Origin of the sequence: Halomonas sp. DP8Y7-1, assembly GCF_019801685.1 — a bacterium.
Classification (GTDB): Bacteria; Pseudomonadota; Gammaproteobacteria; order Pseudomonadales; family Halomonadaceae; genus Halomonas; species Halomonas litopenaei_A.
Map to the genome: position 1 here is coordinate 229,246 of NZ_JAHVIN010000003.1, position 57,671 is coordinate 286,916.

Below are 57,671 nucleotides of genomic sequence, written 5' to 3' on the forward strand. Positions count from 1 at the left end.
AGCGTATCCTGGCCGTCGACACCTGGTTTGTGAGATTGACACGCTGGGCGCCTCTACTCACCGTGTTACTGCTTGTCGTGCCGGTCATGGTGGGCGTTGCTGGCGTCACGGCGCCAGCCTTTGGCTGGCTGCCTGCGCTGGGCGGGGAAAGCCTCAGCCTGGCGCCCTGGGTCGCGCTGTGGCACACCCCAGGCCTGGGCGAGATGATCACGATGAGCCTTTCCACGGGCTTGATCAGCACGGCGGTGGCGCTGGTCATCGTCATCCTGTTTCTCGGGGCCTTCGCCGACAGCGCGGCCTTTGTCTGGCTCAAGCGCCTGCTATCGCCTCTGCTGGCCGTGCCTCACGCGGCAGCGGCCATTGGCTTGGCCTTTCTGCTCGCCCCGTCGGGACTGGCCATGCGGCTCGTTTCGCCCGGTTTGAGCGGTCAACAGGTGCCGCCGGACTACCTGTTCCCCGGTGATCCTCACGGCATTGCCCTGATCGCTGGGCTGGTGGTCAAGGAAGTCCCCTTCCTGCTGCTGATGAGCCTGGCGGCGTTGCCTCAATGCCAGGCCCATCATCGCCGCCACCTGGCCCTGTCGCTGGGCTACTCTCCCGTCACCGCCTTTCTCAAGGGCGTCTTGCCGAGCCTGTATCCATTGATCCGGTTGCCGGTCTATGCGGTGATCGCCTTTGCTTCGTCCAACGTCGATGTCGCCATGATTCTGGGCCCTTCGACTCCTCCGCCCCTGGCCGTCAGCGTTGTGCGCTGGCTAGGGGACCCGGACCTTTCCATGCGTTTCATGGCATCCGCGGCTGCGCTCACCCAGCTGGCGGTCACGCTGCTGGCGCTCGGCATATGGTGGTGCATCGAGCACGCTATTCGCCTGCTGGCCACACCCTGCTTGACCGATGGTCAGCGCCACCTTGGCCAGCGTTTGGGGGTGGTGCTGGGCGGTGGACTAACCTGGCTCAGCGCGGGCCTGCTGTGCGCCAGCTTGCTGGGACTGGTGCTGTGGTCTCTGGCCGCCTATTGGCCGTTTCCTGCCAGCTGGCCAACCCCGCTGACCCTGGCCAACTGGCGCGCTGCACTGCCGGGACTCCTGCCCGCTGCAGGTACCGCGCTGGCCCTGGCAGTGGCTGCAACCCTACTGTCGACGATACTGGTCGTCGGCTGCCTCGAAAGCGAATCCCTGCATCAGCGCAGCATGGGCAAGGGCGCCACCCTGGTGCTCTACCTGCCACTGCTGGTGCCGCCCGTGGCCTTTCTCTACGGCCTCGTTCAGCTTCAGGCTCAGCTGTTTCTGATGCCAGGATTTGTCCTGGTCGTGGTCGGCCACAGCCTGTTCGTATTGCCATACGTGTTTCTGTCCCTGGCCGAGAGCTACCGCCGCCTGGATCCCCGCTGGAGCCAGGTCGCCGCCAGCCTTGGCAAGAGCCACGCCAGCATCTTCCTGAGGGTACGCTTGCCCCTGCTGCTCGCGCCGATGGCGACCGCCATGGCGGTGGGTCTGGCCGTCAGCATCGGCCAGTACCTGCCGACCTTGCTGTTGGGCGCGGGCAGACTGACCACGCTGACCACGGAGGCGGTTTCTCTGGCGTCCGGCGGCGACCGCCGGCTGACCGCTATCTATGCCCTGGCTCAACTGGCACTACCGGCCATTGGCTTTGCCTTGGCCATTGGCCTGCCTCGTCTGTTGCATCGACGGCGGCGAGCCCTGTTGACCTGACTCCACACAACCCGCGAGACCGCTATGCCCGAACTACGAGACACCGCTGGTACGTCGCGCCGCCCGTTGATCTTTGACGGCGTGAGCATCAGCCTGCAGGAGACACCGCTCGTCTCTCTGTCGGCACGCATCGACGCCGGAGAGGTCGTCAGCGTGATGGGACCTTCTGGTGTGGGAAAGTCCACCCTGCTGGCGTTTGCCGCGGGCTTCCTCGCTCCGGCCTTTCACGCCAGCGGGGACGTTCGCCTGGGAGATCAGTCGATCACGTCACTGCCGACGGCCGCTCGTCGACTTGGCTTGCTGTTTCAGGATGCCCTGCTCTTTCCCCACCTTAGCGTTGCTGGCAATCTCGCCTTTGGCATGCCTACGTCTCGACATCGCCGCCAGCGCCGAGAGGTCATCGATCAAGCCCTGTCGGACATCGGCCTGGAAGGTTTCGGCGAGCGCGACCCCGCCACCCTCTCGGGGGGCCAGCGTGCTCGCGTTGCCCTGATGCGTACGCTGCTGTCGAGCCCCCAGGCCATGCTACTGGACGAGCCATTCTCGAAGCTGGATGCCACCCTGCGCCAGGAGATGCGCGAACTGGTCTTTGGCCGCATACGGGAATACGGACTGCCTGCACTGCTGGTCACCCACGACCGGGCCGACGCCGAGGCCGCCGCAGGACCGATCATTGAGCTGTCGAGTGCCAGCACGGGACAGACCACCAGCACATGGCGGAGCGCACAGCATGCCCGACGCTGAGGCACTTGCCACGACGCCGCAACTCACCGTCATCATCCCCACCCTGAATGAGGCCAACATCATCACCGCTAGCCTTGACCGACTGGATGGCTGGCGCCGCGCAGGGGCCGAGATCATCGTCGTCGATGGTGGCAGCAGCGATGGCACCTGTGCGCTGGCGACGTCACGGGCAGACCGGGTGATCTCCGCCGCTGCGGGGCGAGCCCGGCAGATGAACGCAGGCGCCGCCTCGGCTCGCTCGCCGGTACTTCTGTTTCTCCATGCGGACACTCAATTGCCGCCCGACGCCATGCCAGCGGTGTTGAAGGCCGTTGAAGCCCGTGCCTGGGGACGCTTTGACGTTCGCATACGCGGCCACTCGTCGATGCTGCCGATAGTGGCCGCCTGCATGAACCTGCGCTCGCGACTGACGGGCATCGCCACCGGAGATCAGGCCCTGTTCATGCAACGCGCCACCTTTGTCGACCTGGGCGGCTTCCCGGACCAGCCCCTCATGGAAGACATCGAAATGTCCAGGCGACTCAAGCGTTCCTCTCGTCCCGCTTGCCTCAGGCTAAAAGCCACCACCGACGGGCGTCGCTGGGAAAAAAGAGGCCTCGCTGCGACGATCTGGCTGATGTGGCGGCTGCGCTTTCGCTACTGGCGCGGCGCCAGTGCTGTAGATCTCGCCAAGGAGTATCACCATGTGCGATGACAGCGCGCACTGTCAGGGGCCGGACACCACCGATGGCGACCTGCCTGTCATCTCGATTCTGGCCAAGGCCCCACTTGCAGGACTGGCCAAGACACGCATGATCCCTGCACTAGGCCCAGAGGGAGCGGCGCGCCTCCAGCATCGATTGATCGAGCACACGCTAAAAGTGGCACTGGAGGCGACATCTGCAAGTCGGATTACGCTGTGGACAGCACTGGATCATCAGCACCCCTGCTTTTTGCAGGCGCAGGATCGCTGCGGTATTCGCCTTGCCCGCCAGCCCGACGGCGACCTGGGAGCGAGGATGTATGCGGCACTGGCCGCGACTGACGCCCCAAGTCTATTAATCGGCACAGATTGCCCGTTATTGGATAAGAAATTACTGAAAACTTGTCAGAAACGACTCAAACAGGTAGACAGCGTCTTTCTTCCCGCGGAGGACGGCGGCTATGCTCTGGTTGGAGTTCGCCGACATGACCCACGACTCTTTGAGGGAGTCGACTGGGGCACGTCCGGGGTCATGTCCCAGACGCGCGCACGTCTGGCGGAGCTTTCTTGGACATTTGAGTGTCCAAGCACGGTCTGGGATCTGGATACCCCCCAGGACCTGGCTCGACTAGCCGACATGGAAGCCCTCTCGCTGGAGATTATGCCGTGACCGAAGACACCCTCACTGACCGACACAAGAAGCTTGCCGCGGTTCGCCCTCGCTTGCTGTCCTTTGCACGCATGCACCTGCGCGACCATGCCGCCGCCGAGGATGCGGTGCAGGAAGCGATGATTGCCGCCATCGAGAAAAACGACAGCTTTTCAGGTCGCTCCGGCTATGAGACCTGGGTCTTCGGCATCCTCAAGTACAAGCTGCTGGATCAGATGCGCCAGCAGAAACGTCACGGTCGCTGGGAACCCTTTGACGAAGAAACGACGGATGATGCCATTGATCGCATGTTCCAGCAGGACGGGCATTGGACTCACGAGGCCAAACCCCAGGCCTGGGACACGCCAGAGCAGGCATTCGAGAACGAGCATTTCTGGAAAGTATTTGACGCCTGTATGCTGGGCCTTCCTGACAACGTGGCACGGGTATTCACTCTGCGCGAATTAATGGGCCTTTCTACCGAAGATATCTGTAAGGAAGTGGGCATCAAAGAAAACAACGCATGGGTGATCCTGCACCGGGCTCGCCTCAAGCTTCGCGCTTGTATTGAAAAAGGTTGGAAGGAGGATGCGGCATGATGATGTGCAAGGCCGCTACCAAGCTGATGTCGAAGCAGCTGGATGCGCCCCTGACGACGCGAGAGAAGCTCTCGCTTCGTTTTCACCTGATGCTCTGTTCGGTCTGCCGTCGATGTGACAAGCAATTCGAGATGTTAAGAAAGGCGGGACGAGCCTATGGGGGGGCCTCCGCTGACAAGGCTGAACACCACTGCATGGCTAGCGAAGAGGACATGAAGAAAGTTCAGGAAGCGATTGCCCAGGCGGAAGAACGCCGCCAGGGATAATCGCCAGCCTATCCCCCGGCGGATCGCGTAGCGCTCGAGCTTCGACGGCTACAGCGAAAGCTTCAATGAACTACAGCAGAAGCTTCGACGACTACGGTATCAGCCCCGTTTGTCACACTCTTGTGAACCCCGCCTACAGGCTATCTCTCCTACCTGCTACCGAGACAGCCTGACGGCGGTATTCCGCATCACGCGTACCGCCAGCAATCAACCGCACGGATCTGAGCGCCGGCGACTGCTGGCTAGTCACCCGCCGCTTCCTGTGCCAGCCCCGACAAGGCTTCTGCGATCTGGTCGATGGGCAGTTCACAGTCACCTAGCCCATGCCGCTTTGCCAGGTAATGCGGGTCATTCCACTCGAGCACCAGGTGATCGTCCTGCTGGCGAACCACCATTTTCTGGGGCAGATCCAGTGCCGTGCTGCCGTGACACTGCATCAGGCGTGTCCCTACCTCGGGCTTGCCGAAGATGTAGGTGCGCGTCGGCGGCAGTTCAAGGCCTACACCCTCCGCATTAGCCTGGTGGTCTACCATCGCCATCAAGCCCATGCCACGCTTCTCCAGACCCTGCCTGAAGCGCGCATCGACATCTTCTACGCTGTCCTGTGACGTCAGGCTGGCCACACCCGACTCATCGATCTGGGACTCTGCCGCTACACTTCCTGATCCGGCCAATACCAGACCCATGATCAGGCCCCCGACCCACTTCCTGCTGTAGTGACGCTGCCTCATACGATGGTTTCCTTGTTCAACGAGTGACACTGTTAGCTTGCCCATTGCCAGCGTGGAAGACGCAAGCTTGATCAACTTAAGCATGGACGAGGTAAGCATGGACAAAATAAGTGCCGCCCGACAAGTCGACATATGCCAATGACGCTGCGTGGTCGTGTAAGGATCGCGCAGTGCCTACCGACTCTGCAAAGCCTACCAACACTGCAGAGAAAGTAGGCTTTTGGCTAGCCATGTTTGCCCTACCGTCGCTATGGAGCCCGCCATCTATGCCTGTGTCCCACCGCCGTGCCTCTATCACGCTGCTATTGACCGCCTGTGGCGCCCTCTCGTTCGCTTCGACGCTCCAGGCGGCAAGCTTTTCGCCCCACGTCTTGCTCTCCTGGCCAACCCGATCCTTCGAAGGCGAGACGTCGTATCGCGTAACAGCGCAAGAGGGCACCCAGGCACTTGAAGCACGTGCCAGGGGACAGGCGTCGGCCAAGTACCTGGAGCGTGAGATCGACCTGAAGGAGACACCTTATCTGCGCTGGTGCTGGCGCGTCTCGGGGGTCTATGACAACGTCAATGAGCGCAGCAAGGCAGGCGACGACTACCCTGCCCGCGTCTATGTCGCCAGAAAGACCGGACTGCTTCCCTGGCAGGTAGAGTCGGTCAACTACGTGTGGTCATCGAACCAGCCCCGTGGTAACAGTTGGCCCAATGCCTTTACCGATAGAGCCATCCTGCTGGCCTTGCAGGGCGGTGACGAGAAGGTGGGTCAATGGGTGGCAGAAGTCCGCGACGTGGCCGCCGACTATCGCAGGCTGTTCGGCACTCAGCCCGACAGTATCGATGGGCTTGCCCTGATGAGCGATGGCGACAACGCAGGCGGTGATGCCACCGCCTGGTTTACCGGCCTTGAAATGAGCGCCTCGGCCTCACCGCCCAGCTGTCCGTAGAACAGCATTTATCATCGCTGAAACACCACCGTGCGGTTGCCGTTGAGAAACACCCGCCTCTGCAGATGCAGGGCAACCGCTCGTGCGAGCGTCAGACATTCGATGTCACGCCCTCGGGCGACCAGGTCATCCGCTGTATCGGCGTGGGTGACTGGCTCGACGCCCTGGCTGATGATCGGCCCCTCATCCAGGTCGTCATTAATGTAGTGCGCCGTGGCACCGACCAGCTTGACCCCTTTCTCGAAGGCCTGGTGATATGGCCTGGCCCCCTTGAATCCTGGCAACAGCGAGTGATGAATATTGATCGCTCGGCCGGCCAGACGCTCACTCATGTCGCTGGACAGTACCTGCATGTAACGCGCCAGGATCACCAGCTCAGCACCGCAATCCTCGATAATCTGCCACACCTTCGCTTCCTGCTCGGACTTGGTGTCCGCGCTGATCGGGCAATGGTGGTAAGGCAGCCCGTGCCATTCGGCCAAGGGCGCGAGGTCCGGGTGATTGGATACGATGGCCTTGATCTCGACCGGCAGCTGTCCGGTGCGATAGCGATAGAGCAAGTCATTGAGACAATGATCTGCCTTCGACACCATGATGACCACCGGCGTCCGTCGATCAGGGGCCGTCAGCTCGAAAGTCATGGCAAACTCGGCGGCACGCTCGGAAAACCGTTGCTCAAAATCCGTGGCCGAAAAGCCCCCGTCAGCCGAGCCGATGCTGGATGGCCCGCCCCCTCCCGGGGGGCGAAACTCGGTGCGAATGAAGAACCGGCTGGAGCTGGCATCATCAAAGGACTGCTGCTCAGTGATATAGCACCCGTGCTCGCGCAGGAAGCGGGTCACCACGTCCACGGTGCCAAGGCGGCTTGGGCACTGGGCGGTCAGAATCCAGTTGGCAAGGCCCGTCGTGCGGTCAGTGCTCATGCGCGCTCCCCATCAACGGCGTCATCGACGTCACGCTCGACGCCGATGGCAAACTCCTCACCAGCATCCAGCAGCCATCGATAAACGTAGTCGACGAAGCTCGCCCGAACCACCAGCTCCCAGCCTTTGTCGTCAGGCCGTCTGAGGATCACGCTGGACTTGGCGAACACCGTCGTCACCCCCTTGCCAAGGGGAAAGTGACGAGGGTGAACGTCGTAGACGACCGATTTCATCAGTAGCTCGCGCATGGCATCGTCATCACCGCTCAAGGCGATCACCGTCTGTCCTGCACTGACATCGATGAAAGCGACGCTGGCATCCCCCAGCACCGCGCGCAGGTCGAGCTCGACCCGATGGGCATCGCCAGGGGGCAGTATCGCCAGCCATTCGTCCGGCGACAGCCATTGCAAAGACGCCGCGTCACCCTGCACCAGTTCGTGGGGACGCGCCGGCAGCGCCAGCCCCAACACGCTGCGCACGGCTTCATCCAGCACGATGGCCCCACCCCGCAGAATGAGATGGTCGTGCCGGCGTTCTCGCATCACGACGCGAGACGCCGTCGATGGTGCCGGAACACCGACATGCTGATAGGACCAGGCCAACGGCGACGTCATGACCGATCTGCTGTGGGGATAGGCATCAAAGACATGCACAGTAGGCATCACTTCAGACATTCTGGCGCTCTCCCTTCGGATCGAGGAACACGGTAGAGACGATGCGCGCCTCGTGAGTCTTGCCATCCACACAGGGAAGATAGACGGTCTCGCCCAGGCGCTGATGACCTCCCTTGACCACCGCCAGGGCGAAGCCGGTCTCGAGGGTCGGGCTGTAGTAGCTTGAGGTGACGTGGCCCACCATGGGCATCGGCACCGGATGTTGCGGGTCGAGCACAATCTGCGCGCCCTCTTCCAACACCACCTCGGGGTCGACGGGGCGCAGCCCGACCAGTTGCTTGCGATCTTGCCGCGCGGTATCAGTGCGGCTCAGGGCGCGCTGTCCGACCCAGGAGAACGGCTTGTCGTAGCCTATCGCCCACTGCATGCCGAGATCCTCCGGCGTCACCGAGCCATCGGTATCCTGACCGGCGATGATGAAGCCTTTCTCCGCCCGCAGCACGTGCATGGTTTCGGTACCGTAGGGGGTGAGGTCATACTTTTCGCCATGGGCAAACAGCGTCTTCCACACATGCAGGGCGGCGTGGGCCTGCACGTTGATCTCGAAGGCCAGTTCACCGGTGAAGGAGATTCGGAAGATGCGCGCCGGCACCCCGGCCACCCTGCCCTCTCGCCACTCCATGAACTTGAACGCCTCGCGATCCAGGTCGATATCCTCGACCACTTCACTCATCAGCTCACGCGCCTTCGGCCCCGTCACGGTCATGGTCGCCCAGTGATCCGTGACCGAGCTGAAGGTCACGTCGAGATCCGGCCACTCGGTCTGGTGCCACAGCTCCAACCATTCGAGAACGCCAGCGGCTCCGCCGGTTGTGGTGGTCATCAGGAAATGGTTCTCGGCCAGACAGCTGGTCGTACCGTCATCCATGACCATGCCGTCGTCCTTGCACATCAGCCCGTAACGCACCTTGCCCACGCCCAGCTTGGCCCACTTGTTGGTGTAGATGCGGCCGAGGAACTCGCGGGCATCGGGGCCCTGGATGTCGATCTTACCCAGGGTCGAGGCATCGAGGATCCCGACGCCCTCGCGGACCGCCAGGCATTCACGCTTCACCGCCTCATGCATCGTTTCAGGCTGGCCATTGTGGCGCCGTGGAAAGTACCAGGGGCGCTTCCACTGCCCGACATCCTCGAACTCGGCCCCTCGCTCCACGTGCCAGGAGTGCAGAGCACTGTAGCGCTCAGGATCAAACAGTGCTCCACAGTGGCGCCCCACCACCGCGCCGAAAGTGACCGGCGTATAGTTGGGCCTGAATACCGTGGTACCGACCTCGGGAATCGAACGGCCCAGGCAGCGAGCGGCGATGGCCATGCCATTGATGTTGCCCAATTTGCCCTGATCGGTGCCGAAGCCCATGGCGGTATAGCGCTTGACGTGCTCGATGGATTCAAAGCCTTCACGGGTGGCCAGCTCGATGCCGGCAGCGGTGACATCGTTCTGCAGATCCACAAACTGCTTGGGGGCACGCAAGGTCGGTTTATCGTGGGGAACCTGGAACAGCGCCACCGCCTCGCCCTGGCGCACTTCCGTCACCTTGGGAAGCCGGCCTTGCGAGCCAGCGTGGCTGTCATTGTCGTCAGTGCCGACGCTGTCAGAACTGTGGCTGTCAGTACCGTTGCTGTCAGTATCATTAAGCTTCGTACCCTGACCGCCGACATCCAGGTTCGCCTCTGCCGCCGCCTGGCGACCCGCCTCCTGCCCCTCGGCCAGGGTGGCCGCCAGGGTAAAGGTGCCACCGGCACTGCCCGCCACCAGCATGCCCTGGGGCAAGCTGGGCACGAAGGCGATCAGGTCGTCGCGCCAGCTCGGCCGTGCCCCGGTATGCGACGCCAGGTGAATCACCGGGCTGAATCCGCCGGACGTCGCCAGCGTGTCGCAGGCCAGGGTCTCAGCGCTTCCGGCGAGGCCGAAGCCGTCGATATCGATGGCCGCCACCCGCACCGAGGCAACGCGCTGCTCGCCGCGTGCCTCGATCACTGCCGAACCTGGCAGGATGCGGACACCTCGTGCTCTGGCCTGCTCGACCAGCTCGCCGTCAGGGGCAGAGCGGGCGTCCGCCACCGCGACCACCTCGCGGCCAGCGTCGAGCCAGTCAAGCACCGCACGATAGCCGTCATCGTTACTGGTGGACACCACCAGGCGCTGTCCCGGCACTACGCCATAGCGACGAATATAGGTCGACACCGCCGAGCACAGCATATTGCCTGGCACGTCATTACCGGCATACACCAGCGGACGTTCGTGGGCTCCTGTGGCCAGCACCACCCGAGCGGCACGCACGCGATGCAGGCGTGAGCGCGCCTGGCGCCGCCCCTCGATTCGAGGAGCACAGTGCCCAAGATGTTCAGTGCGCCGTTCATGCAGCGTGACGAAATGATGGTCGTGGTAGCCGTTGGCCGTGGTGCGGGGCAACAGGGTCACATCAGCACAGGCGGCGAGCTCTGCCACGGCTTCCTCGACCCAGGCGCTGGCCGGGCCATCATTGAGTCGCTCACGGCAATCCAGCAGCGAACCACCGAAGGATTCATGCTCGTCACACAGGATGACCCGAGCCCCCGAGCGGGCAGCCTCCAGGGCGGCGGCAAGACCAGCAGGGCCCGCCCCAATCACCAGCACCTCGCAATGACGGTTGATGTGATCATAGATATCCGGATCGGCTTCCATGGGGCTACGCCCCAGGCCCGCACTCTTGCGGATATAGCGTTCATAGGTCATCCACAGCGAGGCCGGTGCCATGAATGTCTTGTAATAGAAGCCAGGGGGCATCAGCTTGCCACCGACCTTGCCCAGCATGCCCATCAGGTCCCGCTGGACGCTTGGCCAGCCATTGGTGGAGCGAGCGTAGAGGCCATCGAACAAGGCCTGCTGGGTAGCCCGCACATTGGGCACCTGCTCTGCCTCATGCTGGCCAAGCTGGACCACGGCATTGGGCTCCTCGGCTCCAGCCGCAACGATGCCGCGGGGCCGCGAGTACTTGAAGCTACGATTGACGACATCGACCCCGTTGGCCAGCAGCGCCGACGCCAGCGTATCGCCCTGATAGCCGGTGTAGGACTTGCCGTTGAAGGTAAAACGCAGGGGCACGCTGCGATCGATCAGGCCCCCTGTCTCGAGGCGGTTGAGCTGGCTCATGCGCGCACCTCCCGGGTATAGGAAGAATCGTGGGACGCGTCGTGGGATGAGGCGTGAGACGAGAGCTGGGACGTGGCACGGCCCGCGCCGCCATGGCCGTCATCACTGGCCTCAGCTGGTACCGTCTTGCCGTCAGGATTGGCCTGGGTGAATCGCGGCGCCTCGCCGATGCGGTAGGTCTCGAGAATCTCGTAGGTCTGGGTGTGGCGCGTCATGTTGAAGAACTTGCGACAGCCGACCGCATGAACCCACAGCTCGTGATGAATACCCCGCGGATTGTCACGAAAGAACAGATAGTCCCCCCAGGCTTCATCCGAGCACTGGGCAGGATCCTCGGGCCGCTGAATATGGGCCTGTCCCTTGGGGTGAAACTCTTCTTCCTCGCGCCACTCATTGCAGTGGGGGCAATGGATGTAAAACATGCAAACCTCCTGGACTCAGTGGGCGACACCCGCGGCGCCGTGCTCATCGATCAGGGCACCACTGTGGAAACGGTCGATGGAAAACGGTGCGGCCAACGGATGCATCTCGCCCTTGGCCAGGCTGGCGGCAAACACATGCCCAGACCCGGGCGTGGCCTTGAAGCCGCCGGTACCCCAGCCGCAGTTGAAGTAGAGCCCCTTAATGGGGGTCTTCGACAGAATCGGACAGGCATCCGGACAGGTATCGACGATGCCCCCCCACTGCCGATTCATGCGCACCCGGGAGAAGATCGGGAACATCTCGACGATGGCCTGCAGGGTGTGTTCGATGGTGGAGTAGCTGCCGCGCTGTCCATAGCCGTTGTAGCCGTCGATCCCGGCCCCGATGACCAGGTCCCCCTTGTCGGACTGGCTGATGTAGCCATGCACATGGTTCGACATGACCACAGTATCCAGCACAGGCTTGAGTGGCTCGGACACCAGCGCCTGCAGCGGGTGGCTTTCCAGCGGCAGGCGCAGTCCGGCCAGCCCCGCCAGGACACCAGAGTTGCCTGCGGTCACGCAGCCTACGGTGGTGGCCTCGATGTCACCACGGTTGGTATGCACCCCGAGGATGCGCCCATCGCGGATCTTGAAGCCGGTGACTTCGGTCTGCTGCAGAATATCCACACCCAGGGCATCGGCTCCGCGGGCATAGCCCCAGGCCACCGCATCATGGCGAGCAACCCCAGCACGGGGCTGCCATGAGGCGCCCATGACGGGATATCGCGCGTTTTTTGAACAGTCCATAATGGGCACAAGCTGTTGCACACCGCGGGCATCCAGCACCTCTCCGTCGATGCCATTCAGCCGATTGGCATTGACCCGGCGCTGGATATCGCGCATGTCCTGCAGGGTGTGCCCCAGGTTGAGCACCCCTCGCTGGGAGAACATCACGTTGTAGTTGAGGTCCTGGGAAAGGCCCTCCCACAGCCCCATCGAATGCTCATAGAGGGCCGCCGCCTCATCCCACAGGTAGTTCGAGCGCACGATGGTAGTGTTGCGAGCGGTATTACCGCCCCCCAGCCAGCCCTTCTCGATCACCGCGACGTTACGTACCCCGAACTCCTTGGCCAGGTAGTAGGCGGTCGCCAGGCCGTGCCCGCCGCCGCCAACGATGATCACGTCATAGGCCGCCTTGGGAGTGGGGTTACGCCACTGTCGCTGCCAGTTCTCATGGTGGCTGATGGCATGGCGCGCCAGCGCAAATCCGGAATAGCGTTGCATGATGTCTCCTCAAGGATCTCTTTTTCCGCTCAGTGGCATCAGCCCAGTAACGTCAACCCAGTGCCACGGCCACTGCACCGCCAGCTCGCGCCTGGGGTTCCACTACCTGACTAGGCGGACTGCAGCTCGGATGGGTCGGCCATCGCGTAGACAGGGTGACGCGCACACAGCTCAGCGACCCGAGCTCGTACCTCGTCTTCGATGGCGGCGCTATCGTCGCCCCGGGTCAGGGCGTCCAGAACGTCACAGATATCACCGGCAAGCTGTGCACACTCCGCCTCATCGAAGCCCCGGGTGGTAACAGCAGGGGTGCCAATCCGCAGGCCCGAGGTAACGAAGGGACTTTGTGGATCGCCTGGCACGGCGTTCTTGTTGACGGTGATGTGGGCACGGCCCAGCGCCACGTCAGCATCCTTGCCGGTAATGCCCTGGCGGATCAAAGAGACCAGGAACAGGTGGTCATCGGTGCCACCGGACACCACGTCATAGCCACGCTCAAGGAATGTCGACGCCATGGCTCTGGCGTTGGCGATCACTCGCTCTTGATAGCGCACGAAATCCTGGCTCATGGCCTCGCGGAAGGCGATCGCCTTGGCCGCGATGACATGCATCAGCGGGCCTCCTTGCTGACCAGGAAACACGGCGCCATTGAGCTTCTTGTAAAGCACTTCATCACCGCTGGCCGACAGGATCAGGCCACCGCGAGGACCGCGCAGGGTCTTGTGGGTCGTCGTGGTCACGACATGGGCATGGGGCAAAGGACTGGGGTACAGGCCTGCCGCCACAAGACCGGCAACGTGGGCCATATCGACCAGCAGCCAGGCTCCGACACTGTCGGCGATGGTGCGAAAACGACGCCAATCCACCACCCGGGAATAGGCCGAAAAACCCGCCACGATCAACTTGGGACGATGTTCGCGTGCCAGGCGTTCGACCTCGGCGTAGTCGATGCGGCCCGTCGCTTCATCCAACCCGTACTGCACCGCCCGGTAATGCTTGCCAGAGAAGTTGGGCGCCGCACCATGGGTGAGGTGACCGCCATGGGCCAGACTCATGCCAAGTACGGTGTCACCCGGCGAGACCAGCGCCATGAAGGCGGCAGCATTGGCCTGGGCACCACTGTGGGGCTGAACATTGGCATAGTCCGCCCCAAACAGGGCACAGGCTCGCTCCATCGCCAGGCGCTCGACCACATCCACGTGCTCGCAGCCACCGTAGTAGCGCTTGCCGGGATACCCCTCGGCGTACTTGTTGGTCAGTTGGCTGCCTTGGGCCTCCATCACCGCCGCACTGGCGTAGTTTTCCGACGCGATCAGCTCTACATGCTGCTGCTGGCGAACCTCCTCCGCGGCAACGGCCTCAGCTATCTGGGAATCGAATCGTGCAAGACAGAGCGACGTCCGCGATGAATGCGCCGTGAACAGATGGGACATGGGGTGCCTCCCGCTATGGCAAGCAACGGTTAAGCGACCGCACTCGCCTGATCAGATTTATCGTTGTCATTGCAGGCACGGGCCGGCAGTCTCACTCGCGAGGTCATCCTCGACCTCCAAGGTAAGCTGCTGCCACAACGCAATCGTTCTGAAAGCGACATCGACGTCTTCAACAAGGACATCTGTCACTCCCGCATGGGTGTCGGCGTTGTCGGCAAGGTCACCGCCTGCTGCCTGGTGCTGTCATTGAAGCCGACACGCCCCGGCGTGACTTGAACAAATGCGACAGCTTTATTGGACGCGGGTGACCGAGACGGTCTGTGTTTGCGAGAGGGTCAGGCTGGGTCGAGAAGGTCAGGCTGGGTCGAGACGCTCAGCCTTGGCCGAGACGAGTGCCAATATGCAGAAAGAAGGGGTCGACGCCGGCTTCCTCGCGCCCCTTGGGATCGCGGCGCAATTGGGAGGGAGACTGGCCATAGGCGGCGCGAAAATGGCGGGAGAAGTGTGCGGTGTCGGCGAAGCCACAGCGTTCTCCGATATCGGTGATGCTGTGCTCGGTGAAGTACAGTAGCCACAGGCCATAGCGCAGTCGCAGGTCACGGGCGAACTTCTGTGGCCCGATGCCAAAGCTGTCCTGAAACTTGCGCTCGAGGCCGCGACGGGAGGCGCCTACGCGATCGGCAAGCTCATCCACGGAAATGACCTCCCCCAGATGCTGCTCCAGGATCGTCACCGCCCGGCGCACGATGCGGTCCTCGATACGCTCGAATACCACGGGCTGTGGCTGGCCATGCTCTCCGCCGCGGTGCCCATCCAGCAGCATGATGTTCAGACTCTTGCGCGCCCAGGCGCGGCCCAGATGACGCTCCACCAGGTACGCCGCCAGATCGGCCGCCGCGGCGCCACCCGCACAGGTCAGACGATCGCCATCATCCACATAGAGCCGATCGGCCACCGCATTGACCTGGGGAAAACGGCGCACCAGGTCCGCATGGTGATACCAGCTGACACAGCAGCGTCGCCCTGCCATCACACCAGCCTGGATCAGAGACAGCACACCCGTGCAGACGCCGACCAGGGGCACGCCAAGCCGAGCCGACTGACGCAGGTACTCTGACGCCGCAGGATCGTCCGTCGGTGAGCCGTCGAGCACTCCGCCAATGACCACCAGATAGTCGAACTGACGCGGGTCACAAAAGGGCGTGGCAAAGGGTTCACAGGGTGAGATGACCGCACCGCAACTCGACGGTGCATCCTCCCCGTCTGCCGTAAGAAAGCGCCAGCGGCAGCGCAGTTGACGACTGCGGTCGCCCTCATCGGAGGCCAGCCTGAGGCAATCCACAAAGGCAGCAAAGGGCAACAATGTAAAACGACGCAGCAACACGAAACCTACCGACAGCGCCGGCGGTTGGGCCACCGACGTTGACGCCTCAGACTCAGCCTCAGACAGGGGGGAGGAAGAATCGGTAGGAAACATATCGCTCGTATGCCAGCGGAGGTGGCTGACCAGCGTACCCGATTCCCCCCGACCGCCTCCACTGGGCGTGGATTTTGCTACTGGCACGCCTCGCTACCAGTCGACAGTGACATTGCCTCGGGGCCGACTGCAGCACGACAGAATGTAGCCCTCGGCCACGTCTTCGTCGGTGATGCCGCCGTTGTGGTCCATCTCCACCTCGCCTGCCACCAGAGGCACTCGACAGGTGCCACAGATCCCCATGCCGCAGGCCTTGGGAATGTGCAGCCCCAACTTGGCGGCCGCTGCGTGCACGGTCTCACCTGGCTGGATACGCACACTTTTCCCTGCAGCCGCGAACTCCACGCAGTGCATGTCCGCGACATCCAGCTCCTCGGCGAGCGCTTCGGCCTGCTCGGCCAGCTCGTGCACGTCCTCCTGAACATCCACCGGCGTCGCGCCAAAGGACTCCTCATGGTAGCGGCTCATATCGAAGCCGCGCTGAACCAGCAGCCGTCGCACCGCCGCCATGAAGGGGGTCGGCCCACAGCAAAAGACCTCGCGATCCATGAAATCCGGCGCCATCAACTCCAGCATGGCCTCTGACAGGAAACCGCGATACCCGGCCCAGGACTGGTTCAGCTCACTGTCACGCTCGCACACGATGTGCAGCCGAAATTCAGGAAGTCGAGAGAAGATATGGTCGAGCTCTCGGCGAAAGATGATATCCCTGGGAGTTCTGGCACAGTGGACAAAATCCAGATCCACCGCCGCATTGGTGTCGAAAAACCAGCGCGTCATCGACATCAGTGGCGTGATGCCCACCCCACCTGACAGCATCAGCACCTTGTCGGCCGCATGATCGATACAGTTGAACTCGCCCACGGGGCCGTGCACCGCCAGTTCGTCGCCGACCTTGAGCGACTCATGCAGCCAGTTCGAGACACGCCCTCCCGGCACCCTCTTCACCGTGATCGAGAAGCTGTAGGGAACCGAGGGGGCACTGGCGATGGTGTAGGAGCGAAACACGCACTCATCGTCGATCTCGAGCTCCAGGGTGACAAACTGCCCCGGCTTGAAAAAGAACATGACCGGCTGCTCCGCCATGAAACAGAAGGTGCGCACGTCCCAGGTTTCCTGAATCACCTTGACGCAGCGCACCACGTGGCGTCCGTTGGACCAGGTCTGGGTCGTCACCGGGCTGAGAAAATTCGTCACCATGGCGTCGTCGCTCGCAGCTAGTGGTGGCTCTGATGACCGGGCAACGGCTACCGGCCAGGCTAATGAGGGAATTCTGCCCCTCGTCCTCCCGCCATCACTTGTCTAATCACGACATCAGCATGCTCGATTCCCCCGGCCATGCTCGTCACGGCAGCGATAGCGTCGCAACGGCATCATCTGGTGTCGTCGCCAGACAGCCCTGCTTCGAGCCCTTGTTCCAGACTGCCAGCACGCCACGCCCCACATGCCAGCCACCAGAGGCGTCCATCGCCCGTGACCTGCACGCGCACTGGGCCGTCGCCCAGTACCCATTCGATGAGCAAGGACGACGTTCACCGCGAGCGTCTGCCGCATGACCTGGAGAGCAACATGGACCCCATCGCATCACCCCGTCTGGGGGACCCTCTGGAAGAGGCCCGCCACTTCGCCCTGGAAACGGCCATGCATCATCCTCACGGATTTTCGCTGCCCCAGGCGTTCTACAACGATGACCGCCTGTTCAGACTGGACATGCGAACCATCTTTGAAAGGGAGTGGATCTTTGCCGGGATGAGCTGCGAGATTCCAGCGAAGGGGCAGTTCATGACCCTGGATATTGGCGACAATCCGATCATTATCCTGCGCGGAGACGGCGGCAGCCTGCATGCCTTCCACAACACCTGCCGCCATCGAGGCTCACGGCTTTGCGCCACTCAAAGCGGCAAGGTGGCCAAGCTCGTGTGTCCCTACCATCAGTGGACCTATGAACTCGATGGCCGCCTGTTGTTTGCCGGCACGGAGATGGGCGCAGACTTTCGCCTGGAAGACCATGGTCTGGCCCCTGTTGCCCTCACCGAAGCCGGTGGCTATCTGTTCGTCAGCCTGGCCAGCGAGCCGCCGGATGCCAGCGATCTCAAGGCCGCCTTTGACAGCTACCTGAGCTTCTACGACATGGAAAATCTCAAGGTGGCGGTTACCACCACCATCGAGGAACAGGCCAACTGGAAGCTGGTGCTGGAAAACAATCGTGAGTGCTACCACTGCAACGGCTCGCATCCTGAACTGATCAAGACGCTCTACGAATTCGACGATACCGAGGACCCACGAGCGACCCCGGAATACCGTGCCCTGGTGGAGCGCAAGCAGCAGGAATGGGACGCGCTCGGCATCCCCTGGAAAATGCGCTGGGCAGGCGGCAAGCGCAATCGGCTGACCCGCACGCCACTGGTCGAGGGCACAGTGTCGATGACCATGGATGGACGTCCTGCCTGTTCAACGCCGCTGACCCACCAGGGAATCGAGGACATGGGGTCACTGCGTCTGCTACATCTGCCCAACAGCTGGAATCACTTTGTCGGCGACCATGCGGCGGTGTTTCGTGTGTTGCCGCTGGGCCCCCAGCGCACCCAGGTCACGACCAAATGGCTCGTCCACAAGGACGCGGTGGAAGGCGTCGACTACGATCCCGAGAACCTGCGGCGAGTGTGGGATGCGACCAACGCTCAGGACCGTCGCCTTGCCGAGGAAAACCAGCGTGGCATCAACTCACTCGCCTATCGGCCGGGACCTTACTCCCCCACCTTCGAATACGGAGTGATCGACTTCATCGACTGGTATCGCAGCACCTTGACCACCAACCTCTCGGACACCCCGGAACTGAGCCTGGTACGCGCATGATCGAGGTATCCAGGACCCGACCAGCAGGCGGCCTGGCTAAGGCCGCCTGCCTAGGGCCATCTGACTAAGGCCGCCTGCCTAGGGCCATCTGACTAGGGCCATCTGACTAGGGCCGTCTGCTGTCCGTCGCCACCAGCGGGATAACCTCGCCACTCTCGGCGGCCGTTGGTGGCGTCAGATGTTCACGGCGCAACAGTGCATCAAGCTCACGAAACGGCACCGGTCGCGAGAACAGATAGCCTTGGAATGTGGCGCAGCCCAACTGCTTCAAGGTGTAGCAGTGTCGCGCGGTCTCCACGCCCTCGGCCAACACTTCCAGGTCCAGCTCTCGGGCCAGTGAGATAACGCTCCTGCACACGGCAAGGTCTGGCTCGCTATCGAGACAGTGAGCGACGAACCCACGGTCAATCTTGATCTTGTCGATGGGCAGCGACTTCAAGTAGTCAAAGCTGGAATAGCCGGTACCAAAGTCATCGATCGCAGCCGTCACGCCGCGGCGGGACAATTTTTCCAGGGTCTTGGCCACACCCGGCTTGTCTTCCAGCAGCATGCCTTCGGTGATTTCCAGCTCCAGCCAGTCCGATGGCAGCTGAATGTCATCCAACGCCTGGCACACACTGGACAGGAAGTCCTCACGGTGGAATTCCAGTGGCGACAGATTGACCGCCACCCTGCCTGGCGATAAACCCAGCTGTAACAATCGCTTGGCGTCCTGACAGGCTCTACGCAGAATCCAGCGGCCCAGCTCGATGATCTGGCCCGTTTCTTCCGCCAGAGGAATGAACTCGGCAGGCGATACCCAGCCCAGGTCCGGATGGCACCAGCGCGCCAGTGCCTCAAGTCCCGTGACACGCCCAGCACCATCCACCTGGGGCTGGTAAAAGACCTGCAACCGCTGCTGGTCCAGCGCCACCCGCAGTGCATTGCGCAGCATGACATGTCGACCGGAAGCTCCCTCCAGCGTACGCGAGAACAGCTGGCACTGGTTTCGTCCTCGCTGCTTGGCCTGGTACATGGCCAGGTCCGCCTGCTGGATCAACCGCTGAGAGCTCACTGCCGACTCACTGTCCAGCATCGCAATCCCGATACTCGCGGAGATATGCAGCTGGTGGCCATCCACGCGGAAAGGCTCATGCAACTGCTCAAGCAGCCGTTCGGCCACCACCACCGCTTCCTCTCGCCCACCAATGTCCACCAGCACCATGACGAATTCATCGCCACCGAGTCGTGCCAGTGTGTCCGAGCGGCGCTGTCCTCGCCCCAGCCGCTTGGCGACCTGCACCAGCACGCGATCACCGGTTTCATGGCCAAGGCTATCGTTGATCGGCTTGAAGGCATCCAGATCCAGGAACAGCACGGCCAGCCCCTTCTCATGCCTCTGCGCAAGCGCCACATCATGCTCCAGACGGTCTGACAGCAGCAGTCGGTTGGGCAGACCGGTCAAGGCATCGTGGGTGGCCTGATGGGCCAGCATCTCCTCCTGGGCCTTGCGCTGAGTGACATCGTCGACAATGCCGATGAAGTGGCTGACACCCTCACGACTGGCGTGTACCGGAGACAGGGTCATGTCATACCAGCGGCAAGCCCCCACGTCCTGCGTTGCCAGCACGGTAACGGAGCCGGCCTGCCGAGTCTTCATCCAATGACAGATTTCGCCTTCCGTTACCGGGTCAAGTCCCATACGCCGGGCCAGTTCACTGGCCTTGAGGCCGATCAAGTCAGCGTTGCGCGCACCCAGCATGCGACACACTGCGGCATTGACGTAGATGACCGGCCCGCCCCTGGCGATGGCATCGAAAATGACCACGCCATTGGTGCTTTCGGTCAGACAGCGTTCCATGATCGAGAGCCTGGCCTGCTCCACCTGACGCTGGGTCACGTCGGTAAAGCTTGCAAACAGGCCTGCACAGGCCCCCTCGACCCGAATCTGCTGCAGCCTTACCAGGAAGCAGGAGTGCTTGGTATAGCACTCGAACTTGACCGACTGCTGGTGCCCGGACATGACCTCGTCGAAATGCTCATGCAGCTCAGACGGCGGCGTGTCGCAGCCCATCAACCGGCAGGCGATGTCACCAAAAGGCTGACCGATGGCAGTGGTTTCCGATGAGCCTGCCGACACCGAGACGGCGCCTACCGATGCATGCTGATTCAGGGCACGCTCTGCCGATGCATTCAACTCGGTGACCAGTCCCGAGCGACGTACCTGCAACATGGGATCAGCGCTCAGCCCGAACAGGGAGCGGAACTCCTGCTCTCTTGCCGCCAGGGACATGGCCTGACGACTGCGGATCTTGGCCAGGGAGATCCACACCATCAATTGGTAAGTCGCGAACAGCCCCAATGCCGCCAGCATCGCCGGCAGCAGGACGCCCACCAGCTTTAACGGCAGCGATGCCTGAATACGCAAGGTGCCGCCACCAGACATGGCGATGTCCTCCCGCATCAGCCCAGCAAGACGACCGTGCTCTACCCAGACCTCGCCGGGCCTATGCTCCACCAGCATGCTTTCATTCCAGCCGATCAGCGTCATTCTGGCTTCCAGCCCCTCACTCATGCGATCGAGCCATGGCCCCATACTCACCAACGTCACCAGCCTGGGGCCGAAGCTGCCAAAGCTATTGACCTCCAGCAGGGCGTCTCCCTCGGCGAGTATCCACCAGCGCATGGGTTCATCACGCCGGCGAGCGAGCCAATCGCGAACCTGAGGCATGTCGAGCAGCTCCATCAGTCGGCTGTCGGCCGAGCCTGAGTCAGGACCAAGACGACGCAACACCTTGCCATCCTGCCACCAGACATAGTCGACGATCTCTTCGTGGCCTGAAGACCCTGTCGGTTCAGGCGACCCTCCGGCCTGGGTCAGCGGCATACTCCATTCGCTCCAGCCTTCGCTGTAGCGTTCCTGCCATTGCGCAATACGACTACCGAGGATGTCCAACTGGGAGGCGAGATTGTCACTGAGACTGCGTGAATAAAGGTGGTATCCCCCAAACGCCACCAGCAGACTGAGGCTGGTGCCTATCAGTCCAGCCCACACGGCACGGGGAGCAAGAACACGGAAGTTGATCACATCAGGGCGTGGCAGCAGCAGCAAGATCACCCCGAAAATGATGATCATCAGGGTCCCCAGGGGACGCGTCTCGAACAATAGCTGCCGCCAGCGCGGCACGTCCTCGGCATCGCTGATCATCAACAGGGTCAAGCTGCCGCAGGCAATACTCATCCCGCCGAGGCACTGCAGCAACCAACGCTTCCAGCGATCCGAAGACGCAGTCTCCCGACTGTCCTGCCACACCGATACGGCCAACAGCATCAGCAGCAACGAGGACATGCCCGGCTGGGCGGTCACTCGCCCCTGGTGTTCCCAGGCCTGGTCCAGCAGCCATAGCGCCTGGAACAGGCCATAGCCAAGCAGCAGCAACGCTGCTCCACGCTTGATGACGCGCCGCTGCTGGATCAGCGCAATGATGCCAGCCGTCGCCAGCAGCGACGCCAGGGCCCCCGAGCGACTGAAGGTCAACAACTCAAACAGGAACAAGGCTGGGGATGGAGGCGTAATCAGCGCATGCAGAGCCACCAGCCCACCAAACGTCAGCAGCACCACCACCAGCAGCGTGGTCGCCAATCCCGCCCCTTCTTCCTTATGCCGATCCATCATTCGTCAACCTCGCTCGCGGCTGACTTTCCCGGCGATCCTGTCTGCTGGCTTCCTGCAAACGCCAGTATTAACTGCCATGGCGCCCCTGCTTCAGCGGATACGTAGCTTGCGCGTCGGAAAGTCCATCGTTATTTCTGCCTTTGCTAACTATCCTGCACAAGTTGGTGACGTCGCTCTTGGTAACAATATCGTAAACTCATGTAAGAATAATGCTACAAACTTTACAGTCACATCCTACTTGAGGGGAACAACGCCTGACGGCAGTGAGGCCCTATCACCGCGGTCGTGGAGCGTTGCTGTGAGCCGGCAGTCCTGTGGCCAGGAGCATCGAGCGCCTTGCAAGAAGCCATATGCAGGCGAAAAAGGCAGGTAAAAACAGCAGAGACAAACAGTAGGTACTCACCATCGGTACAAACAACAGATAAAAAAGAGGGCAGGCCATTGGCCTGCCCCGTATCGGATCATCGTGACGTGCAGTTAGAGCATCACCAGTGACAGCAGATAGACCAAGGCCATCGCCGTCACCCCCTGCACCAGGGTCGCCAGGGTCTGGGCGCGATAGGCCAAGCCCACGCTCATCCGACTGAACTGAGACACTACCCAGAAGAAACTGTCATTGGCATGGGATACTGTCATCGCCCCTGCGCCGATGGCCATGACGGTCAGCACCCGTCCCATGTCACTCTCGAGACCGAGATCTCCCAGCATCGGGGCCACCAGAGCAGACGTTGTCACCAGCGCCACGGTAGAAGACCCTTGGGCAGACTTGAGCGCCGCAGACACGATAAAGGGCATGAAGATGCCAACCCCCAGTGCGGAAAGCGTCTGCCCAAGGTATTCGCCCAGCGCCGTCGCCTTGAGCACCGCACCGAAGGCACCGCCGGCACCGGTGATCAGCAGAATTGGCGCGGCAGCGACAATACCTTCACCGATACGCTGGCTAAACTCTTCGATCTTGCTCTCACTCTTGAGCAGCATTGTGGAGAGCAGCAAACCGATGACCAGGGCAGTCAACGGCTGTCCCAGGAAGCTGAGCACGGTCAGCACATCACCCTCACCGAAGGGAGCCGCCGGCAGGCGCGCCACCGAACCGATGCAGATCAGCAGGATCGGGATAAAAATCGGAGCAAACGCCGCCATCGGGCTGGGCAGACGGCCGTAGCTGGCACGCAGCGCCTCCCAATCCTGATGGTGGTCGCCGTCCTCGAGGGCCGGATTGGCCACGTCCGGCTCGGTATGACGGAAGCGACGCGCCCACAAGGTGCCAGCCAAGGCGGCAACCGCGGCGACGAAGACCCCCACACCAATCACCAGGCCCAAATTCGCCTCGAGCCCAAGGTTGCCCGCGGCAGCAATCGGACCGGGAGTCGGCGGCACGAAGGTATGCGTGGCATAAAGCCCTGTTGCCAAAGCGACACTCATGGCAATGGGCGATGTCGTCAACTTGCGTGCCAGGGACTCTTTCAGCGAGTTCAGAATCACGAATCCGGAGTCACAGAAGACCGGAACCGAGACGATATAGCCAATAATCGACATGGTCAGCGTCGGAAAACGATCTCCGAGCTTGGCGATGATCACATCCGCCATGGTGATCGCGGCCCCACTCTTTTCCAGAATGATGCCGATGATGGTGCCCAACACAATGACCAGGCCGATATAGCCAAGGATGCCGCCAAAGCCCGATGTGATCGTGCTGACCACCGAATCGAGTGGCAGCCCGTAGGCAAAGGCCGCGATAAAGGCCGACGCCAACAGCGCCAGAAAAGGGTGAACCTTTAGCTTGCTGGTCGCGATCACGATGAACGCAATCACCAGCAGCAGGATGACAACCAGACTCATGGCGTCTTTGTCTCTCTATGTGGATGAATGGAAGACACCGCCAGCGGACGTGGCAAACGCTCACATCCCGCGACTCACGAGGTGTCCTGCTCCCTGAGGGCCCGGGACCTGCGGAGCTGAGGGCCTGAGGCCCGACAACGGCAGATCTGATCCCGGCAGGCCAGCATTTCCCCGGGGGAGTATGCCTGATCCGGCCGCGGATAACGCCGTCATCTTGCACAAAATCCGCTGAAAATTGACCGCCCAGGTTGTGCGGATCACCAACTATCCATCATCGATGGACAGCTGAAGTCCGAGGTACAGCTCCACCAGGCCGGTGAAGCGGTGAGGAGAGATGCCGGTGATGTCGTGGATCCGATCGAGACGATAGCGCAAGGTATTGCGGTGTATATGCAGCGCGTCGGCACAGCGACTCAGATTGCCCTGGTGCTTGATCAGGCTGTTCAGCGTCTTGAGCAAGCGCCCGCCGCTGTCGTTCTGGTGAATCAGGTCAATCGCAGAGCGAAGCTCATGCCCTTGCCACCCATCCGCCAAGGGCGACAGCAGCACCGGCAGGTGAAGGTCATCGTAGTAGTAGGTCGTTCGCTGCGGGTAGTGCTGCTTGCCGACCTGCAACACCTGCTGGGCACTTTCCACCGACAGGTGCAGGTCCTTGGGGGCATCGAAGGCCCGCCCTACGGCGACCCTGACATCGTCGATGCCATGCCCCCGCAGTCGTTCCAGCAGGTCATTGATCCGCCGCTGTTCATCTGCCATGCCCTCCGCGCCGCCGGACGCCCTGCCGCGCCCCCGATTCATCATCGGCCGTGGCTGCTCTGTCGAGCTCTCACCCCTCGAGCTCTCACCCCTCGAGCACTCACCCCTCGAGCACTGACCCGTCGAGGACCGGTCTGACACAGGCTTGGAGCTAAGCGGCTTGAGGACGAGGATACGGTGCGACGACACCAGCGACACCAGGTTATCCCGCTGAGGTGTAGCCAGCAGCTCCATTAAGCGCTGCATATCGGTCAGGCGCGACGTGGGACTAGCGCGATCCAGCTCAATCAAAACCGCCACCCGAGGCACTCTTACATCAATGCCTAGGCGCTCGGCCCAATCCAGCAACTGGTCGGGAGCAAGCTCATTGTTGATCCAGGAAAGGATGAACCCTTCGCGGTGGCGCTTGGCCCATTCCAGTCGCGCCAGCATATCGGCTTGCTCCACCAGCATTTCAGCCGCGACCTTGACCAGTCGCGCAGACTGGCGGACCCGTTCCGGCTGGCCCGTGATGCCCAGCACACCGACCGTTTTGCCGGCACACTCCAGCAACAGGTTGATGCCAGGGCGCGCGCCCTTGAAGGCCGCCACGTCGGCATCACCGATTTCGAGCGCATTGCCACGTTTCAACGCCAGCACCGCTCCATCATGCAGCGTCCCCAGCCGAGCGGCATCGCCACTGGCGATGATGACCCCGCGTGCATCCATCACATTGATGTTGGCATCGAGGATATCCTGGGTCTTGTCGATGATCTGCTGTGCGAGCTCAGCGCTCAGAATCATGGGGCCACCTGCCACCGTTGGCGAATAGCCTCCATCTTCTCCGGCGCTTTAGCGGGCTGCAAGCCAGGTGTGAACGCTCAATGGGGGGCAACCAGTCCCCCTTCGTCGTTCAAGCCCATCAGGTGGGCATGGATGGCCTGATACACGGATGGCAGTACGATCTCACGCTGGCCCAGCAGCTCCGTGACCAGGGAAGCCAGTCCGGGCAGGCCGCCTTCACGGGCCTTGAGCCTCGCCATACGGGCGCAGGTCTCGGGACAGGCGTCTTCCGGCAATCTCAGCCCAAGAGCCACCAGGCGATCTCGAAAATCACGGCCATCCACCAGCTCGGCAATCATCATGTTCGCGCCCTCTTCTTCATCAGCTCGGCCACGGAAGCGAGGCATCCGGAGTGGATCGCAACAGCACAGGGCCCGCTCTCGCCGTCCAGACCCAGTACGAGCCCTCAGCCCTCAGCCCCAACAGGACCCTAGGACTCTACGGTATCAGCGACAGGCTCGGCGCGGGTCAGACGACACGCTGCATACTTGAACTCCGGAATCTTGCCGTAAGGGTCGAGCGCCGGGTTGGTCAACAGGTTCACCGCTGCTTCAACATAGCAGAAAGGCACGAAGACCATGCCGTCCGGCATACCGTCATCGAGCCGGGCCACCAAGGTGATGGCGCCCCGCCGGGTGGAGATCGTCAGCCGCTCACCTGGTTGCATGCCCAGGCGTGCAAGCTCTCCCGCCGACAGGCTGGCCACCGCTTCGGGCTCGAGCTCATCAAGGACACTGGCTCGTCGGGTCATGGACCCGGTATGCCAGTGTTCGAGCTGACGCCCGGTAGACAGCACCGTCGGGTAGTCATGGTCGACAGGCTCGTCGGGGGGCATAGGTAGCGCCGGAGAGAACGTTGCCTTGCCAGTGGCCGTAGGGAAGGCGTCAGAGAACACCACATCGGCACCTTCGGCGTCCGGTGCCGAGCAGGGATAGGTGACCGCCCCTTCCTGTTCGAGGCGCTCCCAGCTGATGTTATCGAACGAGGCCATGCCCTTCTGCATCTCGGCGAAGACGTCACGGGGGTGCTGATACTGCCAGTCGAGCCCGAAACGTCGCGCCATTTCCTGAATGATCCACCAGTCCGGTCGGGCATCCCCTGGCAATGGCAGTGCCTGACGCCCCAACTGCACCTGGCGATTGGTGTTGGTCACGCTGCCGTCCTTTTCCGGCCAGCTCGAGGCCGGCAGGATGACGTCGGCGAACTGAGCGGTCTCGGTCACGAACAGGTCCTGCACGACCAGGTGCTCCAGGCGGGCCAGCGCTCCCCTGGCATGAGCCAGATCCGGGTCGGACATGGCCGGGTTCTCGCCCAGGATGTACATGCCACGAATAGTACCGGCGTGAATGGCATCCATGATCTCGACCACGGTGAGGCCCGGCTCGGGATCAAGGCCGCTGCTGTCCAGGCCCCACAATTCCTCGAAGGATGCCCGTACCTGAGCATCCGAGACCGGCTGATAGTCGGGCAGGACCATGGGAATCATGCCCGCATCAGAAGCCCCCTGGACATTGTTCTGGCCACGCAAGGGGTGCAGTCCGGTACCTGGACGGCCGGTGTGGCCACACGCCAGCGCCAGGGAAATCAGGCAGCGCGCATTGTCGGTGCCGTGGGTATGCTGGGAGATCCCCATGCCCCAGAAGATCATGGCCCGCTCGGCGCTGGCATACTCCCTTGCCGCCGCCCGTATCTCCTCGGCGGGAACCCCGCACAGGTCCGCGACCGACTCTGGTGTCTGGCCTCGCACGGCATTGGCCAGCCGCTCGAAGCCCTCGGTATGGTCGCGAATATAGTCCTCGTCGAACAGCGCTTCCTCGATGATGACCTGCAGCATGGCATTGAACAGGGAAACGTCGGCACCGGGGGTAAACCGCAGCACCCGGTGGGCATGCGCTCCCATGGCCTGACCACGGGGGTCGATAATGATAAACCGGGTACCGCGCAGGGCGGCCTGCTTGAAGAAGGTGGCCGCCACCGGATGATTGACCGCTGGATTGCAGCCGGTAAGGATCACCACATCCGCCTGCAGCGCCTGCATGAAAGAGGCCGTTACCGCACCAGAACCGATACATTCCATCAGGGCCGCAACGGAGCTTGCATGACACAGGCGCGTGCAGTGATCGACATTGTTGCTGCCGAAACCAAGACGCACCAGCTTCTGGAACAGCCAGGCCTCTTCATTGGAGCACTTGGCGCTCCCGAAGCCCGCCAGCGCCCGCGGACCGTGGCTTGCCTTCAATTGCGTCAGGCCACCCGCCGCCAGGGCCAGCGCCTCTTCCCAGGACGCTTCGCGGAAATGGGTCAGCGGATTGGCGGGATCAAACGCCGGGTCCAGCCCCTTGGGCACGCCCTCACGGCGTATCAAGGGGCGCGTCAGGCGCGATGGGTGACGCGGATAATCAAAGCCGAAGCGCCCCTTCACGCATAGCCGCCCCTGATTGGCCGGCCCGTCACGCCCCTCGACAAAGGCGATGGCATCGTCCTTGATGTGGTAGGTCAGCTGACAGCCAACGCCACAGTAAGGGCAGACCGAGTCGACCTGGCGATCGACATTGGCACGACTGCCCCTGCCGTGGTCGTCGACCATGGTCGCGGGCATCAGGGCACCGGTAGGGCACGCCTGGACACACTCACCGCACCCCACGCAGCTGCTGTCGCCCATGGCGTCGTCAAGGTCGAACACGACCTTGCTGGCAGCCCCACGATGGGCCATGCCAATGACGTCGTTGACCTGCACTTCTCGACACGCCCGAACACACAGGTTGCAGGTGATACAGGCATCCAGATTGACGGTCATGGCCGGATGACTGGCATCGTGACCCGCCGCCCCTTTAGCTGGCGTCATCGGTGATGTGGAAGGTGAGACAAGGTGCCGCCATTCGGCCCCATCATATCGGCCAGGCGGGGTCGGTAAGTGCTCACCGGGGAGGCGATAGTCAGGGGAGTGTCGCACCACATCGCGGCGCCTGCGCGGATAGCGCGCCCGCGCCTGGGTGGCATCCACCGCCAGCCGCTCGGCCATTTTCCACAGCTGACTCGAGCGATCAGGGCTGTCTTCCTGGGCGGGCTGATCGCTGAGCAGCAGCTCCAGCACCCCTTCCCGCGCCAGGCGGGAACGCTCCGAGGTGAGGCTCTTTACCACCATGCCTGGGCGTGCCTCGCGCAGGCAGCTGGCAGCGAGTACTCGCTCACCTTCAATTTCCACCATGCAGGCACGGCAGTTGCCATCAGCGCGGTAGCCGGGGGCCTCCTTGAAACACAGATGGGGGATCGTCTCACCGGCGCGCTTGGCCACCTGCCAGACAGTCTCGCCTGGGTAGGCGCTCACTTCGGCGCCGTCCAGCGTCAGCAGAAAGGCCTCTGGCAGGGCCTCGTCCGCGGCGGTGGAAGAGCCCGCGGTCTTGGTGACCTTGGTCATGATGTGGCTCCTTCCGCAGCGTCGCTGACAATGATGTCATGGCGGGCGAGGTCATCGCGGAAGTGCCGCAGCAAGCTCAGCACGGGATTGGGGGCAGCCTGCCCGAGCCCGCAGATGGAGGCGTCCTGCATGATGCGCGAAAGACGTTGCAGGTCTTCCACCACCCAATGCTTGCGCTCCAGCAGGCTCAGCATCTTCTCGCTGCCTACCCGACAGGGCGTGCACTGGCCGCAGGACTCATCGGCGAAAAACGCCAGCAGGTTCACGGCGACGGCGCGCAGGTCATCCTGATCGGACAGCACGATGATCGCCGCAGAGCCGATAAAGCAGCCTTCTGCCTGAAGAGTATCGAAGTCCAGGGGAAGATCCGCCTTGGACGCGGGCAGGATGCCGCCTGAAGCGCCCCCTGGCAGGTAGCCGGCCAGCCGATGACCGTCAGCCATGCCGCCGCCGAATTCCTCGATCAGTTCGTTCAGGCTGATCCCGGCGGGAGCCAGATAGACGCCGGGACGACGCACCCGTCCTGACAGCGAGAAGCTCCTCAGTCCGCTGCGCTGGCGTCGTCCTTCCCGCGCGTACAGCGCCGCCCCTTCACGCCACAGCACCGGTATCCAGTAGAGCGTCTCGACGTTGTTGACCAGGGTAGGTCGACCGAACAAGCCCTGCTGGGCGACCAGCGGCGGACGGTGGCGCGGCTTGCCGGGCTTGCCTTCCAGGGATTCGATCATGGCCGACTCTTCGCCACAGATGTAGGCACCGGCCCCTCGGCGCAGTATCACCTGCCCAGGGGTGATCAACCCCTGGTCCTCGAGCTCAGCGATGGCCTCGCGCAGCACCCGATGCGCCCCCGGGTACTCGTCGCGCAGATAGATATAGACACCGTCCGCCTGAACCGCCCAGCATGCCACCAGGGCGCCCTCCAGCATCTGATGCGGGGCTCGCTCCAGGTAGTAGCGATCCTTGAAGGTGCCGGGCTCGCCTTCATCGGCATTGACGGCACACCAGCGAGGTCCGGGCTGTTCGCGCACGGTGCGCCACTTGCGGTGTGTCGGGAAACCGGCACCCCCCAGCCCGCGCAGGCCTGAGCGCTCAAGCAGCGTGGCCAGGTATTCGAAATCGACCTGCCCCGCCTGGCATCCCTTGAGCAGCTCGTAGCCCCCTTCCTGCTGGTAGCTGGCCAGGGTCTGCCACACCACCGCCTCTGGATGGGTTCGCCCGGTATCCAGCAACACCTCCACCGCTTCCACGCTGGCATGCCCCAGATGATGATGCCCTACTTCCACTACCGGGGACTGATCGCAGCGACCCATGCAGGGAGCGCGGGTCACGCGCACCTGTGCGGGATCCAGGCCGTCCGCCAGTGCATCAGCGAGCCGCTGTGAGCCCGCCAACTGACAGGAAAGCGAGTCGCACACTCGAACGGTCAAGGCAGCAGGCGCTGGCTCATCGTCGTGCACCACGTCGAAGTGGGCATAGAAGGTGGCTGTTTCATACACGGCCGCCATGGGCAGCGACATGTAGCTGGCCAGCGCTCTCAGCCACTCCAGCGCAAGATAGCCATTGGCATCCTGAATCGCGTGGAGGTGCTCGATCAACAGCTGTCGCTGGCGCAGCAGGGGTTGCTGACGCTCGTCCCCGAGCAGATGGCGCAGTGCTTCCAGCACCGAGGGAGTGGTCTGGCGCCCCTTGAGCGTCTTGCGGGTTCGCCTGGCAGGACTGGCGGTCACGGTTTCTGCGGTCATTGTTTGACTCTATTTATGTGGCGTTAAGGTCACCTGGTGACATGCTGGCACCAGCGGCTCTCAGCGTCCATTACCTTGTCGCGCATTAGTGACAGCTGCGCGACTAACCACACCTTCGGCATCAAGAAAGTCAAGAATCGCCATCGCGCCCTCTGTGGCGGACACCTGTTCGAGTACCCGCCCGCTGCCCGACTCTGCCTTTGCCGCTGCTGCCTTGAACCGTTCGCGCGCATTGGCCGAGGTGACGATCTTCAGCCGCTTCGGCCTTGGCGTGGCAGGCATGAAGGGCCAGGTCGCGCCGGCGGGGTCTATCGGCGGCTCTGCACCGCTGTCGAGCTGCAGCAGCTGCCCTCGCCGGGCCGGGCCGAAAGCGCTCTGGCGAGGCGCTGGTGCCGCTGCCTCGACCCCGAGAATGGCCGGGAGCCTGACCGCGATGCGCCGACGCTGCCCCCTTGGCAGGGCCTGCAGCACGACGGCCTGGGCCACGCCGGACGATATGGGCTCGATGGCCTCGATCGCGACCACCCCTGGCACCCAGCGCCAGTCCAGACGCTCGGCCAGGGCGATCGGCAACAGACCACTGCCCTCCCCCTGCTCGGCGTGCATGCCACACAGCACCAGTCGTGCGTCGGCGTCGACGGGTGCCCGCAACGCCTCATGCAATGGTGCAAGGGCATCCCCTGCTGCCGCCATATGCATCCAGCGAATGGAAGGTAGCCCCATGCCCAGATAGGCGCGCAGTGCTGTTTCGGTATCCTGTTCCGCCGGGCCAGCGTGCCAACAGGACAGGGTGGTATTGCCAGGCTTGCCCTTGTGCTGGAAGGTCAGCGCCATCTCCAGCGCACGCGCATCCAGATCGGCCCGTCGAGGGCGCTGGGTCAGGCCATGACGGCCCAGCGACAGCAGTACGTCCAGGCATATCGACGCCGGCTCTGCAGCTGCCGGGGCTCGCGGTTCAAGCGACATGGCGGCTCTCCTTGATACGGTCGGAAAGAAGGGAAGACATGTCGGGGCTCTCGGTAGGGGCTACCGGCGACGATGCCTCTGGACCAACCCCCAGCTGCTGCCGGCTGTCCCTTTGTTCGACCAAGGAGGGTTCGACCAGGGAGGCCAGCTCGGCCAGGATCGCGTCGCCGTCACCGATCACCGAGAGATCCGCGCGCTTGACCATGTCGCAACCGCCATCAGAGTTGATGGCGATCACCTTCTCGCAGCGCTGAATTCCCTGCAGATGTTGAATCGCACCGCTGATGCCGACGGCCAGATAGACGCGGGCACTGACGAAGGTACCCGTGGCGCCCACCTGACGCTCTCGCGGCATATGCCCTTCATCCACCGCGACCCGCGAGGCGCCTTCGCTGGCCCCTAGCACCCTGGCCGCATGATGGAAGCCGTCCCAGTCACCGACGCCGTTTCCACCCGCAAGAATAAAGGGTGCCTCAGCCAGGGCAATCGCCGCCGGATCCACCGCCACGGCACCGAGATCTTGCATCGGCAGCGGTGCCTCCGGGTGATCGCAGGACGTTCGCGACAGCGGCCATTCACGGGCTTCGTGCCGGGTCGCCGTCACCGGCTCCGCGCATTGTGCGGCAGCCACCACCACACGCGGCAGCGGACGCGCCAGGTCCTGGCGGCCCGAGCCCGAGCGGCATAGGCAGGACCAGCCGCTGTCACTGGCGTCATCCAGCTCCACGCGCCACAGCCCGCAGGCAGGCCGCTCGCCCAGACGTACCGCCAGGCGGCGGCCCAGGTCTCCGCCCTCCAGGGTGGCGTCCGGGAACAGCCAGTGCCGCGGTGACAGCGCCCGGTCCGCAGCGAGACAGGCCGCAAGGCGATCCTCAGGGGCATATCCCGGCGCTACTGGCAGCACGATGACCCGATCTGCTCCGGCCTCGGCCAGCGCGTCTTGCAGGGCGCTTTCGAGGGTTGCCGACGGCGATGGCAGCAACAGCAGCGCCGTCACGGCAAGCGAGCTGCCGTCGATGTCAGCCCTGTCATCGGCCCTGTCATCAGCCCTCTCATCAGCCAGTCGTCGGGCCAGGCCAAACACGTCGCGGTCGTGTTCGCTCAACCGACCTGAGGCGAGATCCGGCACCACGGCAATGACCCCCGCGGGATCGGCCACCACCACATCGCGACGCTGATCTCGCTGCGTTGCTGTTCGATCCTGTTGTGGCCCGGCGGCGCCGACCAGAGCACCACTGCGATCCATCCGCCGACGTCCATTGGGCCCCATGACGCCGACAAGGTGGGGATCGCGGCGCATGCGTCCGTTGGGCCCCATCCAGGATGCCTGGCCCTCACCGCCTTGACCGAGGGCCGCCAGCACGGCGAGATGCTCCGGGTGACGTCGATTGCGAGCAATCCCTTCCAGCCTGGGATCTCGGCGGCGGCGAACATCGTGTTGCTGATGCTGGGACGTCGAATGAACATCACTCATTGGCTTGCCTCCTCGACGAGTCGACCAGGATGCCCCGTCTGGCGCGGCCGGCGCCGAGCACCTGTGGCGGTCGACGATGCCTCGGAAACCGATTCCTCGAAAACCGATTCCTCTAACACCAAGGCCTCAGCCACCAATTCGGCGATGTCCCGAACCTCCGCCTGGCGATCCACCACCCCCTCCAGCATCGCCGTACACTGGGGGCAGCCTACCGCTACCACATCGGCCTCTACCTCGGCCACGTCGGCCATGCGCATGTCGGGAATCCGCCGTTCACCAGGGATATCGGTGACCGGGGCTCCCCCTCCTCCTCCGCAACAACGCGAGCGAAAGCCAGAGCGCGCCATCTCGGTCAGCTCGATGCCCAGGGCAGCCAGCACCCGCCTCGGCGCATCAAACTCACCGTTGTAGCGCCCCAGGTAGCAAGGATCATGGTAGGTCACACGGGACCGCGGGCGTGGCGCTATCTTGAGCCTTCCCTGCTGCAACAGCTCATCCAGGAAGGTGCTGTGATGACGCACGCAATAGTGGCCGCCAAAGGCTGCGTATTCGTTGCCAAGAACGTGAAAGCTGTGAGGGTCACAGGTGACGATGGTCTGGAAGCCATAGCGCGACAGCGTTGCCACATTGTCCCTGGCCAGGCGCTGGAAGGTGGCCTCATCGCCGAGCCGTCGCGCCACATCGCCGCTGTCACGTTCTTCATCCCCCAGCACCGCAAAGTCCACCTGGGACGCCCGCAGGATCTTCACCAAGGCTCGCAAGGTACGCTGGTTACGCATATCGAAGGCTCCATCACCGAGCCACAGCAGAACGTCCACCTGCCCCAGTTCACGCATCAGCGGCAAGTTCAGGTCTGCCGCCCAGTGCATCCGCGAGTCCGGCGCGAAGCCCCCGGGATTGTCCGTCGCGATCAGGTTGTCGAGCACCGCCGCCCCCTTGCCCGGCGTGGCGCCATGTTCCAGGGTCAAATGGCGACGCATGTCGACGATGGCATCGACGTGCTCGATCATCATTGGGCACTCCTCCACGCAGGCCCGGCAGGTCGTACAGGACCACAGCGTGTCCGCATCGACCAGCGCACCGCCTGAGGTCACGACCATCGGGCCGCCAGGCTGGCCACGGTGCTCACCAAGCGGCTTGCCCGGATAGGGCGAGCCATGAAAGCCTGCGTCGCTGCCGCCGGTCATGCCAAGCACCATGTCCTGGATCAGTTTCTTGGGGTTGAGTGGCTGTCCCGCCGCGAACGCCGGACACACTGCCTCGCAGCGACCGCATTGCACGCAGGCATCGAAGCCCAGACGCTGATTCCAGGTGAAGTCCTCCGACGTTTCCACCCCGAGCGGAGCATCAGGGTCGTCAAGATCAAGCGGCTTTAGCCCCGTCGACCGCGGCGATACACCGTCGCGATCGCTCTGCCGGGTCGAGAAGCGTTCGGCACGCCGATGCCACGCCAGGTGCAGTGCGCCGGCAAAGGCATGTTTCATCGGACCGCCCCAGGTCATGCCGAGAAACATCTCGCCAAGCCCCAGCGCCAGCCCAGCCAGCAGTACCAGCGCCAGCGTCCCGCCGAGCACCCCCGTGAGCCACGCCGCAGGCAGCCAAGTCACCATCAGCATGATCAGAGACAGGCCTGCCACGCTGGCGGCAAATACCGTCAGACTCCTTGGCAGTCGCTGCCAGGGGCCGCGGGATAGCCGCGACGGCGGACGTCGACGGCGCCTGGCCACCCGCCGGGCACCGCCCAGCATGACCAGACTCATCACCAGCATCAGCCCTGTCAGTAACGTCTCTCCACCCTCGGGCAGGGGCGCCAGGGTCACCAGCAGCAATAAGCCTGCAGCAGCGACAAACCCGCCTGCGGTAGCCACATGGGTATGAGCAAACGCCTTGTCTCGCGCCACCACATGATGCAGGTCCACCAGGTAGCGACGGGGCATGGCAGCAAGTCCCCCGAGCCATGGCACTGGCGACGGACGACCACGGCGCCACAGCAAAAAGCGCCTGGCAGCCCCCACCAGCGCCAGCAGCAGAGCAGCAAGCACCAGCCCCGTCAGGGAACCGTAAAGAAGCGTCGCGGACATGGGTGGCCTCCTGAACAATGTGGTGAAGAAAGGCGGTGGTGAAGAAAGGCGGTGATGAAGGGCGGCGAAGAAAAACGCTGAGGCAGGGAAGCGCCAGAGAGGCAACGAAGTATCGACAGAGACAGGGGCGAGGACCCGCCGCCAGCCTCTGCCGAGGTGCCGCCTACACGTCCTTGCACAGGCGGAGGGCATCATAGATGGCGGCATGCACGTTGCGCGGGGCGACCCCATCCCCCAGCCGGAACAGCACGTATCTGCCCTTGTGCTCGTCGGCCTCCAACTCCGCCAGACACGGCTGGGGCTGGGCGGCATACAGCGCATCCAGATCCACCTGTCCACGGTTCAAGGAAGCGGCCTTCATCGCCAGGTACAGGGTTTCGTCGGGGCGTACCCCGTTTTCCACCACGATCTGATCGACTACCCGCTCTTCCTGCACACCGCTGTACTCGTTCTCCAGCACCGCGATCAGGTTGCTGCCCTCTCGGTACACCTCATGGAGCATCATGTCCGACGTCATGATGACCTCCTTTTCATAGAGACTGCGGTAATAGGTAGGAAAGGTGGTTCCCCCAACGGCGGCCCCCGGCTTGATGTCGTCGGTGACGATCTCGACCTTGGCGCCCTTGTCGGCCAGGAAGTCTGCCGCGGACACCCCGGCGAATTCGCAGATACTGTCGAACACCAGCACGTTCTTGCCCGGGGCCACCTTGCCTGACAGAACGTCCCAGGTGCTGACGATCAGGCTTTCCTCGGCATCCGCGGAAAATCCCCAGGCCGGATACTGGTCCAGGAACGGTCTCCCCCCGGTCGCCAGCACCACCAGGTCCGGGCGCAGATCCTCGATGGTGGCCACGTCGGCCCGGGTTCCCAACCGCAGGTCGACCTTGAGGCGTGCCAGCTCGAGCTGATACCAGCGAGTGATGCCAGCGATCTGATCCCGCGCAGGAGCCTTGGCGGCAAGGGTGATCTGGCCACCGAGGCTGTCGGAGGCTTCAAACAGGGTCACCTGATGGCCGCGCTCGGCCAGTACCCTGGCGGACTCCATGCCTCCGGGGCCTCCTCCCACCACGACCGCGCGCCGTGTCGGTCCCTCGCTCGGCGTGATGATGTGCGGCAATCCCATGTATTCCCGCGAGGTCGCGGCATTCTGGATGCACAGCACATCGAGCCCCTGGTACTGACGATCGATGCAGTAGTTGGCCCCGACGCACTGGCGTATCTGGTCCACTGCTCCCATCTTGATCTTGGCGATCAGGTGGGGGTCGGCAATGTGTGCTCGGGTCATGCCCACCATGTCCACATACCCACCCTCGAGAATGCGATTAGCCTGGGTCGGGTCCTTGATGTTCTGGGCGTGTATAACGGGCACGCTGACCACTTCCTTGATGCCCGCCGCCAGGTGCAGGAACGGCTCCGGTGGATAGGACATGTTGGGGATGACGTTGGCCAAGGAGTTGTGGGTATCACAGCCAGACCCCACCACGCCAAAGAAGTCCACCTGGCCCGTGGCGTCATAGAAGGCGGCGATGGCCTTCATGTCATCGTGGGTGAGACCGTCGGGATGAAACTCGTCGCCGCAGATGCGCATGCCCACCACGAAGTCGTCGCCGACCTCGGCGCGCACGGCCTTCAGCACCTCGAGACCGAACCGCATGCGCCCTTCAAAGCTCCCCCCCCATTCGTCCTCACGCTTGTTGACCCTGGGACTCCAGAACTGGTCGATCAGGTGCTGGTGCACGGCGGACAGTTCGACACCATCGAGGCCGCCCTGCTTGGCCCGCCGCGCCGCCTGAGCGAAGTCACCGATGATGCGCCAGATTTCCTCCTCCTCGATGGTCTTGCAGGTGGAGCGATGGACCGGTTCGCGGATGCCCGAGGGCGACACAAGGGTGGGCCAGTGATGGCCATCCCAGCGGGAGCGGCGCCCCATGTGCGTGATCTGGATCATGATCTTGCCGCCGTGGCGATGGACTGCCTCGGCTAGGTTCTGGAAGTGCGGAATGATCCGGTCAGTGGACAGGTTGACCGAGCTCCACCAGGCCTGTGGGCTATCGATCGAAACGACAGAAGATCCGCCGCAGATACACAGGCCGCAGCCCCCTTTCGCCTTCTCTTCGTAGTAGCGCACATAGCGCTCGGTGGTCATCCCACCCTCGGTCGCATAGACCTCGGCGTGGGCAGTGCTGACCACCCGATTACGAATGGTCTGGCGGCCGATGGTGATCGGCTGAAAGATCGCGTCGAAGGCCATGAGAAGGCTCCTCTGCCTGAACGAGGACGACAGGGGTGGCGTATCCGATGGACACCTTGCCTGTGCGCTCTGTGGGAGATGTGGCGTGATGCCCAATCAGCGGGTTTCGCGGCGGGAGCGGGCCTGCCGTGCGCCCCGCTCGGTCAGTCTCGACGAGGCTCTGGCCTCACCTCGAAACGACCGACGTCGCAACCCGGTTCGGCGGCGCTCTGGGTCTGTTCGGCACGGGTGCGCAGGGGGGATCCCGACGCTGCCAGAATCTGGTCCATGGCGCCGGCAAACCAGCCGGTGAACATGTAGTCGACCCGAGTTCCGGTCTTGCCCAGCTGCAACACAAAGGCACTGTGCTCCAGTCGCACCGTGGCGCTGCCTTCGGTCAGCGTTATGGCTTCTGTGACAAAGCGTCCCCAACCACGCTGGGACAGGCGACTCATGTAGTGCTGAAAGACCGCCTCACCGCTCAACCCATGCAGCTCGGCTTCCTTCTCGCACCAGTGCCAGGCGCTCTTGTAGCCGGCGTGGTACAGGATGTCGGCGTAGACCTCGACCCCAAGGGCCTGTTCCACCGCGATGTGGTTGTTGATAAAAAAGTGGCGCGGCACGTAGAGCATCGGCAGGGCGTCGGTGGTCCAGACCCCGGTATCGGCGTCTACCTCGATAGGCAGCTCGGGAGCGATGGTCGTCACGGTAAAGTCCTCGGCAGCGGTCAGTGGTGTGGTCTTGTAGCTGTCGTTGTGGTTTTCGTTGTGGTATTAGCTGTGGTGTTAGTTGTCGTTATCGTCCGCAGTGACGATGGGGCGGGGAGGTCTACTCTCCCCAGACATCTGCCAGTACCCGCACCCAGTTCTCGCCCATGACCTTGCGCACCTGGGTCTCGCTCAACCCATGGCGCAGCAGCGCCTCGGTAAGGTTGCCGAACTCGCCGATGGTGCGAATCCCCTTGGGATTGATGATCTCGCCGAAGGAGGTCAGACGACGGGCGTACCCCTTGTCGTGGGTCAGCCACTCGAAGAAGGCCTGATCCTGCCCCTGGGTAAAGTCGGTGCCGATGCCGATGGCATCTTCACCCACGATGTTCATGACGTAGAGAATGGCTTCGACGTAGTCATCGACGGTGGCATTCACCCCCGCCCGCAGAAACGGCGTGAACATGGTGACACCGACAAAGCCGCCGTGATCGGCGATGAAACGCAGCTCTTCATCGGACTTGTTGCGCGGGTGCTCCTTGAGGCCCGACGGCAGACAGTGGGAATAACACACCGGCTTGTTCGAGGCTTCGATGACTTCGCGGGAGGTGTTGGCCCCGACGTGGGACAGGTCGCACATGATCCCGACACGATTCATCTCGGCGACGATTTCGTGTCCAAAGCCGGACAGTCCGCCGTCCCGCTCGTAGCAGCCGGTTCCGACCAGGTTCTGGGTGTTGTAGCAAAGCTGGACGATACCGACGCCGAGCTGCTTGAAGACCTCGACGTAGCCGATCTGGTCCTCGAAGGCGTGGGCATTCTGAAAACCGAAGATGATGCCCGTGCGGTCCTCCTGCTTGGCCTTGCGAATATCGGCGGTGGTACGTACCGGGCGCACCAGATCGCTGCATTGCTCCATCAAGGTCCGGGTCGCCACGATATTGTCCACAGTCGCCTGGAATCCTTCCCACACCGAGACCGTACAGTTGGCCGCCGTCAGGCCGCCTCGTCGCATGTCCTCGAGCAGCTCTCGCTGCCACTTGGCAATAATCAGGCCATCGATGACCGTGGCTTCGCGGTGCAGCGAACGAGCGTCAATGGAACGAGTGTCGGATTGCATCAGGGGGGAATTCATCACGATAGCCCTTGCCCGGTGGACGAATGGACCGGACTCGAGCCGGCGTCATGGAGGCAGGATAGCGCTGCCGGAAGCGGCCACGACGCCTGATTGCGACGGCAAGAATTCCAAAAGCGTCACGTCATTCCGATAACGACAACAGCCCCCGACGCATGGCGCCAGGGGCTGTGCAGGAAGGATTATCTGGCGGGTTCAGCATGGCGGTCGGAAAGGACGCAAGGACAGGGATTGAGAAGAGGCATTGAGAAGAGGTCTTGAGCAGAGCGCTGACGCCATTCGGCCAGGCACTCCGTGCTTCCCTCACGCCAGAGATTCCCTAACGCCAGTGATGCCCTAGAGCTTGTCGAGATACCTGAGCCCCAGGTTATTCATCTGGCGCTGAATCCAGGCGGCGCGGTTGGCGGTACGAGGCCCGGGACGAGAGGCGCTGCGTTCGAGGGGATTAGGCAGCACGGCCGCCAGACGGGCAGCTTGCACCGCACTCAGTTGGTCGGCACCGACCCCAAAGTAGTGCTGGCTGGCGGCCTCCAGCCCGAACACGCCGCGATCGAACTCGACGATATTGAGGTAGACCTCAAGGATACGTTCCTTGGGCCACAACAACTCCATCAGGGTGGCGAACCAGGCCTCAAACCCCTTGCGCACCCAGTCACGCCCCGTCCACAGGAACAGGTTCTTGGCGGTTTGTTGGGTAATGGTGCTGGCACCACGCAGCGATCCCCCGTTTCTGGCGGATTCCACGGCACGTTTCAGCTCCACCAGGTCGAATCCGTTATGCTCGGGGAAACGCTGGTCCTCCGCCGCAATCACCGCCAGTTTGGCGTTGTCCGACAGTTCGTCCCAAGGCCGCCACTGCTGCTGAATGTCCAGCGGTTCCCCCGAAAACCAGGAAGACACCTCTCGCTCCAGCATAACCATGGAGCCAAAGACCGGCACCACACGAAAGAACAGCACCAGCACAACGGACCCCAGCACAAAGGCAAGAGTGGCGCGAAGCAGAAGTCGTAGGATGGGGCGCCACCGGATATGCATGCCTTGAGCTCTGTTGAAGGACGTGCCCGCAGTATATCAAGGCATTGGGCTAGCGCGACAAATGCGGCGCAGGCTGCGGCGACAGCCTGGCCAAGGGGAGCGACAGACCAGCGAGACGAGCGTAGATGACACCCCGCTGGCATGCATCAAGCGTTTTCGGACTCAGGCTCTCTCGTGTTCAGGCTCTCCTGGTCTCACCTCTCCTGAACTCACTTCTCTGGGCCTCAACCTATCTTGGACGTGACCCGGAAGCTGCCATAGGTTGGCTCTCCCCGGGCTTCTTCCAGCGCCGACAGGGCTCGGGATACCGGCTCCTGCACCGCTCCCGACACCAGCGGGGGTGCCAGGGTGCCCGCCACGACAGGAGAAAAAGCGCTCCATCCCAGGCGCTCTTCGCGGGGCGGCAGCCCGAAGCACTCGCGGTAGCACTTCGAAAAGTGGGGCGTCGAGACAAACCCGCAGGCGGCGGCGATATCGATGATCGACATTGAGGTCTGCTTGAGCAGTTGCCGAGCCCGGTTGAGGCGCAGCCGCATGTAATAGCGCGAGGGTGAGCAGTGCAGGTTGCGCTGGAACAGGCGTTCGAGCTGGCGCCGGGACAGGCTGACATAGCAAGCCAGTTCGTCCAGGTCGATGGGTTCCTCCAGGTTGTTTTCCATCAGGGCCACGATTTCCTGGAGTCTTGGCTGAGCGGTCCCCAGCATATGCTTGAGAGGCACCCGCTGCTGGTCCTGCTCACCACGCACCCGGTCGCACACAAACATGTCGGAAATCCCGGCCGCCAGCTCGCGCCCGTGGTCCCTCCCGATCAGCGTCAGCATCATGTCCAGCGGCGCGGTCCCGCCGGAGGCGGTACAGCGATCCCGGTCCATGGAGAACAGCTTGGACGTCAGGCCGATACAGGGGTACGCCTCTTGCAGGGCCGCCTGACATTCCCAGTGGGTGCTGACCTCATAGCCGTCAAGCAGCCCGGCACGTGCCAGCGCCCAGGCACCGGTACAGATGGAACCAAAACGCTTGAGATGTCGCGCCTGGGACTTCAACCAGCTGACATGGCCCTGGTGCACGTGACGGGTGGGTGCCACCCCACCGCACACCACCACCATATCCAACGACAGGGGAACACTGAGCGACGAATCCGGGGTGACGGTCAGCCCGTCGCTGGCTTCCAGCGGCGCACCGTCGAGACTCAGTGTGAACCAGCGATAAAGCTCCTGGCCGGACAGCTGATTGGCCATGCGCAATGGCTCGATCGCCGACGCCAGCGAGATCAGGGTGAAGTGTTCCAGCAACAGGAAGCCGATGGTCTGGGGTCCTTCGTGGCCCCCCTGGGATACAGCCCGTCCGGGCTTGTTGGGCAAGCTCATGGTCACCTCCTCGACACGGTCGGTCTGCCCCTCGTCTGATCTGCTCCGCAGAAAGAGGCACCGCCGCGATCCATTATTGTTATGGCGGCATCATCTAGATGTCAGCACCGGCACTGAGCCCCGACATCGAACCCGGTTTTACATGACTTTAGGTCGTACCGACGTGTCATGACATCACAATAGTCGCTATCGACATGCCCTTGACCAGTCGTCTGCGACAATGATGTCGCGAATAGCTACGTCAATGTCGCCATGGCGCACAAAAGCGACGATCTCTTCGTCGCATGACGATTTTCGCGACATGCCTGGTTCCCAACGCGACCCCCTCGACCAATGGCGACTTTGCAAGGGGCGTCAATTGCGCCTGGCCATTCTTCGGCCAGATACAACGCGGCCCTCGTCACAGGACGAGGGCCGCGTTGTCCGCGCTCTTTCGCGTGCAGCTTGTCGCTGCTGTCAGCGCTTGGCGTAGAGCTTCTCCGCGTGGTAGCGCAGGTGGTCTTCGATGAAGGTCGCGATGAAGAAGTAGCTGTGATCGTAGCCGGGCTGACGACGCAGGGTCAGCGGATGATCGCGCTCAGCGCAGACGGCCTCCAGGCGCTCCGGGCACAGCTGCTCTTCCAGGAAGTCATCGGCATCCCCCTGATCGATGAACAGGGGCTGGCGGGACGCCCCGCGCGCTACCAGTTCACAAGCGTCGTACTGGGTCCACTTGCTGGTGTCCTCCCCCAGGTAAGCCGTAAAGGCCTTGCGGCCCCAGGGGCACTGGGTCGGATTGACGATAGGCGAGAACGCCGAGACCGAGCGATAGTGGCCAGGCTTGCGTAGCGCCAGAATCAAGGCCCCATGACCGCCCATGGAGTGGCCGCTGATGGACTCACGCCCATTCAATGGGAAGTGCTGGCGTACCACCGACGGCAGCTCCTCGGTCACATAGTCGTACATCCGATAGTGAGCCTTCCAGGGCTCCTGAGTCGCATTGACGTAGAAGCCGGCACCGGAACCCAGGTCATAGCTGTCGTGCTCGCCAGGCAGGTCCGTCCCTCTCGGGCTGGTGTCCGGGCACAGGATGGCGATACCCAGTTCGGCGGCCAGACGATGCGCACCCGCCTTCTGCATGAAGTTCTCGTCGGTGCAGGTCAGCCCGGACAGCCACCACAGCAGCGGAACCTTCTCGGTCTCGGCCTGGGGTGGCAGGTAGATGGCGAAGGTCATCTCGCAGTCCAGCGCCCGCGAGTGATGACGATAGCGCTTGTGCCAACCGCCGAAGCTGCGGTTGGCGCTGACCAGTTCCAGATGCTCGCTCATGGACATGGCGAATCTCCTTCGACAATGATGCCCCGCCAGGCGGGGCCGTGAATCGACAAGGGCTCGCGCGAACCACAGCATCGCCATGGTGGCTCGAGCGCCTGTGGCAAAGCGCCGCTAGCCCGGCGTCGACCGAGCCAGCAGGCGTGGGCGTCAGTAATGCAGCACGGTACGGATACTCTCGCCCGCATGCAGCAGGTCGAAGGCCTCGTTGATCTTGTCGAAGGCCATGTTATGGGTGATGAAGTCGTCGATGTTGAGCTCGCCGTTCATGTACTGCTCGACGTAGCCAGGCAGCTGGCTGCGCCCCTTGACCCCGCCGAAGGCCGAGCCTTTCCAGACACGACCGGTGACCAGCTGGAACGGACGGGTGGAAATTTCCTGACCGGCTCCGGCCACACCAATGATGATCGACTCGCCCCACCCCTTGTGGCAGCACTCAAGCGCGGAGCGCATGACATTGACGTTGCCGATACATTCGAAGGAGTAGTCGACGCCGCCATCGGTCAAGTCAACGATGACCTGCTGGATGGAGTCGCTGTAGTCCTTGGGATTGACGAAGTCGGTCGCCCCAAACTGCTTGGCCAGCTCGAACTTCTCGGGGTTTACATCGATGGCGATGATACGGCCGGCCTTGGCCATCACCGCGCCCTGGATGACGGCCAGGCCGATGGCACCCAGACCGAACACGGCAACGGTCGCGCCCGGCTCCACCTTGGCGGTGTTCAGCACCGCACCAATGCCGGTGGTCACGCCGCAACCCAGCAGACAGATCTTGTCCAGCGGTGCCTCCTGGGAGACCTTGGCCAGGGACACTTCCGGCACCACGGTGTACTCGCTGAAGGTCGACGTGCCCATGTAGTGGTAGAGCGGCTTGCCCTCGAAGGAGAAGCGAGTAGTGCCGTCAGGCATCAGGCCCTGGCCCTGTGTGGCGCGCACGGAGCTACACAGGTTGGTCTTGCCAGAGCGGCAGAACTTGCACTCGCCGCACTCAGCGGTGTACAGCGGAATCACGTGATCACCCGGCTTCAGGCTGGTCACGCCCTCGCCCACCTCTTCGACGATACCGGCGCCTTCATGGCCCAGTACCGAGGGGAAGATGCCTTCAGGATCCGCCCCGGACAGGGTGAACGAATCGGTGTGGCAGACACTGGTGGCAACGATACGAACCAGCACCTCCCCCGCCTTGGGGCCGTCCACGTCAATCTCTGTCAGGGTTAGCGGCTTGCCGGATTCCAAAGCAATGGCGGCACGTGATTTCATGGCAACATCCTCGAATAACGTCGATGAACGCAATAGGGCGCGTGTCCCCGAGCAGCGATGGTGGCACCAAGTGGCAGCGCCGACACGATATGGCCGACCGCCACCGCTGACGGTAGTGGCATCAGTCTAGACCTCGCCACGGGCTGGGATAAAGCACGCAGACGACATAACATTGTTGCCATATAGCAATAATGGAGACGACCATGCACCCATGGGCCGGTATCGAAGCGTTCATTGAAGTCGTGCGGCTCTCGTCGTTCGCTGCCGCGGCAAGGCGCCTGGGCGTGTCCAGCTCCCACATTAGCCGCCAGGTCGCAGCGCTCGAAAGTCGCCTCGACACTCCCCTGCTCTACCGCACCACGCGTCAGATCAGCCTGACCGAGGCCGGGCGTCTCTACTACCAGCAATGCGAGGCGCTGGTAGACGGTTTTCGCGAGGCCGATGCGGTCGTAAAAGACTTTGAGGCCCAGCCCCGTGGGGAACTCGCCCTAACCTGCGCGACCACCTTTGGCGAGCGCTACGTGGCCCCGTTGATCAATGACCTGTTGATACAGTACCCGCAGCTGGGGGTACGCCTGCACTTTACCAACCGGCAGGTGGACCTGATCGAGGAAGGCTTTGACATCGGCATACGCATGGGCACCCTGGAAGACAGCACCATGCTGGCGCGCCGACTGGCTGACCGGCGAGAATACGTGGTCGGCTCTCCGGCCTACTTCCAGCGCTTTCCCCAGCCCCATGCCCTATCGGAATTGAAGCACCACCGCTGCCTGCATGGCTCACGTGATCGCTGGCGTTTCGCCGTCGACGGCATACCCCGGGAAGTGTCCATCAAGGGGCCGTGGCAGGGCAATTCAGGTCCGGCCCTGCTGGACGCCGTGCTCAAGGGCGTCGGCCTGGGACAATTGCCGGATTATTACGTCGAGCACCATCTGGCCAAGGGTGAGCTGGTCTCGGTGCTCGACACCTACCGACACAGTGATACCGGCGTCTGGGCCGTCACCCCACACCATCGCCAGCGCTCGCCCAAGGTGCGCGTCGTCATCGACTACCTGGCAGAACACCTGGCCAACCAGCTGCCACCCCGCTATCACAACCGCCGGGAAGTGGACGAGCCAAAGACACAAATCTAAAGTTACCCGCACAATGAAGAAGCCCGGTACTTTTACCGGGCTTCTTTAATGCCAATCATCAATACCAAAGTGCAGCTACTTGAAGTTCTTGCGCACCATACGCTGAATCTCACCTACGATCCCGCTTCTAAAACTCAGCACGCACAGTACGAAGATGGCGCCCAAGATGACGCTGACCCAATTCCCCAGCGGTGACTGCGCCAGCTGAGTCTGCAGGCTGACCACCAGGCCAGCGCCCACCAGCGGGCCAAACAGCGTCCCGACACCGCCGACCAAGGTCATCAGAATCACCTCCCCCGACATGTGCCAATGGGCGTCGGTCAGCGATGCCAGCTGAAACACCACTGTCTTGGTCGCGCCAGCAAGCCCGGCAAGTCCTGCCGACAGCACGAAGGCCACCAGCTTGTAGGCGTCCACGTTGTAGCCCAGGGACACCGCCCGCGGTTCGTTCTCGCGAATGGCCTTGAGCACCTGCCCGAAGGGTGAATGCACGGTTCGCTGAATGATGGCGAAGCCGATCACAAAGATCGCCAGCACCACGTAGTACATCGCCAGGTTGTTCGACAGGTCGATCAGTCCGAACAGCATGCCCCGGGGCACACCGTGCAGGCCGTCCTCGCCGCCGGTAAATGGCGCCTGAATGTAGAAAAAGAACATCATCTGCGCCAGCGCCAGCGTTACCATGGCGAAATAGATTCCCTGGCGGCGAATCGCCAAGGCACCAAACAGGGTGCCGAGAATCACCGCAGCGACAGTGCCGACAATGATGCCGAGCTCCGGCGTCAAGCCCGGATAGCTCGACAGCAGGAAGCCCGTCACGTAGCCCCCTGTAGCGAGAAAAGCGGCATGACCGAATGACAGCAGTCCCGCAAAGCCAAGCAGCAGATTGAAGGCACAGGCGAACAGCGCGAAGCACAGAACCTTCATCAGGAACACCGGATAGGCGAACAGGGGAGCCACCAGCGCCAGTGTCAGCAGCGCCACCAGCAGCATGCCCCTGCGGCGGCGGGCGGCGCGCGCCCTGGCCTTCCCCGCCACCGGGGAAGCCGTTGTCGTCGTTGTGGTCATGTCACGCCTCCTTACCAAACAGGCCAGCAGGCCTGAGCATCAACACCATGATCATCACCAGGAAGATCACGGTATTGGCCGCTTCCGGGTAATACACCTTGGTCAGTCCCTCGATCAGCCCCATGGCGAGACCGGTGAGAATAGCCCCGAGGATGGAGCCCATGCCGCCGATCACCACCACCGCAAAGACCACGATCAGAAGACTCGATCCCATGGTCGGCGACACCGGGTACAGCGGCGCCGCGAGCACGCCGGCAAAGGCCGCCAGCGCAACGCCAAATCCGTAGGTCAGGGTGACCAGCAGCGGCACATTGACGCCGAACGCCTGCATCAGCGCCGGATTTTCCGTGCCCGCACGCAGGTACGCCCCCAGCCGAGTGCGTTCGATGATGAACCAGGTTCCCAGGCAGACCACCAGTGCCGCCACCAGCACCCAGCCACGATAGGTGGGCAGGAACATGAATGGCAGCTTGATGCCACCCGCAAGGGCCTCGGGAACCGGATAGCTGGCCCCAGAAACGCCGAACAGGTTGATCAGGCTACCCTCGAAGATCAGCGCCAGACCGAAGGTCAGCAACAGTCCATACAGATGATCGAGGTGAGCGATGCGCCGCAGCACGAGTCGTTCCAGCAGAGCGCCGAAGGCACCGACGACCAGTGGTACCAGCAGCAGCGCCAGCCAGTAATTGATGCCCAGATACTGGGCTCCCAGTAGAGCGGCGAAGGCCCCCAGCATGTACTGGGCCCCGTGAGCAAAGTTGACGATTTTCAGAAGGCCGAAGATCACCGCCAAACCAAGGCTCAAAAGTGCGTAGAAGGCGCCGTTGATCAGCCCCAGCATCAGCTGGCCCATGAATACCGCCAACGGTACGCCAAAGATCATGGTCATGAGGACATCCCTCGAGAAGGGGCGGTAGCGAGACCGCCCCGGAATGATTCAGCGCTTCCTGGAAACACCGTGGCATCGTGCCAACTGACACGGTTTAGTTGCTGACCAGCTTGCAGGAGCTTTCCGACAAGGGGCGATAGGCGTCTTCGGCAGGGATGGTTGCCTTGATCTCGTAGAGATCCCACTCACTCTCGGAATCGGCAGGCGCCTTTACCTCAGCCAGATACATGTCATGGACCATGCGTCCGTCTTCGCGAATGCGTCCATTGCGGGCAAAGAAGTCATTGATGGGTGTCTCACCCAGCTTGGCGCGCACCGTGGCAGGATCATCGGTACCCGCCGCCTCGACCGCCTCGAGATACTGTGTGGTGCTGGAATAGATGCCCGCCTGGACCATGGTTGGCATCTTGCCGACCCGCTCGAAGTAACGCTCAGCCCATTCGCGGGAGGCGTCGTCCATATCCCAGTACCAGCCGGTCGTCAGCAGCAGTCCCTGGGTGGTTTCCAGACCCATGGCATGTACGTCATTGAGGAAGATCAACAGGCCCGCCAGCTGTTGCCCGGTCTGCGTCAGGCCAAACTGGCTGGCCGTCTTGATCGCGTTGACGGTATCGGAACCGGCATTGGCCAGGCCGACAATCTTGGCCCCAGAGCCCTGGGCCTGAAGGATGTAGGAGGAGAAGTCGCTGGTCGGGAAGGGGTGACGGACGCGATCAACGATGGTGCCACCATTGTCCGTGACGACCTTCTCGACATCGCTTTCCAGCGCATGACCGAAGGCATAGTCCGCCGTCAGCATGAACCAGCTGTCACCGCCCTGCTCTACCACCGCCTTGGCCGTTCCGTTGGCCAGGGGATAGGTATCGTACACATAGTGAATATGGTTGGGAGTGCAGTGCTCGTTGGTGATGCTGGAAGCCGCAGAGCCTGAAATGATCGCCAGTCCGCCGGCTTCTTCCAGTACCTTGGTCACGGCGATGGAAACCGATGAGGCCACCATGCCGGCGACCAGGTCCACGTTTTCCTGATCGACCCAGCCACGCACGGTGTTGGCGCCCACATCGGCGCTGTTGCGGTCATCGGCATTGAAGATCTCGATAGGTGCATCACCGACGCTTCCACCGAAATCTTCCACCGCCATCTTCATGGCTTCAAGACCACCCGGGCCAGCCAGGTCGCGATAGGTGCCTGACATGTCCGCGAGATAGCCGATGCGGATCTCGCCATCGCTGATTCCGTCCTGGGCCAGCGAGGGTGCGGCCATTCCCAGCATACCGGCGACCAGCAAGGTGTTGGCGGCAACGGCGCGAGCCAGCGGCAAACGGCGGAAAGTACGGGTCTGTGACATCATGGAAGGCTCCTGGGCCCATGGCCCTTGTTGTTGTTGAATATGTCGTTGTTGGATATGTTGCTGACGTGTTGTAGAGCAGGTGCTGAGGCGTCGGTATTGGCCGTCCACACAGCGCCGTCCGCGCTGTGTGCACGGGCAGTGGGAACGGCTTCGCGAAGGGATGGGTGACGCGCCTGGCGAATAGCACGCTAGACCCCCAGCAGTGCATTGAGGTCGTCGCGCCGGGCGTCGAGATCGGCGGCTTCGATGGTATCGATGATGCGGCCGTGCTCCATGACGAAGTGGCGATCGGCTAGGGGGGCCGCGAAGCGGAAGTTCTGCTCCACCAGCACGATGGTCATCCCGCGGGACTTCAACGTCACCAGCACCTCGGCAAGCGCCTGATTGATGACAGGAGCCAGCCCCTCGGTAATTTCATCGAGCAACAGAATGTCGGCACCGGTGCGCAGTATGCGCGCCATGGCCAGCATCTGCTGCTCGCCACCGGACAGGCGGGTCCCCTGACTGCGCCGGCGCTCGTAGAGATTCGGAAACATCCCGTAGATATCGTCAAGGCTCATGCCACCGGAGCGTACCGTCGGCGGAAGCAGCAGGTTCTCCTCGACGTCCAGGCTGGCAAAGATACCCCGCTCTTCGGGGCAGTACCCCACGCCAAGGCGCGGTATGTGGTGGGGCTTCATGCCCAGCGTTTCCTGTCCATTGATGACAATGGAACCGCTGCGCGAGCCGACCATGTTCATGATCGTCTTCAGCGTGGTACTGCGGCCTGCGCCATTGCGCCCCAGCAGCGTCACCAGCTCACCCCGCTTCACCCGCAGGTCCACGCCGTGCAGGATATGTGATTCACCGTAGAAGGCGTTGACGCCCGCCAGGCAGATCGCTTCATCGCTGCTGGTGCTTATCCCATGGGGGGAGCGGCTAGCGTTCATCACAGAGGTCATGTGGTGGCCTCCTCGGCAACGCTGGCTTCGCTGCCCATGTAGGCCTCGCGCACTGCTGGGTCCGCCGAGACGCTGGCATAGTCACCCTCGGCCAGCACAGCGCCCCTGGCCAATACCGTGATGCGATCGCATAACCGGCTGACAACGCTCAGGTTATGCTCCACCATCAGCACCGTTCTGCCCGCCGAGACCCGGCGAATCAGCGCAACGATGCGATCCACATCCTCCGCCCCCATGCCTTGGGTGGGCTCATCCAGCAGCATGACAGTGGGCTCAAGGGCCAGGGTGGTGGCGACCTCCAGCGCTCGCTTGCGGCCGTAGGGCAGTTCCACCGTCAACACATCTGCGACGTCCGCCAGACCGACCTCCTCCAGCAGCTCCATGGCGCGCTGATTCAGCGGCTCCAGCGAACGCTCCGACTTCCAGAAATGAAAAGAGGTACCGAGCTTACGCTGCAAGGCGACTCGCACGTTTTCCAGCGCCGTCATATGGCCAAACACGGCAGAAATCTGAAAGGAACGCACCAGCCCCAGGCGCGCGATTTCATTGGCACGCATGCGGGTGATGGGCTTGCCGCGGTAGAGGATATCGCCCCTGGTAGGCGGCAGAAATTTCGTCAACAGGTTAAAGACCGTGGTCTTGCCCGCTCCATTGGGGCCGATCAGAGCATGAATATGCCCCTCCGTGATCTTCAGATCCACGCCGTCCACGGCGGTAAAGCCTCGAAACGACTTGGTCAGGCCACGGGTCTCTAGCACGTACTGCTGGCTCATGTGGCGTCCTCGCCGGGACCGTAGCCCCTGTCTTGAGGTTGTTGTGGTTGTTCGACTCAGTACTGGAGACGCTTAACTTTACGTTTACGTAAGCTAGAAGAGACGTGCGTCCGACGCAATTCGCCATGCGTTGAACTCGACCAAAGATGTATCCCACCGAATTTCAATAGGTTGCTTACTTAAAGCCCACAAGGTTTCCGCCCTGGCCCTCTGCGGCAGGACACAAAGCTTCGGTACGTCGCTGACACTAGGGCAAAAAAGCGCGGCCCGGGGAGACGATCCCCGGGCCGCTGCTGGCATACGAATGGTCAGGTGGACGTCAGCACTCGATGACGTTGACGGCCAATCCTCCCTTGGAGGTTTCCTTGTACTTCTCCTGCATGTCGGCGCCGGTATCACGCATCGTGCGAATCGCCTTGTCCAGAGACACGAAATGTTCGCCATCCCCACGGCATGCCATCAAGGCGGCATTGATGGCCTTCACCGCCGCAATCGCATTGCGTTCGATACACGGCACCTGAACCAGCCCGCCTACGGGGTCACAGGTCAGCCCCAGGTTATGCTCAAGGCCAATTTCAGCGGCGTTCTCGACCTGAGGAACGTTGGCCCCCATCACCTCGGCCAGACCGGCAGCCGCCATCGCGCAGGCAGACCCCACCTCCCCCTGGCAGCCCACTTCGGCCCCGGAAATGGAGGCATTCTTCTTGCACAGGATGCCAACGGCACCCGCCGTCAGCAGAAAATTGACGACGTCCTTCTCCGATGCGCCAGGCTGAAACTTCATGTAGTAGTGCAACACGGCAGGGATGATGCCAGCAGCGCCATTGGTAGGCGCCGTCACCATGCGCCCGCCGGCGGCATTTTCCTCGTTGACGGCCAACGCATACACGTTGACCCAGTCCATCGCGGAAAAGGTCGAGGCGATCAGACCCACATCGTCAGACATGGCTTCCAGGCGATGGTACAGCGAGGCAGCGCGGCGCTTGACGTTCAGCCCGCCAGGCAGCACGCCCTCTGCCTGGATGCCCTGGTTCACGCAGGCCTGCATCGCCTGCCAGATGTCCCACAGGCCCGCGCGCACCTCAGCCTCGCTGCGCCAGGCCTTTTCGTTCTCCAGCATCAGTTCACTGATGCTCAGACCATGCAGACGGCACAACGCCATCAACTCAGCGCCGCTGTTGAAGTCATAGGGCAGCGCCGTGTTATCGGCGTCCAGCGCGCCATCTTGTGCCTGGGCCTCGTCCACCACAAAACCCCCGCCGACCGAATAGTAGGTCTCGCGCCGGATGTCACCTGCGTGCCCCTTGGCGACCAGGGTCATGGCGTTGGGGTGATAGGGAAGACTCTCCTCATGCCAGACAAGATCACGAGCCCACAAGAAGGGCACGGCGACCTGCCCTCCCAGCATCAGGGTCTGGCTCTCCAGTAGCTCCTCGATGCATGGCCCGATCACCGCGGGATCAATGCGGTCAGGGCGCTCCCCCATCAGCCCCATGACACAGGCACGATCCGTGGCATGCCCCTTGCCCGTGGCAGAAAGTGACCCATAAAGGTGAATCTCGACCGCTGCGACCCGCTCCAGAGCGTCATCGCGTCGTAGCGCCTCGACGAAATCATGGGCTGCCTTCATCGGGCCAACGGTATGCGAGCTCGATGGGCCGATGCCAATCTTGAAAAGGTCGAAAACGCTGATGGCCATGAGGTGCCTCTTGAAAGTAGATTCGCGTCTTGAAGGGATGCTGGTAGCCGACGATAGAACACTGCGCTGTCAGACGTTCCGATCAGTCTCGCTAAAGCGACAGGATGTCGTCGCATGCCATTATGGGTATGCTGGCTGCCAAAAAGCCCTGGGACAAGGCAGAATATCTTGTCTTCAATATAGCTCAGCTAAATCATAAGCCCACAAGAGCGCATCCATGAGCCGACTTCTCAATGCCCAGACCCATGCCTGGCTCAAGGGCTTTGCGGTCAGTGCAAGACACCTCTCGTTTACCCGCGCAGCAGAAGAGCTGCATGTCACCACCGGGGCGGTCAGCCAGCAGATCAAGCAACTGGAGGACAGGCTGGGATTCAAGCTGTTCCGGAGGTTGCCACGCCGGCTGGAGCTGACAGAGGAAGGCAAACGCCTGGCTGCCGTGGTCGATGACGCCTATCAGGCGGTCGGGCTCGAAGTCAGCCGGCTGCGCAGCGGTGTCATGAGCGGCGTGATCCGACTACGCTCGATCCCCTCATTCCTGAACAAGTGGCTGATGCCGAGACTGCCGCGACTGCAGGCACGATTTCCGGATATCGAGCTGCACATCAGCTCGGAAGACAGCAACATTTCCCTGCGCGACGGGGATTTCGACCTGGCCCTGGACCTCAACGACGGCCACTATCCGGGGCTATCGATCACCCCCTTGATGGAGGAGCGCATCTTTCCGGTATGCTCGCCCAGCCTGCTCAAGGGGCGCCCTGCCCTGCGTCGTCCAGAGGATCTGTCCTGGTATCCGTTGCTGCACGACATCACCGCCTGGCGCGGCAGCCAGGAGTACGGTGAATGGCGCCACTACCTGTCTGCCATCGGTGCGCCCTCGATCAATCTTGAAAGAGGCTATACCTTCAACCGAAATCACCTCACCATGGAGGCGGCTATCGCCGGCATGGGCGTCGCCATTGCCAGGGAAACCCTGATGACCAGCGAGCTCAAGAGTGGTGCCTTGATCGCGCCTTTCAAGTCACGGGTCGATACCGGCAAGCACTACGGCATTGTCCACGCACCGGGGGCGACCGATGATCGCCGGATCAAGGCCGTGCACGACTGGCTGGTGGAAGAAGCGCGGCGATAACGTGCAACGAGCGACAGCGCAAACGAGTCAAGAATACCTCGGGGAATTTCACACACACATGCAAAGCTGTAGGTATAATCCCCGCCTGATACACGCCTTACCTGGAGATTGAGAGGGATGCTAGATACCCCCCCATCCGCCGCGCCCACGATCAGTTTCCGCGCGACCTGCGCCAGAGCCCTGCTCTACCTCCTGGTCATCGGCGCCATGATGCAGGGCGTGCTGTGGGAAACCGGCCTGCCGGAACAGATTCGTTTCAGCGAGACGGGCTTTACGGAAAGCATGCAGACGCTTTGGCTGACGATCAGCTGTCTACTGCTGGTGTATGCCCGGCAAGTGCTGGGCGGGCTACCGCGGGTGACGCTACTGATGTTTGGCCTGCTGGCCGCCGCCCTGATTCGTGAGCAGGATGCCTTTCTCGACGCCTATGTGTTCGACGGCGCCTGGCAGACGCTGGTAACGCTGCTGCTGCTGCCGATCCTGTATATCGTCCTGCGCGAGCGCCACGCCTTCGTGCGCGAATTCGAGGGCTATGTCGAGAGTTTTTCCTTTGGCCTGTTCGCCGCAGGCTTTCTCGGCACCTTTGCCTTCTCGCGCCTCTACGGTCGCAGCGAGATGTGGGAGTCGCTGCTGGCGGAGCGCTATATCCGGGTGTTCAAGGACGCCGCGGAGGAAGTGACCGAGCTCTTCGGCTATACCCTGCTGCTGTTCGCCATGATCGAGCTGGTGCTGTGGATTCGGCGTCGCCAGGCCAAGCAGGCCTGAGCCGCCGCGAGTCCCTACCCTGCAGTACAGCCGCTACCGCCCGAGAAGTCATGACAACGCCCGCTCATCGCGGGCGTTGTCATGTTGGTGGTACCCACATGAAGAGCGAGGGCAGGCGCCGACATCCGCCTGGCGCGACAACCCCAGCAGATTGGCGAAGGGACACACCACAAAAACGCCCGCGGCATGTGCCGCGGGCGTCTTGTATGACGGCCGTCTGACCAAGGGCGTCGTCAACGCCCTCGGCCGACAAGGCGTGCGCTGAGCTTACTCGTCGAGGAAGGAGCGCAGCGGCTCCGAACGCGTCGGGTGGCGCAGCTTGCGCAGTGCCTTGGCCTCGATCTGACGGATCCGCTCACGGGTGACATCAAACTGCTTGCCCACTTCCTCGAGGGTGTGGTCAGTGTTCATGTCGATCCCGAAGCGCATGCGCAGCACCTTGGCTTCGCGAGCCGTCAGGCCGCCCAGCACGTTGCGCGTGGCTTCCACGAGCCCTTCCCCGGTGGCCGAGTCGATCGGCAGCACCATGGTGGAGTCCTCGATGAAGTCGCCCAGATGCGAGTCGTCATCATCACCGATGGGCGTCTCCATGGAGATCGGCTCCTTGGCGATCTTGAGCACCTTGCGGACCTTGTCCTCCGGCATCTCGAGACGTTCGCCCAGCTCTTCCGGGGTCGGCTCACGCCCCATTTCCTGCAGCATCTGACGCGATACGCGGTTGAGCTTGTTGATGGTCTCGATCATGTGCACCGGGATGCGGATGGTGCGTGCCTGGTCCGCAATCGAGCGCGTGATCGCCTGACGAATCCACCAGGTCGCATAGGTCGAGAACTTGTAACCGCGACGGTACTCGAACTTGTCCACCGCCTTCATCAGGCCGATGTTGCCTTCCTGAATCAGGTCCAGGAACTGCAGGCCACGGTTGGTGTACTTCTTGGCGATCGAGATGACCAGGCGCAGGTTGGCCTCGACCATTTCCTTCTTGGCACGGCGCGCCTTGGCTTCACCGATGGACAGGCGACGGTTGACTTCCTTCACCTCGCTCACCGGCAGCTGGATCATCTCTTCCTCGAAGGCGATCTTGCGCTGAGCGCGCTGCACGTCGGCCTTCAGCGGCTCGAGGCGGTCGGCATAGCGAGCGTTCTCGGCCATGAAGTCGTCCAGCCAGTCCAGGCGCGACTCATTGCTGGGAAATGCCTTGATGAAGGCCTTGCGCGGCACCTTGGCCTGCTTGACCAGGAGCTGCATCACGGTCTTTTCCTGAGCCCGCACCTGCTCGACGCTGATGCGAACCTGCCCCACCAGACGCTCAAAGTGCTTCGGCACCAGCTTGATCGGCGAGAACAGCTCAGCCAGACGCGCCAGCTCTTCCTTCGCCTCGGGTGATTGGCGCCCACCGCGTTCGATGGCGGCATTGGCAATGCCGCTCTGCTCGCGGATCTGCTCGAAACGGGCACGCGCTTCCTCGGGATCCGGACCGCCGCCAGAGTCGTCCTCTTCGCCCGCGTCCTCGTCGTCATCCTCGTCGGAGCTGCTTTCCTGCTCCTCCACTTCCGGGACTTCCGCCTCGGCAACGCCGGGGATTCCCTCATCAGGGTCGATGAAGCCGGAAAACAGGTCTGACAGGCGTCCAGGAGCCTCTTCGTCCTGAGTGGCGTCGTAGGCGTCAAGAATGGACTCGACCGCGCCCGGCACGTAGGCCAGCGCCGACATCACCTCGCGAGTCCCTTCTTCGATGCGCTTGGCGATCTCGATCTCGCCTTCGCGGGTCAGCAGCTCGACCGTCCCCATCTCGCGCATGTACATGCGCACCGGGTCGGTGGTCCGACCGACGTCGCTTTCCACCGCTGCCAGCGCCGCTACCGCCTCTTCGGCAGCGGACTCATCGGTTGAGTGATCCGACATCATCAGGGTATCTTCGTCGGGAGCTTCCTCGACGACGTTAATACCCATGTCATTGATCATGCCGATGATATCTTCCACCTGGTCGGGGTCGGCGATATCTTCGGGAAGGTGGTCGTTGACCTCGGCATAGGTCAGGAAGCCCTGCTCCTTGCCGCGCGCGATCAACTCCTTCAGACGTGACTGCTGCTGCGCATTTCCAGCCATAGAAACCCTATCTCGACGAAGAAGAATGAAGCACCTGAAGCGCTAAGGTGGAGAAAACTCGGTAAGCCGGACAGTATAGCGGTTTTGGGGCCACTTCTGCCAGTCTGGAGTGTTTGCGCGATGTCTCAGGTGTGTTAGCTTATCTGGTTGCGCCCAATATCAGCGCCTAGTCCCTTAGATGGTGATAGTAGTTGAGAATTCAACCCTGACACCTTCTATACCTCCTATTCGTCGCCAGCAAAGCGTGAAGGCTTACCTCAGAAGGTAGACCAGTGACGCTGAGGGATCGTTCGCTGCGACGTCTTCAATCACGTGCGGCCAGCAGACTCATCAGTCGCGAGCGCTCCTCACTCGAGAGACGCTCCCCTGATTGCTGCTTTGCCAGCAACGTATCAATCTCCTGCTGTCGCGACGGGGTCTTGCAGGCCCGCTGAAAATAGCTCACCAGACCGTCCAGCTCCGCCGCCCTTGCCGGCCCGGGGATCAACAGCTCCTTGCGCGCCAGTGCGGCCAGACGCTCGCCGTCCTCACTGCCATGGAAGTGCATCAACAGCACCTGAGCACTGGAATACCCCCCAGCCCGCAACAGCTCGATCACGTCGCGACAGAGTCGCGCATCGTCGCCCTGACCGTCACACCACTCAAGCGATTCGGGGAGACGCTCCACCAGGCGCGGCTCGTGCACCAGCAGCTGCAGGGTACGGCCCATCAGGCCCAGCGCCGCAGAGGACTTTCTGCGCCGCTGCGGCGACTGGCCCTCTTCAACAGCGGGCTCCATGGCGTCGTCGAAGGGCATCAGCTCGGGCTCTTCGGCAACCACGGGCGCCAGAAGCGCTTCAAAACGCGACTGTTCGACCCCGGTGCGTCGCGACAGCTCTGTCAGCATCAACGACTTGAGCACTCCCTGGGGCATCTTCTCGATGGCCGACAGCACTTGGCTGGCGTAGCGTTCGCGCGACTCCAGCTGCGCCAGGTCACGCCCCTGGGCGGCATGCTCGAACAGAAACTCCGACAGCGGACTGGCACACACCACGCGATCTTCGAACGCACTGGCACCCTCACGCCGCACCAGACTGTCCGGATCCTCGCCCTCGGGCAGGAACAGGAAGCGCGCCTGACGCCCGTCGATCATCTCGGGCAACACGGTTTCCAGCGCCCTGGCCGCCGCCTGACGTCCGGCCTTGTCACCGTCGAAGCAGAACACGACCTCACTGACCAGGCGAAACAGGCGCCGCAGATGATCTGCCGTGGTGGCCGTACCCAGGGTAGCCACCGCATTATGGATGCCGTACTGCGCCAGCGCGACCACATCCATATAGCCTTCGACGATCAACAACCGTTCCAGTTTCGGGCTGGCCTGGCGGGCTTCGTACAAGCCATACAGCTCGCGCCCCTTGTGGAACACGGGGGTCTCGGGAGAGTTCAGGTACTTGGGCTTGGCATCCCCCATGACCCGACCGCCAAACCCCAAGGTCCGCCCGCGAATATCGCGGATCGGGAACACCACTCGA

Annotated in this window: 45 protein-coding genes (2 of these 45 only partly in view); 12 read left to right on the top strand and 33 right to left on the bottom strand. The window is 62.5% G+C overall.

What is annotated here, in order from left to right:
• The 6 genes in view from KUV41_RS02855 to KUV41_RS02880 are tightly spaced (at most 24 nt apart) and all read left to right on the top strand, a layout consistent with a single transcriptional unit that may run on beyond the window.
• Window positions 1–1,712, top strand: partial view of an ABC transporter permease gene (locus tag KUV41_RS02855; RefSeq protein WP_222484098.1) — the 3' portion only. The gene continues 16 nt to the left of window position 1, outside the view; 1,712 of the gene's 1,728 nt are visible here — the last part of the coding sequence; its start codon lies beyond the left edge, outside the window; it ends in the stop codon at window positions 1,710–1,712.
• A gap of 24 nt (window positions 1,713–1,736) precedes the next feature.
• Window positions 1,737–2,456 (top strand): ATP-binding cassette domain-containing protein, encoded by a 720-nt coding sequence (locus tag KUV41_RS02860; protein WP_222484105.1) that lies wholly within the window; start codon window positions 1,737–1,739, stop codon window positions 2,454–2,456.
• The gene (locus tag KUV41_RS02865) at window positions 2,443–3,150 is read left to right on the top strand and encodes a TIGR04283 family arsenosugar biosynthesis glycosyltransferase (protein WP_222484113.1); all 708 of its coding nucleotides are present in this window, start codon (window positions 2,443–2,445) and stop codon (window positions 3,148–3,150) included. The genes KUV41_RS02860 and KUV41_RS02865 overlap by 14 nt, the downstream gene beginning before the upstream one ends.
• Window positions 3,140–3,808 (top strand): TIGR04282 family arsenosugar biosynthesis glycosyltransferase, encoded by a 669-nt coding sequence (locus tag KUV41_RS02870; protein WP_222484121.1) that lies wholly within the window; start codon window positions 3,140–3,142, stop codon window positions 3,806–3,808. The genes KUV41_RS02865 and KUV41_RS02870 overlap by 11 nt, the downstream gene beginning before the upstream one ends.
• The gene (locus KUV41_RS02875; protein ID WP_206941272.1) at window positions 3,805–4,386 is read left to right on the top strand and encodes a sigma-70 family RNA polymerase sigma factor; all 582 of its coding nucleotides are present in this window, start codon (window positions 3,805–3,807) and stop codon (window positions 4,384–4,386) included. The genes KUV41_RS02870 and KUV41_RS02875 overlap by 4 nt, the downstream gene beginning before the upstream one ends.
• Window positions 4,383–4,652 carry a zf-HC2 domain-containing protein gene (locus tag KUV41_RS02880; protein ID WP_206941274.1) on the top strand — a complete coding sequence of 90 codons (270 nt, stop codon included), beginning with the start codon at window positions 4,383–4,385 and terminating at the stop codon, window positions 4,650–4,652. The genes KUV41_RS02875 and KUV41_RS02880 overlap by 4 nt, the downstream gene beginning before the upstream one ends.
• Window positions 4,653–4,894: 242 nt before the next feature.
• On the opposite strand, the gene KUV41_RS02885 is transcribed toward KUV41_RS02880, so the two are convergent.
• Window positions 4,895–5,383, bottom strand: a complete 489-nt coding sequence (locus KUV41_RS02885) for a DUF302 domain-containing protein (protein WP_222162755.1) — start codon at window positions 5,381–5,383, stop codon at window positions 4,895–4,897.
• Window positions 5,384–5,649: 266 nt separating this feature from the next.
• Between KUV41_RS02885 and KUV41_RS02890 the strand changes: the two genes are divergently transcribed.
• Window positions 5,650–6,321: a DUF3047 domain-containing protein gene (locus KUV41_RS02890; RefSeq protein WP_222484124.1), complete on the top strand. Its 672-nt coding sequence runs from the start codon at window positions 5,650–5,652 to the stop codon at window positions 6,319–6,321.
• Between the two features lie 11 nt (window positions 6,322–6,332).
• Here KUV41_RS02890 and purU read toward each other — a convergent pair whose 3' ends face one another.
• From purU to glyA, 6 genes are all read right to left on the bottom strand, one after another.
• Entirely contained in the window at window positions 6,333–7,244 is a 912-nt protein-coding gene (purU, locus tag KUV41_RS02895) for a formyltetrahydrofolate deformylase (RefSeq protein WP_222484126.1), read from the bottom strand.
• Window positions 7,241–7,918: a sarcosine oxidase subunit gamma gene (locus KUV41_RS02900; RefSeq protein WP_261395891.1), complete on the bottom strand. Its 678-nt coding sequence runs from the start codon at window positions 7,916–7,918 to the stop codon at window positions 7,241–7,243. Before KUV41_RS02900 ends, purU begins: the two co-directional genes overlap by 4 nt.
• Complete coding sequence (locus KUV41_RS02905; RefSeq protein ID WP_222484128.1) at window positions 7,911–11,051, bottom strand: sarcosine oxidase subunit alpha family protein; 3,141 nt, start codon at window positions 11,049–11,051, stop codon at window positions 7,911–7,913. The genes KUV41_RS02900 and KUV41_RS02905 overlap by 8 nt, the downstream gene beginning before the upstream one ends.
• Window positions 11,048–11,473 carry a sarcosine oxidase subunit delta gene (locus tag KUV41_RS02910; RefSeq protein ID WP_222484129.1) on the bottom strand — a complete coding sequence of 142 codons (426 nt, stop codon included), beginning with the start codon at window positions 11,471–11,473 and terminating at the stop codon, window positions 11,048–11,050. Before KUV41_RS02910 ends, KUV41_RS02905 begins: the two co-directional genes overlap by 4 nt.
• A gap of 15 nt (window positions 11,474–11,488) precedes the next feature.
• A complete protein-coding gene (locus tag KUV41_RS02915; RefSeq protein WP_206941283.1) occupies window positions 11,489–12,739 on the bottom strand; it encodes a sarcosine oxidase subunit beta family protein in 1,251 nt (416 codons plus the stop codon).
• Between the two features lie 110 nt (window positions 12,740–12,849).
• The gene (gene glyA, locus KUV41_RS02920) at window positions 12,850–14,172 is read right to left on the bottom strand and encodes a serine hydroxymethyltransferase (RefSeq protein ID WP_222484130.1); all 1,323 of its coding nucleotides are present in this window, start codon (window positions 14,170–14,172) and stop codon (window positions 12,850–12,852) included.
• A 63-nt stretch (window positions 14,173–14,235) separates the two neighbouring features.
• Here glyA and KUV41_RS02925 point away from each other — a divergent pair, with 63 nt between their 5' ends.
• Window positions 14,236–14,448 carry a hypothetical protein gene (locus KUV41_RS02925; protein WP_222162748.1) on the top strand — a complete coding sequence of 71 codons (213 nt, stop codon included), beginning with the start codon at window positions 14,236–14,238 and terminating at the stop codon, window positions 14,446–14,448.
• Between the two features lie 97 nt (window positions 14,449–14,545).
• On the opposite strand, the gene KUV41_RS02930 is transcribed toward KUV41_RS02925, so the two are convergent.
• Together KUV41_RS02930 and KUV41_RS02935 are read right to left on the bottom strand one after the other, a co-directional pair.
• A complete protein-coding gene (locus tag KUV41_RS02930) occupies window positions 14,546–15,649 on the bottom strand; it encodes a GlxA family transcriptional regulator (RefSeq protein WP_222484139.1) in 1,104 nt (367 codons plus the stop codon).
• Window positions 15,650–15,742: 93 nt separating this feature from the next.
• The gene (locus KUV41_RS02935; protein ID WP_206941290.1) at window positions 15,743–16,849 is read right to left on the bottom strand and encodes a hybrid-cluster NAD(P)-dependent oxidoreductase; all 1,107 of its coding nucleotides are present in this window, start codon (window positions 16,847–16,849) and stop codon (window positions 15,743–15,745) included.
• Window positions 16,850–17,218: 369 nt separating this feature from the next.
• On the opposite strand from KUV41_RS02935, the gene KUV41_RS02940 reads away from it, so the two are divergent.
• On the top strand, window positions 17,219–18,505 hold the full coding sequence (locus KUV41_RS02940) for an aromatic ring-hydroxylating oxygenase subunit alpha (RefSeq protein ID WP_222484560.1): 1,287 nt from the start codon (window positions 17,219–17,221) through the stop codon (window positions 18,503–18,505).
• A gap of 106 nt (window positions 18,506–18,611) precedes the next feature.
• Here the strand turns inward: KUV41_RS02940 and KUV41_RS02945 are convergent, their stop codons facing one another.
• The 16 genes from KUV41_RS02945 to KUV41_RS03020 all read right to left on the bottom strand — a co-directional run bounded on the left by KUV41_RS02945 (window position 18,612) and on the right by KUV41_RS03020 (window position 44,303).
• Window positions 18,612–22,160, bottom strand: coding sequence for an EAL domain-containing protein (locus KUV41_RS02945; protein ID WP_222484142.1), 3,549 nt, complete (start codon window positions 22,158–22,160; stop codon window positions 18,612–18,614).
• 477 nt (window positions 22,161–22,637) lie between these two features.
• Window positions 22,638–23,999 carry a GntP family permease gene (locus KUV41_RS02950; protein ID WP_222162745.1) on the bottom strand — a complete coding sequence of 454 codons (1,362 nt, stop codon included), beginning with the start codon at window positions 23,997–23,999 and terminating at the stop codon, window positions 22,638–22,640.
• A gap of 264 nt (window positions 24,000–24,263) precedes the next feature.
• The gene (locus KUV41_RS02955; protein ID WP_222484144.1) at window positions 24,264–25,538 is read right to left on the bottom strand and encodes a sugar diacid recognition domain-containing protein; all 1,275 of its coding nucleotides are present in this window, start codon (window positions 25,536–25,538) and stop codon (window positions 24,264–24,266) included.
• Window positions 25,539–25,615: 77 nt separating this feature from the next.
• Window positions 25,616–25,879, bottom strand: a complete 264-nt coding sequence (locus tag KUV41_RS02960) for a hypothetical protein (protein ID WP_206941298.1) — start codon at window positions 25,877–25,879, stop codon at window positions 25,616–25,618.
• Between the two features lie 128 nt (window positions 25,880–26,007).
• Window positions 26,008–28,995, bottom strand: coding sequence for a formate dehydrogenase subunit alpha (fdhF, locus tag KUV41_RS02965; RefSeq protein ID WP_222484153.1), 2,988 nt, complete (start codon window positions 28,993–28,995; stop codon window positions 26,008–26,010).
• Window positions 28,992–30,737: an NADH-ubiquinone oxidoreductase-F iron-sulfur binding region domain-containing protein gene (locus KUV41_RS02970; protein WP_222484155.1), complete on the bottom strand. Its 1,746-nt coding sequence runs from the start codon at window positions 30,735–30,737 to the stop codon at window positions 28,992–28,994. Before KUV41_RS02970 ends, fdhF begins: the two co-directional genes overlap by 4 nt.
• A 60-nt stretch (window positions 30,738–30,797) precedes the next feature.
• Entirely contained in the window at window positions 30,798–31,703 is a 906-nt protein-coding gene (locus KUV41_RS02975) for an electron transfer flavoprotein subunit beta (protein WP_222484157.1), read from the bottom strand.
• Window positions 31,693–33,177 (bottom strand): electron transfer flavoprotein subunit alpha/FixB family protein, encoded by a 1,485-nt coding sequence (locus KUV41_RS02980; protein WP_222484159.1) that lies wholly within the window; start codon window positions 33,175–33,177, stop codon window positions 31,693–31,695. Before KUV41_RS02980 ends, KUV41_RS02975 begins: the two co-directional genes overlap by 11 nt.
• Window positions 33,174–35,258: a DUF3483 domain-containing protein gene (locus KUV41_RS02985; protein WP_222484160.1), complete on the bottom strand. Its 2,085-nt coding sequence runs from the start codon at window positions 35,256–35,258 to the stop codon at window positions 33,174–33,176. The genes KUV41_RS02980 and KUV41_RS02985 overlap by 4 nt, the downstream gene beginning before the upstream one ends.
• 163 nt (window positions 35,259–35,421) lie before the next feature.
• The gene (gene dgcA, locus KUV41_RS02990) at window positions 35,422–37,509 is read right to left on the bottom strand and encodes a dimethylglycine demethylation protein DgcA (RefSeq protein WP_222484162.1); all 2,088 of its coding nucleotides are present in this window, start codon (window positions 37,507–37,509) and stop codon (window positions 35,422–35,424) included.
• A 143-nt stretch (window positions 37,510–37,652) separates the two neighbouring features.
• On the bottom strand, window positions 37,653–38,195 hold the full coding sequence (locus KUV41_RS02995) for a 4-vinyl reductase (protein WP_206941306.1): 543 nt from the start codon (window positions 38,193–38,195) through the stop codon (window positions 37,653–37,655).
• Window positions 38,196–38,316: 121 nt separating this feature from the next.
• Entirely contained in the window at window positions 38,317–39,315 is a 999-nt protein-coding gene (locus KUV41_RS03000) for a dipeptidase (protein WP_222484562.1), read from the bottom strand.
• 351 nt (window positions 39,316–39,666) lie between these two features.
• Window positions 39,667–40,365: a monofunctional biosynthetic peptidoglycan transglycosylase gene (mtgA, locus tag KUV41_RS03005; RefSeq protein ID WP_222237612.1), complete on the bottom strand. Its 699-nt coding sequence runs from the start codon at window positions 40,363–40,365 to the stop codon at window positions 39,667–39,669.
• Between the two features lie 224 nt (window positions 40,366–40,589).
• On the bottom strand, window positions 40,590–41,732 hold the full coding sequence (locus KUV41_RS03010; protein ID WP_222162734.1) for a GlxA family transcriptional regulator: 1,143 nt from the start codon (window positions 41,730–41,732) through the stop codon (window positions 40,590–40,592).
• A 456-nt stretch (window positions 41,733–42,188) separates the two neighbouring features.
• On the bottom strand, window positions 42,189–43,046 hold the full coding sequence (fghA, locus tag KUV41_RS03015) for an S-formylglutathione hydrolase (RefSeq protein ID WP_206941310.1): 858 nt from the start codon (window positions 43,044–43,046) through the stop codon (window positions 42,189–42,191).
• A 147-nt stretch (window positions 43,047–43,193) separates the two neighbouring features.
• Entirely contained in the window at window positions 43,194–44,303 is a 1,110-nt protein-coding gene (locus tag KUV41_RS03020; protein WP_222484164.1) for an S-(hydroxymethyl)glutathione dehydrogenase/class III alcohol dehydrogenase, read from the bottom strand.
• A gap of 203 nt (window positions 44,304–44,506) precedes the next feature.
• Here KUV41_RS03020 and KUV41_RS03025 point away from each other — a divergent pair, with 203 nt between their 5' ends.
• Entirely contained in the window at window positions 44,507–45,436 is a 930-nt protein-coding gene (locus KUV41_RS03025) for a LysR family transcriptional regulator (protein WP_206941312.1), read from the top strand.
• Window positions 45,437–45,511: 75 nt separating this feature from the next.
• Here the strand turns inward: KUV41_RS03025 and KUV41_RS03030 are convergent, their stop codons facing one another.
• The 6 genes from KUV41_RS03030 to KUV41_RS03055 all read right to left on the bottom strand — a co-directional run bounded on the left by KUV41_RS03030 (window position 45,512) and on the right by KUV41_RS03055 (window position 52,157).
• On the bottom strand, window positions 45,512–46,504 hold the full coding sequence (locus tag KUV41_RS03030; protein WP_222484166.1) for a branched-chain amino acid ABC transporter permease: 993 nt from the start codon (window positions 46,502–46,504) through the stop codon (window positions 45,512–45,514).
• A 1-nt stretch (window position 46,505) separates the two neighbouring features.
• The gene (locus KUV41_RS03035; protein ID WP_206941315.1) at window positions 46,506–47,393 is read right to left on the bottom strand and encodes a branched-chain amino acid ABC transporter permease; all 888 of its coding nucleotides are present in this window, start codon (window positions 47,391–47,393) and stop codon (window positions 46,506–46,508) included.
• A gap of 94 nt (window positions 47,394–47,487) precedes the next feature.
• Window positions 47,488–48,744, bottom strand: coding sequence for an ABC transporter substrate-binding protein (locus KUV41_RS03040; protein WP_409995780.1), 1,257 nt, complete (start codon window positions 48,742–48,744; stop codon window positions 47,488–47,490).
• Between the two features lie 188 nt (window positions 48,745–48,932).
• Window positions 48,933–49,685 (bottom strand): ABC transporter ATP-binding protein, encoded by a 753-nt coding sequence (locus KUV41_RS03045; RefSeq protein ID WP_409995781.1) that lies wholly within the window; start codon window positions 49,683–49,685, stop codon window positions 48,933–48,935.
• Window positions 49,682–50,458, bottom strand: coding sequence for an ABC transporter ATP-binding protein (locus KUV41_RS03050; protein WP_206941317.1), 777 nt, complete (start codon window positions 50,456–50,458; stop codon window positions 49,682–49,684). The genes KUV41_RS03045 and KUV41_RS03050 overlap by 4 nt, the downstream gene beginning before the upstream one ends.
• 319 nt (window positions 50,459–50,777) lie before the next feature.
• On the bottom strand, window positions 50,778–52,157 hold the full coding sequence (locus KUV41_RS03055) for an L-serine ammonia-lyase (RefSeq protein ID WP_222484168.1): 1,380 nt from the start codon (window positions 52,155–52,157) through the stop codon (window positions 50,778–50,780).
• 217 nt (window positions 52,158–52,374) lie between these two features.
• Here KUV41_RS03055 and KUV41_RS03060 point away from each other — a divergent pair, with 217 nt between their 5' ends.
• Together KUV41_RS03060 and KUV41_RS03065 are read left to right on the top strand one after the other, a co-directional pair.
• Window positions 52,375–53,286: a LysR substrate-binding domain-containing protein gene (locus KUV41_RS03060; protein ID WP_206941321.1), complete on the top strand. Its 912-nt coding sequence runs from the start codon at window positions 52,375–52,377 to the stop codon at window positions 53,284–53,286.
• A 117-nt stretch (window positions 53,287–53,403) separates the two neighbouring features.
• A complete protein-coding gene (locus KUV41_RS03065) occupies window positions 53,404–54,051 on the top strand; it encodes a hypothetical protein (RefSeq protein WP_222484170.1) in 648 nt (215 codons plus the stop codon).
• Between the two features lie 267 nt (window positions 54,052–54,318).
• On the opposite strand, the gene rpoD is transcribed toward KUV41_RS03065, so the two are convergent.
• Together rpoD and dnaG are read right to left on the bottom strand one after the other, a co-directional pair.
• Complete coding sequence (gene rpoD, locus KUV41_RS03070) at window positions 54,319–56,160, bottom strand: RNA polymerase sigma factor RpoD (protein ID WP_206941323.1); 1,842 nt, start codon at window positions 56,158–56,160, stop codon at window positions 54,319–54,321.
• Window positions 56,161–56,464: 304 nt separating this feature from the next.
• Window positions 56,465–57,671: the 3' portion of a DNA primase gene (dnaG, locus tag KUV41_RS03075; protein WP_222484171.1), read on the bottom strand. 611 nt of this gene lie beyond the right edge of the window; the window shows 1,207 of its 1,818 coding nt (coding positions 612–1,818); the start codon falls outside the window, past its right edge — the gene reads right to left on this strand; its stop codon occupies window positions 56,465–56,467.

Bases quoted from the DNA above. Each gene is read 5' to 3' on its own strand.
- KUV41_RS02885 (WP_222162755.1), bottom strand. From the start codon at position 5,383: ATGAGGCAGCGTCACTACAGCAGGAAGTGGGTCGGGGGCCTGATCATG.
- rpoD (WP_206941323.1), bottom strand. From the start codon at position 56,160: ATGGCTGGAAATGCGCAGCAGCAGTCACGTCTGAAGGAGTTGATCGCG.
- KUV41_RS03000 (WP_222484562.1), bottom strand. From the start codon at position 39,315: ATGCAATCCGACACTCGTTCCATTGACGCTCGTTCGCTGCACCGCGAA.
- KUV41_RS03045 (WP_409995781.1), bottom strand. From the start codon at position 49,685: ATGACCTCTGTGATGAACGCTAGCCGCTCCCCCCATGGGATAAGCACC.
- KUV41_RS03025 (WP_206941312.1), top strand. From the start codon at position 44,507: ATGCACCCATGGGCCGGTATCGAAGCGTTCATTGAAGTCGTGCGGCTC.
- KUV41_RS02970 (WP_222484155.1), bottom strand. From the start codon at position 30,737: ATGACCGCAGAAACCGTGACCGCCAGTCCTGCCAGGCGAACCCGCAAG.
- KUV41_RS02945 (WP_222484142.1), bottom strand. From the start codon at position 22,160: ATGATGGATCGGCATAAGGAAGAAGGGGCGGGATTGGCGACCACGCTG.
- KUV41_RS02985 (WP_222484160.1), bottom strand. From the start codon at position 35,258: ATGTCCGCGACGCTTCTTTACGGTTCCCTGACGGGGCTGGTGCTTGCT.
- KUV41_RS02870 (WP_222484121.1), top strand. From the start codon at position 3,140: ATGTGCGATGACAGCGCGCACTGTCAGGGGCCGGACACCACCGATGGC.
- KUV41_RS03055 (WP_222484168.1), bottom strand. From the start codon at position 52,157: ATGGCCATCAGCGTTTTCGACCTTTTCAAGATTGGCATCGGCCCATCG.
- KUV41_RS02955 (WP_222484144.1), bottom strand. From the start codon at position 25,538: ATGATTCTGAGCGCTGAGCTCGCACAGCAGATCATCGACAAGACCCAG.
- mtgA (WP_222237612.1), bottom strand. From the start codon at position 40,365: ATGCATATCCGGTGGCGCCCCATCCTACGACTTCTGCTTCGCGCCACT.
- KUV41_RS02930 (WP_222484139.1), bottom strand. From the start codon at position 15,649: ATGTTTCCTACCGATTCTTCCTCCCCCCTGTCTGAGGCTGAGTCTGAG.
- KUV41_RS02980 (WP_222484159.1), bottom strand. From the start codon at position 33,177: ATGAGTGATGTTCATTCGACGTCCCAGCATCAGCAACACGATGTTCGC.
- KUV41_RS03060 (WP_206941321.1), top strand. From the start codon at position 52,375: ATGAGCCGACTTCTCAATGCCCAGACCCATGCCTGGCTCAAGGGCTTT.
- KUV41_RS02880 (WP_206941274.1), top strand. From the start codon at position 4,383: ATGATGATGTGCAAGGCCGCTACCAAGCTGATGTCGAAGCAGCTGGAT.
- purU (WP_222484126.1), bottom strand. From the start codon at position 7,244: ATGAGCACTGACCGCACGACGGGCCTTGCCAACTGGATTCTGACCGCC.
- KUV41_RS02960 (WP_206941298.1), bottom strand. From the start codon at position 25,879: ATGATGATTGCCGAGCTGGTGGATGGCCGTGATTTTCGAGATCGCCTG.
- KUV41_RS02935 (WP_206941290.1), bottom strand. From the start codon at position 16,849: ATGGTGACGAATTTTCTCAGCCCGGTGACGACCCAGACCTGGTCCAAC.
- KUV41_RS02900 (WP_261395891.1), bottom strand. From the start codon at position 7,918: ATGTCTGAAGTGATGCCTACTGTGCATGTCTTTGATGCCTATCCCCAC.
- KUV41_RS02910 (WP_222484129.1), bottom strand. From the start codon at position 11,473: ATGTTTTACATCCATTGCCCCCACTGCAATGAGTGGCGCGAGGAAGAA.
- KUV41_RS03040 (WP_409995780.1), bottom strand. From the start codon at position 48,744: ATGATGTCACAGACCCGTACTTTCCGCCGTTTGCCGCTGGCTCGCGCC.
- KUV41_RS02865 (WP_222484113.1), top strand. From the start codon at position 2,443: ATGCCCGACGCTGAGGCACTTGCCACGACGCCGCAACTCACCGTCATC.
- KUV41_RS03030 (WP_222484166.1), bottom strand. From the start codon at position 46,504: ATGACCACAACGACGACAACGGCTTCCCCGGTGGCGGGGAAGGCCAGG.
- KUV41_RS02950 (WP_222162745.1), bottom strand. From the start codon at position 23,999: ATGAGTCTGGTTGTCATCCTGCTGCTGGTGATTGCGTTCATCGTGATC.
- KUV41_RS02890 (WP_222484124.1), top strand. From the start codon at position 5,650: ATGCCTGTGTCCCACCGCCGTGCCTCTATCACGCTGCTATTGACCGCC.
- glyA (WP_222484130.1), bottom strand. From the start codon at position 14,172: ATGTCCCATCTGTTCACGGCGCATTCATCGCGGACGTCGCTCTGTCTT.
- KUV41_RS03035 (WP_206941315.1), bottom strand. From the start codon at position 47,393: ATGACCATGATCTTTGGCGTACCGTTGGCGGTATTCATGGGCCAGCTG.
- fdhF (WP_222484153.1), bottom strand. From the start codon at position 28,995: ATGACCAAGGTCACCAAGACCGCGGGCTCTTCCACCGCCGCGGACGAG.
- KUV41_RS02915 (WP_206941283.1), bottom strand. From the start codon at position 12,739: ATGCAACGCTATTCCGGATTTGCGCTGGCGCGCCATGCCATCAGCCAC.
- KUV41_RS02860 (WP_222484105.1), top strand. From the start codon at position 1,737: ATGCCCGAACTACGAGACACCGCTGGTACGTCGCGCCGCCCGTTGATC.
- dgcA (WP_222484162.1), bottom strand. From the start codon at position 37,509: ATGGCCTTCGACGCGATCTTTCAGCCGATCACCATCGGCCGCCAGACC.
- KUV41_RS03010 (WP_222162734.1), bottom strand. From the start codon at position 41,732: ATGAGCTTGCCCAACAAGCCCGGACGGGCTGTATCCCAGGGGGGCCAC.
- KUV41_RS03020 (WP_222484164.1), bottom strand. From the start codon at position 44,303: ATGAAATCACGTGCCGCCATTGCTTTGGAATCCGGCAAGCCGCTAACC.
- KUV41_RS02905 (WP_222484128.1), bottom strand. From the start codon at position 11,051: ATGAGCCAGCTCAACCGCCTCGAGACAGGGGGCCTGATCGATCGCAGC.
- KUV41_RS03065 (WP_222484170.1), top strand. From the start codon at position 53,404: ATGCTAGATACCCCCCCATCCGCCGCGCCCACGATCAGTTTCCGCGCG.
- KUV41_RS02940 (WP_222484560.1), top strand. From the start codon at position 17,219: ATGGACCCCATCGCATCACCCCGTCTGGGGGACCCTCTGGAAGAGGCC.
- fghA (WP_206941310.1), bottom strand. From the start codon at position 43,046: ATGTCCATGAGCGAGCATCTGGAACTGGTCAGCGCCAACCGCAGCTTC.
- KUV41_RS03050 (WP_206941317.1), bottom strand. From the start codon at position 50,458: ATGAGCCAGCAGTACGTGCTAGAGACCCGTGGCCTGACCAAGTCGTTT.
- KUV41_RS02975 (WP_222484157.1), bottom strand. From the start codon at position 31,703: ATGTCGCTTGAACCGCGAGCCCCGGCAGCTGCAGAGCCGGCGTCGATA.